The 57,252-nt window shown below is 71.0% G+C and carries 52 protein-coding genes (1 of these 52 running past the window's edge); 9 read left to right on the top strand and 43 right to left on the bottom strand.

The window, feature by feature from the left end; genetic code table 11:
• Positions 1-354 carry the beginning of a 4-hydroxy-tetrahydrodipicolinate reductase gene (gene dapB / locus CHAN_RS05840; RefSeq protein WP_290292792.1) on the bottom strand. 405 nt of this gene lie to the left of the window's left edge, so 354 of the gene's 759 nt are visible here — the first part of the coding sequence; its start codon is at positions 352-354; its stop codon lies beyond the left edge, outside the window.
• A 298-nt stretch (positions 355-652) separates the two neighbouring features.
• Here dapB and CHAN_RS05835 point away from each other — a divergent pair, with 298 nt between their 5' ends.
• On the top strand, positions 653-2,143 hold the full coding sequence (locus CHAN_RS05835; protein ID WP_290292790.1) for an MDR family MFS transporter: 1,491 nt from the start codon (positions 653-655) through the stop codon (positions 2,141-2,143).
• Between the two features lie 30 nt (positions 2,144-2,173).
• Here the strand turns inward: CHAN_RS05835 and CHAN_RS05830 are convergent, their stop codons facing one another.
• From CHAN_RS05830 to CHAN_RS05790, 8 genes are all read right to left on the bottom strand, one after another.
• Positions 2,174-2,914, bottom strand: a complete 741-nt coding sequence (locus tag CHAN_RS05830; RefSeq protein ID WP_290292787.1) for a DUF2786 domain-containing protein — start codon at positions 2,912-2,914, stop codon at positions 2,174-2,176.
• A 217-nt stretch (positions 2,915-3,131) separates the two neighbouring features.
• Positions 3,132-5,492, bottom strand: coding sequence for a galactokinase (gene galK / locus CHAN_RS13735; RefSeq protein WP_435384056.1), 2,361 nt, complete (start codon positions 5,490-5,492; stop codon positions 3,132-3,134).
• A gap of 36 nt (positions 5,493-5,528) precedes the next feature.
• Positions 5,529-5,843 (bottom strand): LPXTG cell wall anchor domain-containing protein, encoded by a 315-nt coding sequence (locus tag CHAN_RS05815; protein WP_290292785.1) that lies wholly within the window; start codon positions 5,841-5,843, stop codon positions 5,529-5,531.
• Positions 5,844-5,854: 11 nt separating this feature from the next.
• Positions 5,855-7,516, bottom strand: a complete 1,662-nt coding sequence (locus tag CHAN_RS05810) for a sodium:solute symporter family protein (protein WP_048739272.1) — start codon at positions 7,514-7,516, stop codon at positions 5,855-5,857.
• Positions 7,517-7,576: 60 nt separating this feature from the next.
• A complete protein-coding gene (locus tag CHAN_RS05805) occupies positions 7,577-8,575 on the bottom strand; it encodes an aldose 1-epimerase family protein (protein ID WP_290292779.1) in 999 nt (332 codons plus the stop codon).
• Between the two features lie 249 nt (positions 8,576-8,824).
• A complete protein-coding gene (locus tag CHAN_RS05800) occupies positions 8,825-11,092 on the bottom strand; it encodes a polyribonucleotide nucleotidyltransferase (RefSeq protein WP_048739276.1) in 2,268 nt (755 codons plus the stop codon).
• Positions 11,093-11,275: 183 nt separating this feature from the next.
• Positions 11,276-11,545 (bottom strand): 30S ribosomal protein S15, encoded by a 270-nt coding sequence (gene rpsO, locus CHAN_RS05795; protein ID WP_048739278.1) that lies wholly within the window; start codon positions 11,543-11,545, stop codon positions 11,276-11,278.
• Positions 11,546-11,708: 163 nt separating this feature from the next.
• A complete protein-coding gene (locus CHAN_RS05790) occupies positions 11,709-12,689 on the bottom strand; it encodes a bifunctional riboflavin kinase/FAD synthetase (RefSeq protein ID WP_290292772.1) in 981 nt (326 codons plus the stop codon).
• 51 nt (positions 12,690-12,740) lie between these two features.
• Here CHAN_RS05790 and truB point away from each other — a divergent pair, with 51 nt between their 5' ends.
• Positions 12,741-13,661 carry a tRNA pseudouridine(55) synthase TruB gene (truB, locus tag CHAN_RS05785; protein ID WP_290292769.1) on the top strand — a complete coding sequence of 307 codons (921 nt, stop codon included), beginning with the start codon at positions 12,741-12,743 and terminating at the stop codon, positions 13,659-13,661.
• Positions 13,662-13,678: 17 nt separating this feature from the next.
• On the opposite strand, the gene CHAN_RS05780 is transcribed toward truB, so the two are convergent.
• The 9 genes from CHAN_RS05780 to rimP form a co-directional block, all read right to left on the bottom strand.
• Positions 13,679-14,329 carry a 4'-phosphopantetheinyl transferase family protein gene (locus CHAN_RS05780; RefSeq protein WP_153251400.1) on the bottom strand — a complete coding sequence of 217 codons (651 nt, stop codon included), beginning with the start codon at positions 14,327-14,329 and terminating at the stop codon, positions 13,679-13,681.
• On the bottom strand, positions 14,326-15,141 hold the full coding sequence (locus CHAN_RS05775; protein WP_048739282.1) for a metallophosphoesterase family protein: 816 nt from the start codon (positions 15,139-15,141) through the stop codon (positions 14,326-14,328). Before CHAN_RS05775 ends, CHAN_RS05780 begins: the two co-directional genes overlap by 4 nt.
• 198 nt (positions 15,142-15,339) lie before the next feature.
• The gene (locus CHAN_RS05770) at positions 15,340-16,701 is read right to left on the bottom strand and encodes an MATE family efflux transporter (protein ID WP_377748522.1); all 1,362 of its coding nucleotides are present in this window, start codon (positions 16,699-16,701) and stop codon (positions 15,340-15,342) included.
• Complete coding sequence (locus tag CHAN_RS05765; protein ID WP_082144208.1) at positions 16,661-17,656, bottom strand: DHH family phosphoesterase; 996 nt, start codon at positions 17,654-17,656, stop codon at positions 16,661-16,663. Before CHAN_RS05765 ends, CHAN_RS05770 begins: the two co-directional genes overlap by 41 nt.
• Before the next feature lie 55 nt (positions 17,657-17,711).
• Positions 17,712-18,155, bottom strand: a complete 444-nt coding sequence (rbfA, locus tag CHAN_RS05760) for a 30S ribosome-binding factor RbfA (RefSeq protein ID WP_290292762.1) — start codon at positions 18,153-18,155, stop codon at positions 17,712-17,714.
• Between the two features lie 242 nt (positions 18,156-18,397).
• Positions 18,398-21,172 carry a translation initiation factor IF-2 gene (infB, locus tag CHAN_RS05755; protein WP_290292760.1) on the bottom strand — a complete coding sequence of 925 codons (2,775 nt, stop codon included), beginning with the start codon at positions 21,170-21,172 and terminating at the stop codon, positions 18,398-18,400.
• 124 nt (positions 21,173-21,296) lie between these two features.
• Positions 21,297-21,656, bottom strand: coding sequence for a YlxR family protein (locus tag CHAN_RS05750; RefSeq protein WP_082144594.1), 360 nt, complete (start codon positions 21,654-21,656; stop codon positions 21,297-21,299).
• Between the two features lie 136 nt (positions 21,657-21,792).
• The gene (nusA, locus tag CHAN_RS05745; protein WP_048744034.1) at positions 21,793-22,779 is read right to left on the bottom strand and encodes a transcription termination factor NusA; all 987 of its coding nucleotides are present in this window, start codon (positions 22,777-22,779) and stop codon (positions 21,793-21,795) included.
• On the bottom strand, positions 22,776-23,351 hold the full coding sequence (rimP, locus tag CHAN_RS05740) for a ribosome maturation factor RimP (RefSeq protein WP_048744033.1): 576 nt from the start codon (positions 23,349-23,351) through the stop codon (positions 22,776-22,778). The genes nusA and rimP overlap by 4 nt, the downstream gene beginning before the upstream one ends.
• A gap of 42 nt (positions 23,352-23,393) precedes the next feature.
• Here rimP and CHAN_RS05735 point away from each other — a divergent pair, with 42 nt between their 5' ends.
• Positions 23,394-24,338, top strand: coding sequence for a DUF4439 domain-containing protein (locus tag CHAN_RS05735; protein ID WP_290292752.1), 945 nt, complete (start codon positions 23,394-23,396; stop codon positions 24,336-24,338).
• 9 nt (positions 24,339-24,347) lie between these two features.
• Here CHAN_RS05735 and CHAN_RS05730 read toward each other — a convergent pair whose 3' ends face one another.
• Entirely contained in the window at positions 24,348-26,099 is a 1,752-nt protein-coding gene (locus tag CHAN_RS05730; RefSeq protein ID WP_290292750.1) for a proline--tRNA ligase, read from the bottom strand.
• A 101-nt stretch (positions 26,100-26,200) separates the two neighbouring features.
• On the opposite strand from CHAN_RS05730, the gene CHAN_RS05725 reads away from it, so the two are divergent.
• On the top strand, positions 26,201-26,941 hold the full coding sequence (locus CHAN_RS05725) for a YaaA family protein (protein WP_290292747.1): 741 nt from the start codon (positions 26,201-26,203) through the stop codon (positions 26,939-26,941).
• Positions 26,942-26,953: 12 nt separating this feature from the next.
• On the opposite strand, the gene cobA is transcribed toward CHAN_RS05725, so the two are convergent.
• From cobA to mqo, 7 genes are all read right to left on the bottom strand, one after another.
• The gene (cobA, locus tag CHAN_RS05720; protein WP_048744024.1) at positions 26,954-28,033 is read right to left on the bottom strand and encodes a uroporphyrinogen-III C-methyltransferase; all 1,080 of its coding nucleotides are present in this window, start codon (positions 28,031-28,033) and stop codon (positions 26,954-26,956) included.
• Positions 28,034-28,077: 44 nt separating this feature from the next.
• Complete coding sequence (locus tag CHAN_RS05715; protein ID WP_290292743.1) at positions 28,078-29,460, bottom strand: cobyrinic acid a,c-diamide synthase CobB; 1,383 nt, start codon at positions 29,458-29,460, stop codon at positions 28,078-28,080.
• The gene (gene cobO / locus CHAN_RS05710) at positions 29,454-30,074 is read right to left on the bottom strand and encodes a cob(I)yrinic acid a,c-diamide adenosyltransferase (protein WP_290292741.1); all 621 of its coding nucleotides are present in this window, start codon (positions 30,072-30,074) and stop codon (positions 29,454-29,456) included. Before cobO ends, CHAN_RS05715 begins: the two co-directional genes overlap by 7 nt.
• 20 nt (positions 30,075-30,094) lie before the next feature.
• A complete protein-coding gene (locus tag CHAN_RS05705; protein ID WP_290292739.1) occupies positions 30,095-30,724 on the bottom strand; it encodes a hypothetical protein in 630 nt (209 codons plus the stop codon).
• Positions 30,725-30,743: 19 nt separating this feature from the next.
• Positions 30,744-31,403 carry a vWA domain-containing protein gene (locus CHAN_RS05700; protein ID WP_290292737.1) on the bottom strand — a complete coding sequence of 220 codons (660 nt, stop codon included), beginning with the start codon at positions 31,401-31,403 and terminating at the stop codon, positions 30,744-30,746.
• Positions 31,404-31,512: 109 nt separating this feature from the next.
• Positions 31,513-32,601, bottom strand: coding sequence for a magnesium chelatase ATPase subunit I (locus tag CHAN_RS05695; protein WP_290292735.1), 1,089 nt, complete (start codon positions 32,599-32,601; stop codon positions 31,513-31,515).
• 44 nt (positions 32,602-32,645) lie between these two features.
• On the bottom strand, positions 32,646-34,142 hold the full coding sequence (mqo, locus tag CHAN_RS05690; protein ID WP_048744015.1) for a malate dehydrogenase (quinone): 1,497 nt from the start codon (positions 34,140-34,142) through the stop codon (positions 32,646-32,648).
• Positions 34,143-34,271: 129 nt separating this feature from the next.
• Between mqo and CHAN_RS05685 the strand changes: the two genes are divergently transcribed.
• A complete protein-coding gene (locus CHAN_RS05685) occupies positions 34,272-35,291 on the top strand; it encodes an alpha/beta hydrolase (protein ID WP_048744014.1) in 1,020 nt (339 codons plus the stop codon).
• A gap of 41 nt (positions 35,292-35,332) precedes the next feature.
• Positions 35,333-36,754, top strand: coding sequence for a mycothione reductase (gene mtr / locus CHAN_RS05680; RefSeq protein ID WP_290292729.1), 1,422 nt, complete (start codon positions 35,333-35,335; stop codon positions 36,752-36,754).
• Between the two features lie 15 nt (positions 36,755-36,769).
• Here mtr and CHAN_RS05675 read toward each other — a convergent pair whose 3' ends face one another.
• The 7 genes from CHAN_RS05675 to dxr all read right to left on the bottom strand — a co-directional run bounded on the left by CHAN_RS05675 (position 36,770) and on the right by dxr (position 45,719).
• Positions 36,770-37,690 carry an esterase/lipase family protein gene (locus CHAN_RS05675; RefSeq protein WP_290292728.1) on the bottom strand — a complete coding sequence of 307 codons (921 nt, stop codon included), beginning with the start codon at positions 37,688-37,690 and terminating at the stop codon, positions 36,770-36,772.
• Between the two features lie 89 nt (positions 37,691-37,779).
• On the bottom strand, positions 37,780-39,240 hold the full coding sequence (locus CHAN_RS05670) for a cobyric acid synthase (RefSeq protein ID WP_290292723.1): 1,461 nt from the start codon (positions 39,238-39,240) through the stop codon (positions 37,780-37,782).
• Between the two features lie 4 nt (positions 39,241-39,244).
• Positions 39,245-40,153, bottom strand: coding sequence for a type I methionyl aminopeptidase (gene map, locus CHAN_RS05665; protein WP_290292721.1), 909 nt, complete (start codon positions 40,151-40,153; stop codon positions 39,245-39,247).
• Positions 40,154-40,184: 31 nt separating this feature from the next.
• On the bottom strand, positions 40,185-42,035 hold the full coding sequence (locus CHAN_RS05660; RefSeq protein WP_290292719.1) for a penicillin-binding transpeptidase domain-containing protein: 1,851 nt from the start codon (positions 42,033-42,035) through the stop codon (positions 40,185-40,187).
• A 59-nt stretch (positions 42,036-42,094) separates the two neighbouring features.
• Positions 42,095-43,255: a flavodoxin-dependent (E)-4-hydroxy-3-methylbut-2-enyl-diphosphate synthase gene (gene ispG / locus CHAN_RS05655; protein WP_290292717.1), complete on the bottom strand. Its 1,161-nt coding sequence runs from the start codon at positions 43,253-43,255 to the stop codon at positions 42,095-42,097.
• 56 nt (positions 43,256-43,311) lie between these two features.
• Positions 43,312-44,544, bottom strand: a complete 1,233-nt coding sequence (locus CHAN_RS05650; RefSeq protein ID WP_290292715.1) for a M50 family metallopeptidase — start codon at positions 44,542-44,544, stop codon at positions 43,312-43,314.
• Complete coding sequence (dxr, locus tag CHAN_RS05645; RefSeq protein ID WP_290292713.1) at positions 44,541-45,719, bottom strand: 1-deoxy-D-xylulose-5-phosphate reductoisomerase; 1,179 nt, start codon at positions 45,717-45,719, stop codon at positions 44,541-44,543. Before dxr ends, CHAN_RS05650 begins: the two co-directional genes overlap by 4 nt.
• Before the next feature lie 139 nt (positions 45,720-45,858).
• On the opposite strand from dxr, the gene CHAN_RS05640 reads away from it, so the two are divergent.
• Positions 45,859-46,332 carry a DUF2631 domain-containing protein gene (locus tag CHAN_RS05640; RefSeq protein ID WP_353959828.1) on the top strand — a complete coding sequence of 158 codons (474 nt, stop codon included), beginning with the start codon at positions 45,859-45,861 and terminating at the stop codon, positions 46,330-46,332.
• A gap of 67 nt (positions 46,333-46,399) precedes the next feature.
• Here the strand turns inward: CHAN_RS05640 and rlmN are convergent, their stop codons facing one another.
• Positions 46,400-47,497, bottom strand: coding sequence for a dual-specificity RNA methyltransferase RlmN (rlmN, locus tag CHAN_RS05635; RefSeq protein ID WP_290292710.1), 1,098 nt, complete (start codon positions 47,495-47,497; stop codon positions 46,400-46,402).
• Between the two features lie 66 nt (positions 47,498-47,563).
• Here rlmN and CHAN_RS05630 point away from each other — a divergent pair, with 66 nt between their 5' ends.
• Positions 47,564-47,971, top strand: coding sequence for a LapA family protein (locus CHAN_RS05630; RefSeq protein WP_290292707.1), 408 nt, complete (start codon positions 47,564-47,566; stop codon positions 47,969-47,971).
• Between the two features lie 3 nt (positions 47,972-47,974).
• Here the strand turns inward: CHAN_RS05630 and CHAN_RS05625 are convergent, their stop codons facing one another.
• From CHAN_RS05625 to rpsB, 5 genes are all read right to left on the bottom strand, one after another.
• The gene (locus CHAN_RS05625) at positions 47,975-48,838 is read right to left on the bottom strand and encodes a phosphatidate cytidylyltransferase (RefSeq protein WP_048743996.1); all 864 of its coding nucleotides are present in this window, start codon (positions 48,836-48,838) and stop codon (positions 47,975-47,977) included.
• 76 nt (positions 48,839-48,914) lie between these two features.
• Complete coding sequence (gene frr, locus CHAN_RS05620) at positions 48,915-49,472, bottom strand: ribosome recycling factor (protein WP_290292706.1); 558 nt, start codon at positions 49,470-49,472, stop codon at positions 48,915-48,917.
• A gap of 65 nt (positions 49,473-49,537) precedes the next feature.
• Entirely contained in the window at positions 49,538-50,275 is a 738-nt protein-coding gene (gene pyrH / locus CHAN_RS05615; protein WP_048743992.1) for a UMP kinase, read from the bottom strand.
• A 113-nt stretch (positions 50,276-50,388) separates the two neighbouring features.
• Positions 50,389-51,216 carry a translation elongation factor Ts gene (tsf, locus tag CHAN_RS05610; protein WP_048743990.1) on the bottom strand — a complete coding sequence of 276 codons (828 nt, stop codon included), beginning with the start codon at positions 51,214-51,216 and terminating at the stop codon, positions 50,389-50,391.
• Positions 51,217-51,325: 109 nt separating this feature from the next.
• Complete coding sequence (rpsB, locus tag CHAN_RS05605) at positions 51,326-52,132, bottom strand: 30S ribosomal protein S2 (protein ID WP_290292702.1); 807 nt, start codon at positions 52,130-52,132, stop codon at positions 51,326-51,328.
• A 374-nt stretch (positions 52,133-52,506) separates the two neighbouring features.
• On the opposite strand from rpsB, the gene CHAN_RS05600 reads away from it, so the two are divergent.
• Positions 52,507-52,998, top strand: a complete 492-nt coding sequence (locus tag CHAN_RS05600; protein ID WP_290292701.1) for a murein hydrolase activator EnvC family protein — start codon at positions 52,507-52,509, stop codon at positions 52,996-52,998.
• Here the strand turns inward: CHAN_RS05600 and CHAN_RS05595 are convergent.
• The 4 genes from CHAN_RS05595 to CHAN_RS05580 form a co-directional block, all read right to left on the bottom strand.
• Positions 52,995-53,957, bottom strand: a complete 963-nt coding sequence (locus CHAN_RS05595) for a tyrosine recombinase XerC (protein ID WP_290292699.1) — start codon at positions 53,955-53,957, stop codon at positions 52,995-52,997. The genes CHAN_RS05600 and CHAN_RS05595 overlap by 4 nt on opposite strands.
• Before the next feature lie 199 nt (positions 53,958-54,156).
• Positions 54,157-55,293 carry a DNA-processing protein DprA gene (gene dprA, locus CHAN_RS05590; protein ID WP_290292697.1) on the bottom strand — a complete coding sequence of 379 codons (1,137 nt, stop codon included), beginning with the start codon at positions 55,291-55,293 and terminating at the stop codon, positions 54,157-54,159.
• On the bottom strand, positions 55,290-56,831 hold the full coding sequence (locus CHAN_RS05585) for a YifB family Mg chelatase-like AAA ATPase (protein WP_290292694.1): 1,542 nt from the start codon (positions 56,829-56,831) through the stop codon (positions 55,290-55,292). Before CHAN_RS05585 ends, dprA begins: the two co-directional genes overlap by 4 nt.
• On the bottom strand, positions 56,832-57,191 hold the full coding sequence (locus CHAN_RS05580) for a YraN family protein (RefSeq protein WP_153251605.1): 360 nt from the start codon (positions 57,189-57,191) through the stop codon (positions 56,832-56,834).
• Positions 57,192-57,252: the final 61 nt, after the last annotated feature.

The raw sequence follows: 57,252 nt of genomic DNA, 5'->3' as shown, positions 1-57,252 counted from the left end.
GGTCAGCACCGCGGAGATGGCGAAGTTCGGGGCGATGAGCACGTTGGGCTTCCGTCCTTCGGCGCCGGCGTCGATCCACTCCCGGACCCGGTCGAGGCGCTCCGGCGTGAAGCCGGTGGTGCCGACGACCGCGTGGATGCCGTTGGCCAGGCAGTATTCGAGGTTGCCCATGACGGCGTCGGGCTGGGTGAAGTCGACGATGACCTCGGCGCCGGCGTCGGTCAACGTCGCCAGATCGTCGCCGGCGTCGAGCCGGGCGACGAGGTCGAGGTCGTCGGCGGCCTCGACGGCCTCGCAGATGGTGGATCCGACCTTGCCCTTGGCGCCGAGCACGCCGACCTTGATGTTGCCCATGTTCTCCTGGCTCTCCCCTCGTGGCGGGCGCGTGCGCGGCCGCCGCTCTTGCTGTCTTGTTCCGTGCAACCACTCTAGGCCGCGTGCCCGGGACTTCGCGCCGACCCGCCGTTTTCCGGTTTCGGCGGGATCGGACTGGCATTGTGGGCCGCGTAGGCGTATGTTTAGCCGATTCGATGCGCCGCACGCTTTTCGCGGGCGGACGCAGTTTCCTCATTCGGGCACCGGGCGGACACCATCGTCGCGGTGCCCGACCCATCCTTGAAGCGTCCCGGTACACCGGGGAAAGGAGTGGCGCATGTCCCGCGCCGAATCCGCCCAGTCCGGCGAACCCCGTCCGGCCGGCGAAGCCCGCCCGACCGCGGACGCGGCCAACCGGGGGGCGCCGAAGAAGCGCGCCCCGTACACGGCCATCTACGTCCTGCTGGCGGCCGCGTTCATCGCGATCCTCAACGAAACGGTCATGAGCGTCGCCATCCCGGTGATCAAGGCCGATCTCGACATCACCGCCGCCCTGGCGCAGTGGGTGACCACCGCGTTCCTGCTGACCATGGCGGTGGTCATCCCGATCACCGGTTTCCTCATCTCGAAGCTGACGCTGCGCCGGCTTTTCCTGCTCTCGCAGGGCTTGTTCGTCGTCGGCACGCTCATCGGGGCGCTGTCCCCGAATTTCACGGTGGTCATCGTCGGTCGCGTCATCCAGGCGGCCGGCACCGCCGTGCTGCTCCCCCTGCTCATGACCACCGTCCTGCGGCTGGTCCCGGAGAAGAGCCGCGGCACGATGATGGGCAACCTGTCCATCGTCATCGCCGTCGCACCGGCCATCGGCCCCACGGTATCCGGGTTGATCCTCAAGCTGGCCTCGAACAACTGGCACATGCTGTTCTGGACGATGCTGCCCATCGGCGCCCTCGCGCTGGTCGTGGGCACGGTGCTGCTGCCGTCGTTCGGCGAGCGCTCCGACAAGCGCATCGACGTGCTCTCGGTCGCCTTGTCCGCCGTCGGTTTCGGCATGACGGTCTACGGCCTGTCGCTCGTCGGCGCCGAGGCCGGCGCGAAGCTGTGGCTTTCCCTCGGCGTCGGCCTGGTGTCGCTGGTCCTCTTCGGCTTCCGCCAGGTGCGCCTGGCGCGCACGGATTCGGCGCTGCTGGATCTGCGGATGTTCCGCACGAAGAGCTTCGCGATCTCCACCGCGCTGCTGTCGATCGGCATGCTGGCGATGTTCGGCGTCATCATCATCCTCCCCCTCTACCTCGCCCTGCGCGGCGTCGAGGTGCTGACCATCGGCCTCATGCTCATGCCCGGCCCGCTGGTCATGGGACTGATGGGACCGTTCGTCGGCCGCCTGTACGACAAGTTCGGCCCGCGCCCGCTGGTGCCGCCGGGGGCCACGATGGTCACCCTCGGCATTTTCGGCCTGTCGTTCATCGGACTGAACACCCCGCTGTGGTGGATCGTGGCCGCGCACATCGGCCTGGAGATCGGCCTGGGCCTGCTGTTCACCCCGCTGTTCACGTGGGGCCTCGGCGATTTGCCGCAGAAGCTCTACCCGGACGGCTCCGCGGTGGTCAACACTTTGCAGCAGGTCTTCGGCGCCGTGGGCACGGCCACCTTCGTGGCCATCTCCGCGGCGACGACGGCGGCCATCGCGGCCTCGCCCACTCCGGCCGTCGACGAGACCATCGCCGGATACAAGATGTCCATGTGGGTCGGCGTCGGATTCGGCGCCGTCGCCATCGCCCTGTCCACCCGGGTCAGGCGCACCCGCAAGCGCATCGAGCTGGAATGATCGCCGCCGGCTGAGCCGCGCAATACCCCCTCACGCCCGCAGCGCCCGGGTGCCGCCGAGCCTGGTCTGCCCGAGATCGGTGCCGTGCCCGGCGGCGCACCCGTGCATGTAGGCGTCGCCGTCCAGCCGGGCCTTCGACGTCGTGTGCCGCAGGAACGGGTACCTGCGGCGCATTTCGTCGCGCGCCCGCTGCGCGTCGTCCTTGAGCACCAGGGCGGTGTCCGTCGCGCGACCGCCCCGCGCGCCGGCCCGATCATCCGACCGTTCCGCGGCCCTGCGCTCCTGCACCGACAACCTCTCGCCCACCACATTGGCGAACCCCACCATGTAGGACCTGCGCCACCGCGCGGTCACCGCGGCCTCGCCGGCCCGCAACCGCGCCGCGCCCGCAAGCATCTGGGGGCACAGCACGGAAAACAGCAGCCGCACGCGCTCCACGTGCCTGGCGGCACCGATCAGCGTGCCCCGGTCGGCGCCGCGGCCGGGACCCCGCCCACCGCCGGACCAATACACGACCTCGCAATGCAGCGCCTTCCCCAGCACGTTGAGCAGCGCGATCTGCTGGCGCTGGTAGGCGCCCGACATGTCGAGCTCCACCACCTTCATCTCCGCGCCGGCATCGCCCGGATCGCCCAGCTTCGCCGGGTCGAGGCCGTACTGCGCGATCAGCGCGAACGCCTTGTCGCGGAACACGTCGCCCTCCGGCGTGCCCGCGCGATCCTCCGCCTGATTGAGCAGCTTGCGGACCTTCTCGCGGATGTCTCCCCGCATCGAAACCACGTGAACCCTCCCCCTTCGGCGCGGGCCTTCGCCCGTGCCATCACGCGCGCCCCGCCCGCCGGGACGTCGCACTCGTTTTCGATTCGCCGCCGACGCTACCCGATCGAACGGATCTTCGCACGGCGAAGGGCCCGGAAGCCTCACATGGATTCTCCCGGGCCCTTTGTCACGCGCCTTTCGCCGCGCCGCCGCTCATCAGATCATGCGGTCACGAGACCTTTTCCGCACCGTCGGACGGCACCGCGACGAGGAACTCCGGCGGCCGGAACCCGGCCTCCGCATACGCGCCGGCGATGGCGTCGGCCACCGCCCGCACGTGGCCCTCCCCGACCAGCGCGATGGCGCTGCCGCCGAATCCGCCGCCGGTCATCCGCGCGCCCACGGCCCCGTTGGCCATGGCGGTGTCCACCGCCAGATCCAGTTCGGGGCACGTGACCTCGTAGTCGTCGCGCAGCGACGCGTGGCTGGCGCACATCGATTCGCCGAAGGCGGCCATGTCGCCGGCCTTCAGCTGCTCGATCGCGTTCGCCGTGCGGTCGATCTCGGACACGACGTGGCGCACGCGCTTGACGACGACGTTGCGCCATTCTTCGGCGTCCGCGCCATTCGGGACGTTCGCCGAGGCCCACTCGGCCGCGGCGGCGGTGGCGTCGTCGACCTCGCGCAGGGAGCCCACGCCGAGCCCCTCGGTAACGGCGTCGATGACGCCGCGGCGGGAGGCGTACTGCCCGTCGGCGAGGGTGTGCGGGGCCTTGGTGTCGATGACCAGGATGGCCAGCCCATGCGACGGCAGGTCGCACGGCACCTGCACCGCGGAATCGTCGGCGTAGTCGATGGCCAGGGCATTGCCCTCCTGCCCGAACAGCGAGATCCGCTGGTCGAGGCCGCCTGTCGACGCGCCGACGACGTCGTTTTCCGCGCTGATGCACGCGGCGACGAGGCCGGACCGCACGTCGGTGCCCTTGTCGTCGGCGGGACCGCCGACGGGGCCGACGGTGAGCTCGTATGCGGCCAGCGCCGCCGAGCACTCCAGCGCGGCCGAGCTGGAGAGGCCACCGCCGATCGGGACGTCCGAGGTCACGGCGACGTCGAAGCCGCCGAGGTCCTCCGGCAGCAGACCTGCCCGCTGCTGCGCCCAGATGGAGCCGACCACGTAGCCGGTCCAGTTCTTCGGTTTGCCGGGGCCGACCTCGTCGACGCCGATTTCCGCGATCTGCGGGTCATCCCCGCCCATCGAGGACACGAGGCGGTACTTCCCGTCCTCGCGGGGCGACACCGCGACCCAGGTGCGCTGCGACAGCGCGAAGGGCAGGCAGATGCCGCCGGCGTAGTCGACGTGCTCGCCGATGAGGTTCACGCGGCCGGGGGCCGCCCACACTCCCGCGGGCTCGGTGCCGAAGGCCCTGCGGAACAGATCGGCCGCATCGGCGGCGCCCGCGGCGTCGTCGCGCGTCGGCGACCACTTCGCGCCGCCGATCTCGCGGAACCGGTCGGCGATGCGCTCCGGCGTCGTGTCCGAGATCCACGCGCCCTGGCCCGACTCCGAGCCGGCCAGGAACTTCATGCGGCCCGGCGAGCGCATCATCGAGTACAGCTGCAGATGCAGGCGGCCGTGCTCGCGGTCCTCCCCCACCGGCGCCTGGTTCCACGACGCGATGTACGGGGTGCGCTCGACGCCCTCGAAGAACCGGTCCATGCGGCCCAGCAGATCGAGGTACATGCGGGTCAGCTCGTCCTTCTCCTCATCGGTCAGCGCCGCGAAGTCCGGCACGTCGCGATTGGCCATGAGCATGACCTCCACCGGCCACTTCGCCGCCGCCGGGACGAAGGCGGTGAAATGCTCGCCCTCCGCCACGATCCGGCGGCCCGAACGCTTCTCGGCGGACAGGACGTCGTCGAAAAGCGAACGCCCCGTGTCCGCCAGGTGCTTCCTGCTCTGCTCCGCGATCGCCGCCGCCCGCGCCGGCAGGTACGGGTACGAGTAGATCTGGCCGTGCGGGTGCTGCAGCGTGACGCCGATCTCCTTGCCGCGGTTCTCGAACGGGAACACCAGGCGCACGCCGTCGATCTCCGACAGCTCGCGCGTGCGGTGCGCCCACGCCTCCACCACCGTGCGGGCGCGGTGGTACGGCAGATCGCGGAAGGACGCGGACACGTCCGGGGTGAAGCAGACGACCTCGCACCGGGCCAGCGCCGGGCGGCGCGGGAACAGGCCCTCGCCGTCGACCTCCGCCGCGAAATCCTCCGGGACGTCCATGTGCATGGACAGCGACGGGAACCGGTTCTCGAAGACCACGACGTCGTAGTCGTCGGCGGGGATCTCCGTCGGCAGCTCGCCCGGCTTCGTCGGCGCGAGCGGATTCTCGTTCGCCGGCGGCATGAAGGTGCGGTTCATGCGGTGCGCGGCGTAGACGTTCCATTCCCCGGTGAGGGGATCGCGGCGCAGCTCGGACTCCGTCACCGCCTCCGGCAGCTGACGGTCGTCGACGGTCTTGCGGGTGGCGCGGCCCTCGACGTATTCGGGGGAATCGTCGAAGTAGATGAGCTCGCGGCCGTCGGCCAGGGTCATCCGCGTGGTGGAGAAGGGATGGGCGGCCATGGCGGGCTACGCCTCCTTCACGGCATCGGGGTGATGCGGGTTGTGGTGCGGCAGGTCATCCGCCGGCTCGGGGTCGACCGGGACGATGATCGGGCGGACCTTCGCCCAGATCAGGAACACCGCCGCCGCCAGCACCAGGGCCAACCCGGCCCAGGTGTTGTAGGCGGACTCCTTGGGCAGGCCCGTGTCGGGGTTCATGCCCGGATCGAGGAGGAACGCCGAGATGAGCAGGACGATGCCGTACAGGCCCAGCAGCGCGCCGATGATGTTCCGGACGTCGAAGGCGCCTGCGGCCTTCTTCTTGGGGGTTGCGTTGGTCATGTCAGTCACTCCTAGGCGAACACGATGTTGAGAACGATGACCATGGCCATGCACAGGATGCCCAGGGGCACGGTGCGCTGGTACCACGGCAGCGTGGCTTCGTTGGCGTCGGTGAGGGTCTCCTTCGGCGTCACGGACTTGACGAAGCCGACGAGCTCGCGGTCGGGCTTCGGCTTGGTCACCATGGAGACGACGATGGAGAACACGATGTCCACCACGAAGGCGATGGACGCGGCGACGAACGCGGTGCCCTGGCCCGGGAGGTTGAACACGGCGGCCTCGGCGCCCGAGAAGGTGGAGATGGACCAGTAGGCGATGGCGGACAGCGTGCCCAGGACCAGGCCCACCCAACCGGCGGTCGGGGTCATGCGCTTCCAGAACATGCCGAGGATGAAGGTGGCGAACAGCGGGGCGTTGAAGAAGCCGAACAGCGTCTGGAGGTAGTCCATGACGTTGCCGAAGTTGTTCGCGATCAGGGCGGTGAACACGGCGATGACGGCGGCGGCGACGGTCGCCCAGCGGCCGAACCGCAGGTAGAAGTCGTCGTCCTTGTCCTTGATGATGTACGCCTGGCAGATGTCGTAGCTGATGACCGTGTTGAACGCCGAGATGTTGGCGGCCATGCCGGCCATGAAGGCGGCGAGCAGGCCGGCGATGGCGACGCCGAGCAGGCCGTTGGGCAGCAGGTCGCGCATCAGGTACAGGATCGCGTCGTTGGGCTCGGCGGTCTTGTTCATGATCGGCGTGACGGTCGCGGCGGCGATCATGCCGGGCACGACGACGATGAAGGGCACGAACATCTTCGGGAACGCGCCGATGATCGGCGTCTTGCGGGCCGCGGACAGCGAGTCGGCGGCCATGGAGCGCTGGACCTCGACGAAGTTGGTGGTCCAGTAGCCGAAGGACAGCACGAAGCCGAGGCCGAAGGTCAGGCCGATGACCGACACGACCGGGTTGTCGAAGCCGGAGATATCGGTGCCGGGCCAGGTGTGGAAGTGCGACTCGGCGGCGATGGAGGCCTTCAGGCCGCTCCAGCCGCCGACGTTGTGCAAGCCGATCAGGGTCAGCGGCAGCAGGGCCGCGATGATGACGAAGAACTGCAGCACCTCGTTGTAGATGGCCGCGGACAGGCCGCCCAGGGTGATGTAGGACAGCACGATGAGGGCGGCGACCACGAGGGTCACCCACAGCGGCCAGCCGAGCAGCGAGTTGACGACCTTGGCCAGCAGCAGCAGGTTGATGCCGGCGATGAGCAGCTGGGCGACGGCGAAGGAGATCGCGTTGACCAGGTGCGCGCCGGGGCCGAAGCGCCGCAGCATGAACTCCGGCACGGAGCGGACCTTCGAGCCGTAGTAGAAGGGCATCATCACGATGCCGAGGAAGACCATGGCGGGGATCGCGCCGATCCAGAAGTAGTGCATGGTCTGGAAGCCGTACTGCACGCCGTTGGCGGACATGCCGACGATTTCGACGGCGCCGAGGTTGGCGGAGATGAACGCCAGACCCGTCACCCACGCCGGCAGCGAGCGGCCGGAGAGGAAGAAGTCGATGGAGGAGGACACCTTGGACCGTGCGGCCCAGCCGATGCCCAGAACGAATGCGAAGTAGAGGGCGACGAGCGAGTAATCAACCCAGCTCGCGTCCAGCCGGAGTGCGGCCTCAGCCTGAATCACGGCATTCTCCTGGTTCTTTGGTGATCGTGTGGATGGTGGAAAGTTCTCGGGGCCGTTGCTTTACGACGACGGCCCGCCCGTCGAGCGGATGCCCAGGGACAATTCGACCCGGTCCCCCGCGCCGATCCGGATGAGATCGCGGCCGGACCTCAGGGCGTCGGGCGGGCAGGTCATGGGTTCGACCGCCAACGCCCTGCCGACGCGGGGGAATCCCTCGCGGCGGGCGGGGTCGGCGGTGAAGATCTGGAACCACCCGAACGCGTCGTCGGCCCACATTTCGACGCCCTCGCCGTCGGGGCCCACGAGGCGGGCCCGCGCGGGTGGCGCGGCGGAGGCGTCCGCGTCGGCGGCGTCGTCACGCGAGGGCGACGCGAAGCAGTGGTCGAGCCACAGGCCCGAGGTCAGGACCCCGTCGGCGAGGCCCGGGACCACGGCGTCCGCGGGGACGTCCGGGCCGGCGGGCAGGTTGCGCACGGGTTCCAGCGGGAGGTTGCGGTCGACGTCGACGGACAGGACGCAATCGGCCAGGTCGGCGCCCGCGGCGCTGAGGTACGGGTGAAACCCGAACCCGAACGGGCACGCGGAGGCGCCCAGGTTCTCGCCGGTCACGTCGGCACGCAGCCCGGCGTCGGCGTCGACGCTCCAGCGCACCGTGAAGCGCATCGGCCAATTCCAGCCCGGCTGCGGCCCCGGCTCGATGGACAGGGTGACGTGGTCCTCCCCCGCCTCGACGAAGTCCCAGGCGCAGTTGGCCACGAAACCGTGGATCGCGTTGGAGCGGCCCGGCTCGGTGATCTGCATCCGGTGGACGACGCCGTCGTGGATGAAGACCCCGTCCGCGACTCGGTTGGGCCACGGCGCCAGCAGCGTGGCGGCGCTCAGCGGCGGGAACTCGCCGCGCGGGTAATCGACCAGCAGCGGGCGGCCGGCGTACTCGAGGGAACGGGGTCCGCCGCCGAACGCGGAGATGTCGGCGCGATAATCACCCGCCGAGATCTCGATGAACGGATGCTCGTGGCGGGGGCGCTCCGGCGCTTCTCCCACTCCGGTCGTGTCCATTGTGACGCTCCTGACGCGAAAGCTTCGGGTGTGATCCCTTTGACATGAAGCATAGCACCGGATTGTCACAACTGGTCATATCCAGTCTGTCGTTTCGGCCACACGGGGGAACAATTTCGCCTTGCGCACAGTTTACGCCCGTCCCACCGCATCCGGCCAGGTCACCGCAACGAAAAAGGGGCCCCGCATCGCGCGTCACGCGATGCGGGGCCCCATGACCGGTCATGGCCGGTCAGGACGCCGGTCCGGTCACTCCTGAACCGGGACGAGGGAAATCTTGCCGCGGTTGTCGATGTCCGCGATCTCGACCTGCAGCTTGTCGCCGACGTTGACCACGTCCTCGACCTTCTCGATGCGCTTGCCGTCGCCGAGCTTCGAGATGTGCACCAGACCATCGCGGCCCGGCACGAGGGAGACGAACGCGCCGAAGGCGGTGGTCTTCACCACGGTGCCCAGGTAGCGCTCGCCGACCTTCGGCAGCTGCGGGTTGGCGATGGCGTTGATCTTCTCGATCGCCGCGTCCGCCGACTCGCCGGAGGTGGCGGACACGAAGATCGTGCCGTCGTCCTCGATGGAGATGTTCGCGCCGGTCTCCTCGGTGATGCCGTTGATGATCTTGCCCTTGGGGCCGATGACCTCGCCGATCTTCGACTGCGGCACGGAGATCGTGGTGATCTTCGGGGCGAACGGGCTCATCTCGTCCGGCTCGTCGATGGCCTCGGCCATGACCTCCAGGATGGTCAGGCGCGCGTCGCGGGCCTGCTCCAGCGCGTCGGCCAGCACCTTCGACGGGATGCCGTCGAGCTTGGTGTCCAACTGCAGCGCGGTGATGAACTCGGAGGTGCCGGCGACCTTGAAGTCCATGTCGCCGAAGGCGTCCTCGGCTCCGAGGATGTCGGTCAGGGCGACGTAGCGGGTGTCGCCGTCGACCTCGCCGGACACCAGGCCCATGGCGATGCCCGCCACCGGGGCGCGCAGCGGCACGCCGGCGTTGTACAGCGACAGGGTCGAGGCGCAGACGGAGCCCATCGACGTCGAGCCGTTGGAGCCGAGGGCCTCGGAGACCTGGCGGATGGTGTACGGGAACTTCTCGCGCGACGGCAGCACCGGCACGATGGCGCGCTCGGCGAGCGCGCCGTGGCCGATCTCGCGGCGCTTCGGCGAACCGACGCGGCCGGTCTCGCCGGTGGAGTACGGCGGGAAGTTGTAGTGGTGGAAGTAGCGCTTGGAGTCCACCGGGCCCAGGGAGTCGATCTGCTGCTCCATCTTGAGCATGTCCAGGGTGGTGACGCCCAGGATCTGCGTCTCGCCGCGCTCGAACAGCGCGGAGCCGTGGGCGCGCGGGATCAGCTCGATCTCGACGCCCAGGTCGCGGATCGCGTCGGTGGCGCGGCCGTCGATGCGGAAGCCGTCGGTGAGGATCATGTCGCGCACGATCGACTTCATCAGGCCGTTGTACGCGGCGGCGATCTCCTTGCCGCGCTCCGGGAACTGCGGCTCGAGGGTCTCGATGACCTCGTCCATGAAGGCGTTGGTGGCGTCGTCGCGGTCCTGTTTCGACGGGGTCTTCAGCAGCTCCGGCAGCTTCTTCGCGGCCTCGGACTCGACGGCGGCGTAGACGTCGTCGTTGTAGGCCGGGAACAGCGGGAACTCGCGCACGTCCTGGGCGGCCTCGCCGGCCAGGGACTGCTGCGCGCGGCACAGTTCGGCGATGAACGGCTTGGCGGCCTCCAGGCCCTGCGCGACGACGGACTCCGTCGGCGCCGGACGGCCCTGGGCGACCAGGTCGGCGACGTGCTCGGTGGCGCCGGCCTCGACCATCATGATGGCCACGTTGTCGGCGGCGGCCTTGGCCTTGCGGGACTTGCCGCGGCCCTTGGCGGCGTTGTCGTCGGCCAGGCGGCCGGCGACGACGATCTCGAACAGCGCCTGCTCGTGCTGGTCGACGGTCGGGAACGCGATCCACTGGCCCTTCGGGTGGGCGTCGTCGGCGACCAGCGCCATGCGCACCGCACCGACGGGGCCGGAAACCGGCAGGCCGGAAAGCTGGGTGGCGGCGGAGGCGGCGTTGATGGCCACCACGTCGTACATGTCCTTCGGATCGAGGGACATGACGGTGATGATGATCTGGACCTCGTTGCGCAGGCCCTTGACGAAGGTCGGGCGCAGCGGGCGGTCGATCAGGCGGCAGGCCAGGATGGCGTCCTGGCCCGGGCGGCCCTCGCGGCGGAAGAACGAGCCGGGGATGCGGCCCGCGGCGTACATGCGCTCCTCGACGTCCACCGTCAGCGGGAAGAAGTCGAAGCCCTCGCGGGGGTTGTTGGACGCGCACGTCGTCGCGAGCATCATCGTCTCGTCGTCGAGGTACGCGGTGACGGCACCGTCGGCCTGGCGGGCCAGCTGGCCGGTTTCGAATCGGATTTCGCGGGTGCCGAAGTCACCGTTGTCGATGACAGCGACGGCCTCCACGATGTCGTCGTAGCCGTTGTCGTCGTAGTCGTACTGGGTATCGGTCATGCGGGGAAAAACCACGTCTTTCGTTTGGCGTGCCCCCAGGGCGATCGTCGGTGCCGCCCTATTCGTTTCGTCTCGGGGCATCGCGGAGACTCTACCACGGTAAACGCGAGAAAGCCCGCCGCAACCAGGGTGATCCTGGTCGCGGCGGGCTTTTCGGGGCCGCCGGCGGGGCGGCCGAAGCTCTTAGCGGCGGAGGCCGAGACGCTCGATGAGGTTGCGGTAGCGCTGGACGTCGTTGTCGGCCAGGTACTTCAGCAGGCCCTTGCGACGGCCGACGAGCAGCAGCAGGCCGCGGCGCGAGTGGTGGTCGTGCTTGTGGTGCTTCAGGTGCTCGGTGAGCTGGCGGATGCGGGTGGTCAGCAGCGCGACCTGGGCCTCCGGCGAACCGGTGTCGGTCTCGTGCAGGCCGAACTCCTTGAGGACCTCGGCCTTCTCCTGGGTCGAAAGCGCCATGGGGCGTCTCCTTCGTCTCGTTGGTTGTTTCAGTCCACTGGCGGCCCCGGTGCGACCGGCGGCACGGCGACTGTTCGTGGACCACAGTCACGGCCAACGGGCGAGAGTACCAGCGGCGGGCGCCGGAACCTAATCGCGCCCCGCCCGCGCCCCTCCCCTCGCCCTACCGTTCCCCGAGGATCTCCCGCGTTTCCGCGACGTCGAGGTTCATGCGCTCGATCAGCGGCTCGATGCCGTCGAAGCGCTCCATGCCGCGGATGCGGCCGACGAAGTCGATGGACCCGGTGAGCCCGTACAGGTCGGCGGAGCGGTCGAGGATGAACGCCTCGACGGTGCGGGCGGTGTCTCCGAAGGTGACGTTCGTGCCCACGGACACCGCGGCCGGGTAGGCGCGGCCCAGCTCGACGTCGCCGTCGGGGTCGACCGCACGGCGCTCGGGCCCCTCGGTGGCGGTGAACCACGCGGCGTACACGCCGTCGGCGGGCACGGCGAGGCCGGGGGCGACGTCGATGTTGGCGGTCGGGAAACCCAGCTGCGCGCCGCCGCGGCCCTGCCCGTGGATGACCTCGCCGGTCACGCGGTGCGGGCGGCCCAGACAAGCGGCGGCCGCGGCGACGTCGCCGTCGGCCAGGTGGCCGCGCACGCGGGTGGAGGACACGCGGTCGCCGCCGTCGGACAGCAGCTCGACGATCTCGACGTCCATGCCGTGTTCCGCGGCCTGCGCGGGCAGGGTCCGCGTGTTGCCGGCGGCCTTGTGCCCGTAGGTGAAGTTCTCGCCGACCAGCACCGCCTTCGCGTGCAGGGTGCCGGCGAGGATGTCGCCGACGAAGTCCTCGGGCGCGGTGGCGGCGAGCTCGCGGTCGAAGCACAGCACGAGCATCGCGTCGACGCCGATTTCCTCGGCCAGTTCCGCGCGCCGCGGCCACGTGGCCAGGGTCGCCGGGGCCTTGTCGGGGGCGAAGACGGCGATGGGGTGCGGGTCGAAGGTCACCAGCACCGCGGGCACGCCCAGTTCGCGGGCCCGCTCCACCGCGCGGCCGATGAGCCGGCGGTGGCCGAGATGGATGCCGTCGAAGACGCCGACGGTCGCGACGGTGTCGCCGAGATCGGCGGGTACCTGTTCAATCCCGTGCCATATGTCCACGCGCCAACCCTACGACACCGCCCCGCGCCCGCGCCGAATAGGATGCCCCACATGAGCGCATCTGCGGATACGGCCGACCCCCTGGCGGATTCGGGGCTCGTCGTGGTGGACAAGCCCGCCGGAATGACCAGCCACGACGTCGTCGGCAAGCTCCGGCGCATTTTCGGGACCCGCCGCGTGGGGCATTCCGGGACGCTGGACCCGATGGCCACCGGCGTGCTGGTGCTGGGGGTCAACCGGGGCACGCGCTTCCTGCCGCACGTGCACGCCGACGCGAAGTCCTACGACGCGACCATCCGCCTGGGCGCGTCGACCGTCACCGACGACGCCGAGGGCGAGGTGCTGGAGTCGGCGCCGCCGGAGCGGATCGCGGCGGTGACCGACGAGCGGATCATGGCCGGCGTCGCGGAGCTGACCGGCGACATCATGCAGCGCCCCGCGTCGGTGTCGGCGGTGAGGATCGACGGCGTCCGCGCCCACGAGCGCATGCGCCGCGGAGAGGACGTCGTGCTCCCCGAGCGCCCCGTCACGGTCTCGCTTTTCGACGTCCACGCGATCCGTCGTCACGCGCGGTACATCGACGTCGACGTGAGCGTGGATTGCTCGGCCGGGACGTTCATCCGGTCCCTGGCGCGGGATCTGGGGGCCGGCCTGGGCGTGGGCGGCCACGTCACCGCGCTGCGCCGCACCGCGGCCGGGCCGTTCCGCATCGGGGCGGCGAAGACCCTGGAGGAATTGGCGGCCGATCCCGTGCCGACCATGACCCTCGACGAGGCGTGCCTGGCGTGCTTCCCCGTGCGCGACGTCACCGCCGAGGAGGGCCTGGCGCTGTCGCAGGGCAAGTGGCTCGAGCCGATCGGGATGGGCGGCGTGGCGGCCGCGCGGACGCCGGACGGGCGCGTGGTCGCGCTGATCACCGAATCCGGCAAGCGCGCGAAGACGGTGTTCGTCGCCCGGCCGTCGACGATGTAGGGCGCGCGCCGGGGTTCCTACCGCACGATCGCCGTGGCGATGACGTAGCCGTTCTCCACGGTCCAGTGCCCCTCGATGAAGTGCACCGGGGTCGGGCGCACCAGGATGTAGGACACGAACGTGCCGTCGGCGCGCAGGTCGATGTCGGCGTCCTCGAAACCGAGCCACCGTCCGGTCAGCGGGTACCACGCCTTGTACGTGGCCTCCTTCGCGCAGAACAGCAGCCGGTCGGCGCAGTCCAGTCCTGCGGACCCGATGGTGGCCAGTTCGCGGGCGCTGGCGATCGAACCCAGCACCCCCTCCGGCAGCGGTTCGGCGACCTCGGCGTCGACGCCGATGGACCGGACCAGCAGGCGCGGGGCGACGACCGCCGCGCGGAAACCGCGGGTGTGCGTCATGGAACCCGTGATCTGGTTCGGCCAGATGGGCATGCCGCGCTCGCCGCGCAGGATCGGCCGCGCCGACGGGCGGCCGGTGAGCTCCTCGATCGCGCGGTGGGCGCACCACCGGGCGTCGCCGAACTCCGCCTTGCGCGCATCGACCGCGCCGGCGACGAGATTGCGTTCCGCCGGGTCGAGCGAATGGTAGTGCTCCAGGCTGTCGCCGTTGGTCCACATCTGGTGGAACGAGGCATGGGCCGGGAGCATGGCCTTGGTGAGCACCGTCATCGAACCTCCATGACAGGATAGGGCCACGTCCGGTCGCCCTCCCGCGGCTGCCATTCCCGGGGATAGCCCAGGGAGACCTCCGTGTGCGGCACGCCGTCGACGACGGTGGTGCCGGGGATGTGCAGATGCCCGTAGATGACGTGGCGGGCCTGGTACCGCGTGCCCCAGTCCTGCGTGTGCCGGGTGCCGGCCCACATGGACAGCTCCGGGTAGTACACCGCCGAGAGCGGTTCCCGGGCCAGCGGCCAGTGGTTGATCAGGATCGTCGGCCCGTCGACGCGGGCGAGCCTGCGCACGGTGTACGCCAGGCGGCGCCGGCACCACAGCACCGGGTCGACGAAGGGGCGGATGGCGAACTCGTCGGTCATGATGACCTGGCTTTGGTTCGCGATTTCGAGCGCCTCGGAAATGGTCGTGCCCGCGGGGCGCCAGGAGTAGTCGTACAGCGTGAACAGCGGGCAGATGGTGACGCCGCCGAACTCGGGGTAGGGATCCTCGGGCGTGAGCACGCCGAGGCGGCGGCAACCGTCGACGAGCTGGTCGTAGCGGGCCTCGCCGACGTGTGCGTCGGCGCCGCGGCAGAACAGTTCGTGGTTGCCGGGGACCCAGATCACCTGCGCCCAGCGGCGGGCGAGCTCGCCGAGCGTCTTCAGCACCAGTTCGGGCCGCTCGGCGACGTCGCCGGCGACGATGAGCCAGTCCGCGGGGTTGCGCGGCCGGAGGGTTTCCACGACGGCCTTGTTCGCCTTGACCGCGACGTGGAGGTCGGAAATCGCCCACAGGGTGGTCGACGGGTGTTCGTCGTCCGCCATGGGCGCCTCCTGGGTGTGACTGTGATCCATCGGTCGGGTCTGGCCGGTATATCGCGCCGGATCACGGAATTGTAACGGATTGCCGGCGATTCGCGGTAGCGATCCGCGAAAACCAGACTCTTACGCAACTTTAGTCACACTTGCCCCATGGTCAACAGTTTTGGTGTGAGAAATGACCGCGGAACGCCAGGTCGGGCGCTACTCCCCCGCCGCCGTCTCCCATTTGGGGCCGCGGTAGCGCACGGCGACGAAGATCAGCCGCAGCATCATGAAGGCCAGCAGGCCCCACCACACGCCGGTGAGCCCCCATCCCATCGACAGCGTCAGCCACACGGGCGGCAGGAATCCGAGGACGACGGCGGTGATGGTCGCGTTGCGCAGGAACGCCGCGTCGCCGGCGCCGAGCAGCACGCCGTCGATGGCGAACACCACGCCGCCGATGGGGATCATGGCCACGAGGATCCACCACGGGCCCGCTGCGATGGCGTCGAGGACCCCGCGCGCGTCGGTGAACACCCGCGGCAGCACTCCGTGGAGCACCGCGAATGCCACGGCGAGGACGCCCGCGAACACGGTCGACCACGCGATGACCCGCCTGGCCGTGTACCGCGCCGCGGCGACGGACCCGACGCCCAGCGCCGCCCCGACCAGCGTCTGCGCGGCGATGGCCAGCGAATCCAGCACCAACGACAGCAGGTTCCACAGCTGCAGCAGAATCTGGTGCCCGCCGAGCGAGAACGCGCCGAGCCGCCCCGCCACGCCGGCCGCCGAGAGGAACGCCACCTGGAACGCCAGGGAACGCAGGATCAGGTCCCGGCCGAGCACGAGCTGGCGCTTGATCAGGCTCCACCTGGGCCGCTTTGCGACGTCCCGTGCGGAGGCCGACGCCACGAGCTGCCGGATGAACAACGCCGCCGTGAGCGTCTCTCCCATGACCATCGCCCACGCCGAGCCGTTCAGCCCCAGCCATCCGACGAGTGGCACGATGGCGAGCGCCGCCGGACCGAGGCCGCCGACCACGAAGAGGAAGGGCCTGCGGGTGTCCTGTATGCCGCGCATCCACCCGTTGCCGGCTTGGGCGATGAGCGTCAGCGGAATGCCGGCGGCGGCGATGCGCAGCCAGCCGGCCGCCGCGTCGGCGACGGCGGGGTCGGGGGCGAGCAGCCCGGTGATCGTGCCGGCGAATCCCTCCACCAGCGCCACCAGCAGCACGCCGACGAACACCGCCACCCACGTCGCCTGGACGCCCTCTCCCACGGCGCCGCGGACGTCGCCGCGCCCGAAGGCCCGCGAGGCGCGGGCGGTGGTGCCGTAGGCCAGGAACGTCAGCTGCGCCGTGAGCATGGAGAACACGGTCGCCCCGGCTGCCAGCGCCGCCAGTTCCACGGCGCCGAGGCGCCCGACGACGGCGGTGTCCAGCAGCAGATACAGCGGCGGCGCCGCCAGCACCCCGAGGGCGGGCAGCGCCAGGCCGAGGATCCGCCCCGCGGTGATGGGCCGGTCCGACTCGGTGGCCACGTCAGTTGCCGTCGGCGTGCTCGATCGTCGCCGCCGCGACATCCGAGGCGCCGATCAGCGCGCCGACCACGGCATCGCGGTCGCCGCTGAAGTTGTAGCCGGCCGCGCGGAGGTGCCCGCCGCCGCCGAGGAACTTGGCCACTTCGGAGACGTCGACGAGCTCCCTGGAGCGCAGCGACATGGACCAGAAGCCCGGCGAATACTCCTTGAACACGGCCGCGACGTCGGCGGCGTCGGTGGTGCGCACGACGTCGACGACCGCCTCGACCTCGTCGTGCCCGACGTCGGCCATGTCCCCGTGGGAGATGGTCACGTGCACCAGGCCGGCGCCGCCGGCCCAGTCGGGCACGCGGCCGGCGGTGGCCATGACGCGCCCCAGGAACGGCAGGTACTCGAAGGGGTGGCCTTCCAGCAGCTGCGCGCCGATGGTGCGCGGGTCCAGGCCCTTGTTCAGCAGCCGCGCCGCGGCGGTGTGCATGCGCGAACGCCCGAACTGGAAGGACACGGTGTCCGTCAGCAGGCCCGCGTACAGCGCATGCGCCATGTCGCGGGTCAGCCGGATGCCCCAGACCTCGAAGAAGTCCAGCAGCACCATCGTGGAGGACTCGGCCTCCTCGTCCACCATGTTCACCGAGCCGTAGCGCGAGTTGGAATCGTGGTGGTCGACGACGATCAGCCGCTGCGACGTCATCATCCGCTCGCGCAGGCGCCCGAGCCGCTCGGGGCTCGCGCAGTCGACGGAGACCCAGGTGTCCACGGATTCCGGGATGTCGTCCGGCGACACGAAGAACTCCCAGCCCGGGATGGTCAGCAGCGACTTCGCCGGCAGCTCGTCGTTTCCGTAGGCCGCGACGGCGCGGATGCCGCGCTGCCGCAGCGCCATGACCATCGCCGACGCTGCGCCGATGGCGTCGGCGTCAGGGTGGATGTGGCACACGACGGCCACGAACTCGGCGTCGGCGAGCATGTCCATCGCGTCCTGGATCGGACCGGACATGCGCCTGCTGATCGACTGCGACAGCTGGTGCGCCGCCTGCTCCCCCGGCCCCACGTCAGGCCTCCGGCTCGTCGTCGCGGCGGTACGGGTCGGAGTCGCCGGCGGGGGCCGCCCCCTCGCGCAGCTTCGCCAGCTCGGCGTCGCGCTGCCGGGTCTTGGCCAGCAGCTCCTCCATGTGGGCGCTGGCCTCGGGCACCGTGTCGACCTCGAACGCCAGGGTCGGGGTGTAGCGCACGCCCAGGGCGCGGCCCACGAGCGAGCGCAGCTGGCCGCGGGCGCGGTTCAGCGCCTCCGCCGCGGCGTCCCAATCCGGGTCCTCGTCGATGGTGCGGCCGCGGACGGTGTAGAACACCGTCGCATCGTGCAGATCGCCGGTCACCCGGCAGTCCGTGACGGTCACCAGCTCGAGGCGACGGTCCTTGACCTCGCGTTCGATCGCTGCGGCGACGATCTCCTGGATTCGCTTGGCCATGCGGCGTGCGCGTGCGGGATCGGCCATGTCGATCTTCTCCTCTGGTCGGGGACGTGTCTTCGTTGAAAATCGCCGGGTCACGGGGCGATCGCGCCCCGAACTCCGGCCACCCAGGATAACCGTTCGCAGCCGGGGTTTGTTCCCGGCCCTCCCGTTTGGGAGGGGCCCCGCCGAACCCGCCGTTCCCCCCCCCGCCTCCCCGGAAACGCCGAAGGCCGGCCCCGCGCCGAATGGCGTGGGGCCGGCCGTCGTCAAGCGGTCGCCGCGGACTAGTCGCGCGGGACCTCGACCATCTCGTAGGCCTCGATGATGTCGTCCACCTGGATGTCCGGGTAGGACAGCACCATGCCGCACTCGTAGCCGGCCGACACCTCGGTGACGTCGTCCTTCTCGCGGCGCAGCGAGTTGATGGTCGCCTGCTCCGCCACGACGTTGCCGTCGCGGATGAGGCGCACCTTCGCGTTGCGGCGCATCTTGCCGGACTCCACTATGCAGCCCGCGATGAGGCCGACGGCGGACGCCTTGAAGATCGCGCGGATCTCGGCGCGGCCGATCTCGCGCTCCTCGTAGATCGGCTTGAGCATGCCCTTGAGCGCCTGCTCCACTTCCTCGATCGCCTTGTAGATGACCGTGTAGTAGCGCACGTCCACGCCGGCGGCGTTGGCGGCCTCGGTGGCCTTGCCCTCGGAACGGACGTTGAAGCCGATGATCACGGCATCCGACGCCTCGGCCAGCGTGACGTTGGTCTGCGTCACCGCACCGACGCCGCGGTCGATGATGTTCAGCTGGACCTCGTCGTCGACCTCGATCTTGAGCAGCGCCTCTTCCAGTGCCTCGACGGTACCGGCGTTGTCGCCCTTCAGGATCAGGTTGAGCGTGTTGGTCTCCTTCATGAACTCGTCGAGGTTCTCGAGGGAGACGCGGCGGCGGTTGCGGGCCTGCAGCGCGTTGCGGCGGCGGGCGTCGCGACGGTCCGCGATCTGGCGGGCCGTGCGGTCCTCGTCGACCACGAGCAGGTTGTCGCCGGCGCCGCACACCGAGGTCAGGCCCTGGACCTGCACCGGGCGGGACGGACCCGCCTCCTCGACGTCGTTGCCGTACTCGTCGACCATGCGGCGCACGCGGCCGTAGGCGTCGCCCACGACGATCGAGTCGCCGACGCGCAGCGTGCCGCGCTGGACGATGACCGTGGCCACGGGGCCGCGGCCGCGGTCCAGGTGCGCCTCGATGGCGATGCCCTGGGCGTCCATGTCCGGGTTGGCGCGCAGATCGAGCGCCGCGTCGGCCGTCAGCAGCACGGCCTCCAGCAGCTTGTCGATGTTCTCGCCCTGCTTCGCGGAGATGTCGACGAACATGGTGTCGCCGCCCCACTCCTCGTCGGTCAGGCCGTACTCGGTCAGCTGGCCGCGGATCTTCTGCGGGTCCGCGCCCTCCTTGTCGATCTTGTTGACCGCCACGACGATCGGCACCTCGGCCGCCTTCGCGTGGTTGATGGCCTCCACCGTCTGCGGCATGACGCCGTCGTCGGCGGCGACCACCAGGATGGCGACGTCGGTCGCCTGGGCGCCGCGGGCGCGCATGGCGGTGAACGCCTCGTGGCCCGGGGTATCCAGGAAGGTGACCTTGCGCTCGTCGTCCTCGAAGTCGACGTTGACCTGGTAGGCGCCGATGTGCTGCGTGATGCCGCCGGCCTCGTCGCCGCCCACGTTCGCCTTGCGGATGGTGTCCAGCAGGCGGGTCTTGCCGTGGTCGACGTGGCCCATGACGGTGACCACCGGCGGGCGGACCATGAGGTCCTCCTCGTCGCCCTCGTCCTCGCCGAACTGCAGGTCGAAGGACTCGAGGAGCTCGCGGTCCTCGTCCTCCGGGGAGACGACCTGGACCTTGTAGTCCATCTCGTCGCCCAGCAGCTGCAGGGTCTCGTCGCTCACCGAGGCGGTCGCGGTGACCATCTCGCCGAGGTTGAACAGGGCCTGCACCAGCGCGGCGGCGTCGGCGCCGATCTTCTCGGCGAAGTCGGACAGGGAGGCGCCGCGGGCGAGACGGATGGTCTGGCCCTTGCCGTTCGGCAGCTTGACGCCGCCGACGACCGAGGGAGCCTGCATCGACTCGTACTCGTGCCTCTTCTGCCGCTTCGACTTGCGGCCACGGCGCGGGGCGCCGCCCGGGCGTCCGAAGGCGCCGGCGGTTCCGCCGCGGCGACCGCCGCGACCGCCGCGCGGGCCTCCGCCGCCGGGGCCGCCACCCGGGCCACCGCGTCCGCCGCGACCGCCGGAGGCGGCCTTGGCGGGCATCTGGCCCGGGTTCGGGTGCGACGGCATCATCGACGGGGTCGGGCGGTTTCCGCCGCCCTGGCCGCCGCGGCCGCCGCCCTGGGGACGGGGGCCGCCCTTGCCGGCGCCCTGGGGGCGCGGGCCGCCCTGGCCGCCGGGACGTCCGCCCGGCTTCGGGCCGGGTCGGCCGCCGCCCTGCGGGCGGGGCATGGCGGACGGGCGCGGCGCGGGGCGCTCACCCGTGGAGAACGGGTTGTTGGCCACGCGCGGGGCGCGGGCGCCGGGCTTCGGGCCCGGCTTGCCGCCGCGGGCCTGCGGGCGCGGCTGATCGCCGGCCTGCGGGCCCGGTCGCGGCGACGGGGTGGGCTTGGCGCCCGGCTTAGCGGCGCCGGGCTTGGCGGCCGCGGTCTTCGGCGTCGGCTGGCCCGGCTTGGCGGCCGGGGCCTTCGGGGCCGGCTGGCCCGGCTTGGCCGCCGCGGGACCCGGCTGGGCCGGGGTCTTCGGCGCGGGGCGGCCCGGCTTGGCGGCCGGGGCCTTGGGGCCCGGCTTGGCGCCGGCGCCCGGCTTCGGGCCCGGCTTGGCGTCGCCGGACGGGGCCTGCTGGCCCTCCTTCGACGCGTACAGCTGCTTCATCCGCTTGACGACGGGGGGTTCCACCGTCGACGACGCGGTCTTGACGAATTCGCCCTGCTCCTTGAGCTGGGCGAGAAGTTCCTTGCTGGTGACCCCGAGCTGCTTTGCGAGCTCATGGACACGGAGCTTTCCGGACACTTTTCTCCTCACTTGCGGAGTCGAACAGTGCCGGGCGGGTTCGTTTCCCGCGCATTGGTCTACTGTCGACTCCCGTTATCGGTTGCCGTTCATCGCTGATGCTTCATCGTGCGCTCATCAGTGTTCAGGTCTTTCCGTTGGTCGGTTCCCGGCCGCCGGGGCCGCGGGGTGCGGCATCGGCATGTGCCCCGAGCGTTTCGAGGTACTCGCGGACCGGGTTCGCGTCCGCGTTGGCGGACACCTTCAATGCGCGGCCGAACGCGCGGCGCTTGTCGGCCACCGCCCATGCTTCGAGCGTGGGGGTGATCCATGCGCCTCGTCCCGGCATTCTGCGCCGGGGGTCGGGGACGACGCGGGTGGCGTCGCCGTCACGGCGCGCCACCATCCGCAGCAGCCGCCCTTCGGGCAGCTTCGCGCGGGTGGCGATGCAGGTTCGTTCGCGTTCGACGAAGTGCGGGGCTTGCTCGTCCCGGGTCATCGTCATTCGCGGACGCACCTGTCCTTCCACCGTCGTTTCCTCGTTGGCCGTCTTACAGCCTAACCCGAACGGGTCCCCGAATCCCAACCCCGTGGTTTCGGCGGGGCGGGGGCGCGGGCTTGGCGACGGTCCGGCGCCGCTTTTATTCGGCGTCGGAGTGGATGTCGATGCGCCAGCCGGTCAGTCGCGCGGCGAGGCGGGCGTTCTGGCCCTCGCGGCCGATGGCGAGCGACAGCTGGTAGTCGGGCACGACGACGCGGGCCTGCCGTTCCTCTTCGTCGAGCACCTCGACCTTGACCACCTTCGCGGGCGCGAGGGCGTTGCCGACGAACTTCGCTGGGTCCTCGTCGTAGTCGATGATGTCGATCTTCTCGCCGCCGAGCTCGTTCATGATCGCGCTGACGCGCTGGCCGCGCGGGCCGATGCAGGCGCCCTTGGCGTTGAGCCCCTTGACGGTCGGCCGGACGGCGACCTTGGAGCGGTGGCCGGCTTCGCGGGCGATGGAGACCAGTTCGACGGCGCCGTCGGCGACTTCGGGGACCTCGAGCTCGAAGAGCTTGCGCACGAGCTCGGGGTGGGTGCGCGACAGATTGATGGCGACGCCGCGCGGGGTCTTGTTCACGCCGACGACGTAGCACTTGGTGCGGTCGCCGTGCTCCAGGGTCTCGCCCGGCAGCTGCTCGGCCGGCAGCAGGATGCCGTCGCGGCCGTTGGCCTCCGAGCCGATGTGGACGACGATGATGCCCTTGTCGTTGGCCCGGACGTCGCGCTGGACGACGCCGGAGATGACCTGGTTCTCCAGGTCCGCGTATTCGCCGAAGACCTTGTCGCTTTCGGCGTCGCGCAGGCGCTGCAGGATGGTCTGCCGCACGGGGTAGGCGGCGATGCGTCCGAAATCCTCGGGGGTGTCGTCCCATTCGGCGACGAGGTTGCCCTCTTCGTCGCGCTCCTGGGCGAATACCGTGACCTCGCCGGTGTCGTAGTCGATGTCGACCCGGGCGTACTGCGCCGGCGAGTCGGTGCCCCGGTAGGCTTCCCGCAGCGCACGGCCGAGCAGGCCGATCATTTCGCCGAAGGGGATGCCCCGCTCCTTTTCCAGGGTGCGCAGGGCGGCGAGTTCGATCTTCACTTGTCCAGTTCCTCCAGCCGGGTCACGGCATCGTCGAAATCCAGTCCGGCCAGGTCGAGTTCGACCGCCGGGGCCTTAGAGAACTCAATTTCTACCACCGCGTGCTCCACCGAAGCCAACTCGAGCACGGCGCCGGTCGCCTTCGGGCGGCCCTTCGGCCCCGTGGACGCGACGATGATCACCCGGTCCCCGTCTTCGTCGTATGCGCCGATGCGGCCGACCAGCTGCCCGCCGTCGTCGAGACGGATGCGGACGAGCCGGTTGCGGTTGCGGCGCCAGTGGCGCGGGGCGACGAGCGGCGCGGCGACGCCGGGCGTGCTCACCTCGAGGGTGTACTCCAGTTCGCCGAACCGGATCTCGCCGGCGGCCTCGGCTTCGTCGAGCGCCGCGGAAATGTCGCGGGTGACGGCCTCGATGGCGTCGAGATCGGGTGCCTCATCTCCGTCGACGAGGACGGTGACCTGGGTCTTGCGCCCGGCCCCGGCGACCTTCACGTCTTCGATGTCGAGGCCGCGGGCGGCGGCTGCGGGGCGGATGACGCCGGCGATGGATTCAGCGGGGGGAAAGGCCATGCGGTGCAGTCTAGCCGCCGCGTGTCGTGGCACGATGGACGCGTGATTCAGCCGACTTCTCCCCTGCCCCGCCGCGCGTTCCTCATCGGCGCCGCCGGCCTGGGCGGCGCAGCGACGCTGGCCGCCGCGGGGTGCACCCCCATCACCGGCCCGTCCGCGGACCCCGTGGTGGAGGCCGCGTGGGCGCTGGCCCTGCGCGACGCCGATGTCCTGGCCCCTTCTTCGGCGGAGGTCGCCGCCGTCCGCCGCACCCAGGCGGAATCGCTGGCCACCGAGGTCGTCCGGGCGTGCGGCGTCCGCGAGGACGGCACGTCGCCGGAGGAATGCGTGGCCGCCCCCTCCCCCCTGCCGGCCGCGCCGTCCCCGGCGGATGCGGAAACGGTGCTGCGGGATTCCCGTGCGGCGTCGGCGCTTCACGACGCCCTCGGCCAGAACCGTTCGCTGCAGGACCCGTACGAGGCGGCGCTGCTCGCCGCGGTGGACGGCGGCCTGGTGCTGGCGCTGCGCGGCATGCGCGTCGACTGGGGCGAACTCGTCCCGGAGCTCGGCGGGGGCGAGCCCCTCGACGATGACGATGCCGCGCCGTTCGCCGACGCCCTCATCGCCGAGTACGCGCTGATCTACGGCATGGGCGTGGCGGCCCCGCGCATCGCCGCCGAGTACCGCCGGTCGACGGCCACGAGCGCCGACCGGCACCGCACCCTGCGCGACCGCGTCATCGGCATCCTGGAGGGCGCGGGCGTGCCCGTGCCCGTCGCCGAACCGGGCTATTCCGTGGTCGACGGAGCCCCAGACCCGGAAAACGATGCCGCCGGGTTCGCCGCAGCGCTCGAGGACTCCTGCGCCGAGGCGTGGCGCACGGCGCTGACGGCCGCGAAAAAACCCGCCGCCCGCGCGTTCGCGCTGCAGGCGGCGGGTCTGTGCCACGCCGGGGGCTCGGTTTTCCGCGGCGACGGCGCCGCCGCGCTGCCGGGGCTGCCGGCCTGACCGGCCGGGCTACTTGGTCAGGCCCAGGACCGCGTCGACGGCGTCGCCGTAGTCCAGCTCGGTGGTCTCGTCGGCCAGGCGGTCGCGCAGCTCCACCTTGCCGTCGGCGAAACCGCGGCCGACGACGATGACGACGGGCATGCCCAGCAGCTCGGAGTCCTTGAACTTCACGCCGGGGCTGACCTTCGGGCGGTCGTCGAAGAGCACGGTGACGCCGGCGGCGTCGAGCTCCTCGGCGAGCTTCTCCGCGGCCTCGGCCGCGGCGGCGTCCTTGTTCGCGATGACCACGTGGGCCTGGAACGGGGCGACCGACGCCGGCCAGCGGAGGCCGCGGTCGTCGTGAAGCTGCTCCGCCAGCACCGCCACCAGGCGGGACACGCCGATGCCGTAGGACCCCATGGTCGGTCGGGAGCGCTTGCCGTTGACGTCGAGGATGTCCACCTCGAAAGCGTCGGTGTACTTGCGGCCCAGCTGGAAGATGTGGCCGATCTCGATGCCGCGCCGCAGCGTCAGCGTGCCCTCGCCGTCGGGGGCGGCGTCGCCCTCGCGGACCTCGGCGGCCTCGATGGTGCCGGCCGGGTGGAAATCGCGGCCGCAGACGAGATCGGCCACGTGGTGGTCGGCCTCGTCGGCTCCGGCGATCCACGCCGTGCCCTCGACGACGCGGGGGTCGACGTACAACGGGACGTCGTTGTCCGCCAGCGCGCGCGGGCCGAGATAGCCCTTGACCAGGAACGGGTGGGCGGCGAAGTCCTTGTCCTCGAACAGGCGCACCTCGGCGGGCGCCAGGCCCGCCTCGACGCGCTTCATGTCCACCTCCCGGTCGCCGGGCACGGCGATGCCCGCCGGCTCCCATTCCTCGCCGGGCCGGCGGATGGCGATCATGACGCACTTGAGGGTGTCGGCGGCCGTGATCTCGCGGCCCAGGCCGGACTCGGGCGAGTTGGCCCATTCGACGAGCGCGTCGATGGTGGTGGCGCCGGGCGTGCGGTGCACAGCGGCCCCGGGCTTCCCCTCGATCGGCTGCGCCGGCGGGGCCGGGGTGGTGACGGCCTCGACGTTGGCGGCGTAGTCGGAGGCCGTGGAGCGGACGAAGGTGTCCTCGCCCGACGGCGACACGGCCAGGAACTCCTCCGACGCCGAGCCGCCCATCGCGCCGGACGTCGCGGCGCAGATGACGTACTCCACGCCCAGGCGATCGAAGATGCGGCGGTAGGCGTCGCGGTGGCGCCGGTAGGACTCGTCGAGGCCCTCGTCGTCCATGTCGAAGGAGTACGAGTCCTTCATCACGAACTCGCGGCCGCGCAGGATGCCGGCGCGGGGGCGGGCCTCGTCGCGGTACTTGGTCTGCACCTGGTACAGGGTGACCGGGAAGTCCTTGTAGGAGTTGTACAGGTCCTTGACGGCCAGCGCGAACATTTCCTCGTGCGTCGGGCCGAGCAGGTAGTCGCCCTCCTTGCGGTCCTTGAGCCGGAAGAGGTCGTCGCCGTACTCGGTCCAGCGATTGGACTTCTCGTACGGCTCGCGCGGCAGCAGCGCCGGGAAGGCGATCTCCTGGGCGCCGATGCCGTCCATCTCCTCGCGCACGATGTTCTCCACGTTGTGCAGCACCTTCAGGCCCAGCGGCAGCCAGGAGTAGATGCCGGGGGCGTGGCGCCGGATGTAACCGGCGCGGACGAGGAGCTTGTGGCTGGGCAGTTCGGCATCGGCCGGGTCGTCCCGCAGGGTGCGCAGGAACAGACGGGACATACGCGTGATCATGGCGGCCACTCTACCGCCCGTCGGGGCCCTTGGCGGTCACCGGGCGGCTTAAGCGTCGGCCGTCGTGGGGCGGGTATTCCGGGCCGATAAAGTCGGTGCCCATGCTGATTCTTCTGCCGCCGTCCGAGACCAAGTCGACCGGGGGTTCGGGGGCTCCCCTGGACCTGCCGGGGCTGTCGTGGCCGGAGCTCAACGACGTGCGTCGCGGGATCGCCGATGACCTCGTGGCGCTGTCCGCCGACCGCGATGCCGCGATGGCGGCGCTGAAGCTCGGGCCGAAACTCGCCGCCGAGGTCGACGCCAACGCGGAGCTGTTCGCGTCCCCGACGATGCCCGCCCTGGACCGCTACACGGGCGTGCTTTTCGACGCCCTCGACGCGGGCGCCCTCTCCCCCGCCGCGCGGAGCCGCCTGGCCGTGGGTTCGGCGCTGTTCGGCGTCGTGGGAGGCGAGGACATGATCCCCAAGTACCGGCTGTCGGGCGGGTCGAAGCTGCCGCGGGCGAACGCGGGAGGCGGCGCCGCCCCGACGATGCGGGCGCGGTGGGGCAAGGCGATCACCGAGGCGCTCACCGGCGGCGACCACGGCCTCGTCATCGACCTGCGGTCGGGCACCTACATGAACCTGGGCAAGGTGCCGGGCTCGGTCACCGCGACGGTGCTGACCGCCGAGGGCAAGGTCGTCTCGCACTTCAACAAGCACCACAAGGGCCTGCTCGCGCGGGCGCTCGCGGAGGCCGGCGCCGACGTCGATTCCCTCGACGCCGCCGTCGACGCCGCCCGCGCGGCGGGATTGGACGCCGTGGCCCGCGACGGGGGCATCGTCATCACGGTCGCACCGTGACGGCAGTCGCCGTCAGAGTGATTCGTCGGCGACCTCGCCGATGACGAACACCGCTGGCGGCCGCACGCCTTCGCCGCGGATGGTGTCGCCGAGGGTGCCCAGGGTGCAGCGGAACACGCGCTGGTTCTCGGTCGTGCCCTCCTGGATCACCGCGGCCGGGGTCGACGCGTCGCGCCCGGCGGAGATGAGCTTCTCCGCGATGGCGGGGCCGTTCTTCACGCCCATGATGACGACGATGGTGCCGGTCATCTGCCCCAGCGCGTCCCAGTTGACCAGCGACGTCGGGTGCCCCGGCGGCACGTGGCCGGAGACGATGGTGAAGTCGTGGTTCACGCCGCGCTGCGTGACCGGGATGCCGGCGGCGGCGGGCACGGAAATCGCGGAGGAGATGCCGGGCACCTCGGTGACGGTGACGCCGGCTTCGCGCAGGGCGACGAGCTCCTCGAAGCCGCGGCCGAACAGGTACGGGTCGCCGCCCTTGAGCCGGACGACGAACAGTCCCTGCCGCGCGCGGTCCACCAGCAGCTCGTTGATGCGCTCCTGGGCCATCGCGCGGCCGTAGGGCAGCTTCGCGGCGTCGATGATCTCCACGTCCGGGTCCAGCTCGCCGAGCAACGACAGCGGCCCGAGGTGGTCGGCGAGCACGACGTCGGCGAGCCGCAGCAGGCGGCGCCCCTCGACGGTGATCAGGTCCGGGTTGCCCGGGCCGCCGCCGACGAGGGCGACGGTGCCCGCCAGGTGGCCGGCGCGGGAGGCGCGGCGGCCCTTGAATTCCTGGGCGTGCTGCGCGGCGCCGTCCGTCGCGTCGTCGACGAGGACGCCGTGCAGGTTGGACTGCACCATGACCTCGCGCAGCAGGTCGGGATCGGTGACCACGACCATCCGCTTGCCCCACAGCATCGCCGGGGTGAAGGGGGTCCGCCACAGCTGGATGCGGCCGCGTTCGGCCCAGCCCTCGATGCCGGGCGAAATCTCGCCGCCCTCGCAGACGATGACTTCGGCGCCCGCGTCGACCAGCCCGGGAATGACCCGCTCGGCCGTGGTGGACGCGCCGACGACCAGAACGCGGCTCCCCTTCAACATCAAAGTCATGAGGGGATCTTATCGCTTGGCGACGAATCCGCGCGCACCGGCCCTCAGCCGCAGGATTCCACGAAACCGCGCAGCACCGCGGGCGCCCCGGCGGGGTGAACGTGCAGGTAGGAAGCGTGCACCCGCCCGCCGGGGGACACGAACCCCTCGGTGACGGCGTCCCCACCCCAGCCCCTCCAGCCCCACGCGGGGGTCCAGCCGGCGGCGTGCGCGGCGGCCGCGGTCCCCTCGTCGAGGCGGGTCCTGTGGAACTCGTGCCCGGTCAGGCGGCCGCCGACGGGGCCGAGCACCGACTCCGACAGCATCGTGGCCGTGCGGTACCCCAGGCTCAGGCGCCCCATCGACGCCGATCCCGGGATGACTCCGCACATGCGGTGCCCGCCCAAAGACTCGAGCAGCCACAGCAGGCCCGCGCATTCGGCGTGGACCGCGGCGCCGTCGGCGACCATCGCCCGCACGGAAGCGGCGAGGTCGTCGCGCGCCGCCAGATCCGCGGCATGTTCCTCCGGGAACCCGCCGGGCACGACCAGGCCGTCGGCGTCGGGAAGCTCGTCGACCAGCGGGTCGAAGACCTCGACCCGGGCCCCCGCGGCGGCCAGCAGCTCCGCGTGTTCGGCGTAGGCGAAGGTGAACGCGGGCCCGCCCGCCAGCGCGATGCGGGGCTTGCTTTCCGACGGCCCGGCGCCGATCGCCTTCGCCGGATCCCACGGTTCGAAACCGGGGCGCACCGCGGCCAGGCCGACGACCGCGCCGAGGTCGACGTGCTCCTCGACGAGGTCGGCCATCATCGCCACGGCGGCGTGGGCCTCCTCTCCCCCTTCGGCGGCGGTGACCAACCCCAGGTGGCGCGACGGCACCTCGATGCCGTCGACGCGCGGGATGGCGCCGAGCACCGGCACCCCCACCGCCTCGATGGCCTCGCGGACGACGGACTCGTGGCGGTCGGAGCCGACCCGGTTGATGATCGCCCCCGCCACGCGGACGCGATCGTCCATCGTCGCGAAACCGTGGACGAGGGCCGACGCCGACTGGCTCATGTGCCGGGCGTCGACGACGAGGATCACCGGCATGCCCAGCAGGCGGGCGATCTCGGCGGTCGACGCGCTCGCGTCGAGGGGATCGCCGCCGATCCGGCCGTCGAAAAGCCCCATGACGCCCTCGACGATGCCGACGTCCAGTCCGGCCGACCCGTGCGCGTACAGCGGGCCGATGAGGTCCGGCCCGCACATGACGGAATCCAGGTTGCGGCCCGGCCTGCCCGCCGCGATGGCGTGGTAGCCGGGATCGATGTAGTCGGGGCCGACCTTGAACGGCGCGACGGACATCCGGCGCGCCAGCGCGGCGATGAGGCCGGTGGCGATGGTGGTCTTGCCGGTGCCCGACGCCGGCGCCGCGATGACGACGCCCGGGGCGGCCGGAGCTACCACTCGATGCCCTTCTGTCCCTTCCGGCCCGCGTCCATCGGGTGCTTGTGCTTGACCATCTCGGTGACCAGATCGGCGACCTCGATGAGCTTCGGATCGGCGTCGCGGCCGGTGATGACCACGTGCTGGCGGCCCGGCCGGTTGGCGAGGGTCTCGGCGACGTCGTCGACGTCGACCCAGCCCCACTTGATCGGGTAGGTGAACTCGTCGAGCACGTAGAAGTCGTGCTCCTTCTCGGCCAGGCGGCGCTTGATCTCCTCCCAGCCCTCGGCGGCGTCGCGGGCGTGGTCCTCTTCGGTGCCCTTCTTGCGGGACCAGGACCAGCCCTCCCCCATCTTGTGCCACTGCACCGCGCCGCCCTCGCCCGTTTCGTCGTGGAGCTCGCCGAGGCGCTTGAACACGGACTCTTCGCCGACCCGCCACTTGGCGGACTTCACGAACTGGAACACGCCGATGTCCAGCCCCTGGTTCCACGCGCGCAGCGCCATGCCGAACGCCGCGGTCGACTTGCCCTTGCCGTGGCCCGTGTGGACCGCGGTGATGGGCAGCTGGCGGCGCTGGCGCGTCGTGAGCCCGTCGTCGGGGATGTTCTTCGGATCAACCTGTCCCTGTGCCATGGGTTACACAATAGCCGGGGTCAGGGACGGCGTTCGCCCGCCAGGGCCTCCTCGAACGCCTCGCGCGTGCGGACCTGCACGCTGGTCACCTGGGGCGCCGGTCCGCGGCCTGCGGCGACGAGCCCCCGCAGCCGCGCCACGGCGGCCGCGACCTCCGGTCCGACGTCGGCGCCCTTCCGCACCGTCTCACGTGGCAATTCGATGGCGTACCGGGCATCGCCGAACGGGACGTGGTCGGGGTTGGGGCCGTCGTAATCGAGGTCCGCTTCGCCGACGCCGGCCAGGGCCAGCCCGTCGAGGGCGTCGAGGATGATCGCCAGCGACTCGTCCTCGTCGGCGGTGTCGGCGCCGTCGTCGTCGGCGCCCTTCAATTCGCCCGTGAACCACGCGGTGACCTTGAACGGCGACTTGTCCGCGGGCGGCGCCGCATCGGCGTTGAGCTGGCGCCACTGGTCGGCGAGGTCCCACTCGTCTTCGTCTCCGCCCGGTTCGACGGCGGCGACGTCGAATCCCGCGTCGACCGCCCCGAGCCGGGCCCCGATGGCCAGCGCGAGCCTGCCCAGCAGCAGGTCGGCGCGCCAGCGTTCGGCGAAGATGCTGATTTCGATGACGTTGACGTCGATGGTCTCCGCCGCATCGGTTGGGTTCATGGTCGCGACGGTACCGGGCTCAGGCCGTGACCGCGGCCTTGACCACGCCCGCGACGGCGTCGGCGTCGAGGTCCTCGATGCGCAGGCAGGGGGCGCCGAGCCGGTCGGCCAGTTCCTTGGCCAGCCCCAACCGCACGCGTCCGGATTCGCAGTCGACGACGATGGATCCGGCCACGCCGCGGCGCCGGATCGCGTCGGCCGCCAGGCCCGCGGTGTCGCGCCCGCCGGCGGACGTCGCCCGGCCGTCGGACAGGACCACGAGCATCGCGCGGCGCGACGGATCGCGGCGGTGCTCCCGCTCGATCAGGGCGCGAGCCGTCTCCAGGCCCGCCGCCAACGGGGTCCTGCCGCCGGTCCGCACGTCGTCGAGACGCCTGCTGGCGGCCACCGTCGACCGCGTCGGCGGCAGCTCCACCGTCGCCCCGTCGCCGCGGAAGGTCACCACCGCCACGCGGTCGCGGCGCTGGTAGGCGTCGCGCAGCAGAGATTGCACCGCTCCCGTCACCGCCTCCAGACGGTCGCGGGCGGCCATGGAACCGGAGGCGTCGACGAGGAACACGATCAGGTTGGACTCGCGGCCCTCCCGTTCCGCCCCGCGCAGGTCGGGGGCGATCAGGGGCACCATGCCGTCGTCGACGCGGGCGCCCCGCTCGGCGGCGGCCAAAACGGTCCCGGGCACGTGAAGGCCCCTACCGCCCCGCGTCGCCCGGATGTCCCGCCCGCGGGGCCCCTTGGCGCGTCCGCGGCGGCCGTCGGATCCGGTGCCGACGCCGTCGAGAAGCAGCGTCCTAGCCGCGAAAGGGATCGCCCAGTCGGGCAGTACCTCCCGTCGGCGCGGGGCCCTCCGGCCTCTCCTGGTCCAGTTCCTCGCTTGACGACGCCTCGGCGTCCCCCTCGTCCGGCGTTTCGGGTTCATCGGGCTGCGGGGGTTCCTCGGCGTGGTCGTCCGTGTCCGGGTAGCGGTCCTCGGCGCGGTCGAGGGCGTCGTCGAGGTCGCGCTGATCGACGCCCGGCTCATCGAAGGGATCGCGTCGGCGACGGTGCGGCAGCGCGAGTTCGGCGGCGACGCGGATGTCCTCCGAGTCGATTTCCGCCGCGCCCCGCCAGGCCGCGTGGGCGCGGGCGGTGCGGGCGATGACCAGGTCCGCGCGCATGCCGTCGACGTCGAAGTCGGCGCACAGCGACGCGATGCGAGCCAGATGGACGTCGTCGAGGGGGATCTGACCGACCAGGGCGCGGGCGCGGGCCAGGCGGTCGCGCAGATCGCCGTCGGCCTCCGCCCACCGCGCGGCGAATGCGCCGGGGTCGGATTCGTAGGCGAGGCGGCGGCGCATGATCTCCACGCGCACCTCGGGGTCCCGGGAGGCGGTGACGTCGACCGCCAGCCCGAAGCGGTCGAGGAGCTGCGGTCGCAGCTCCCCCTCCTCCGGGTTCATGGTGCCGACCAGCACGAAGGAGGTTTCCTCCACGTGCGAGACGCCGTCGCGCTCGACGGTGACGCGGCCCGTGGCGGCGGCGTCGAGGAGGACGTCGACGAGATGGTCGGCCAGCAGGTTGACCTCGTCGACGTAGAGAACGCCGCCGTCGGCCTGCGTCAGCAGGCCGGGCCGGAACTCCGCGCGGCCGGTGGTCAGCACCGACTCGACGTCGATGGAACCGACCACGCGATCTTCCGTCGCGCCGAGCGGCAGATCGACGACCGCGCCCTTCGGCAGCAGCGGGCCCAGGGCGCGCACGGCGGTGGTCTTCGCCGTGCCCTTCTCGCCGCGGACCACCACGCCGCCGATGCCCGGCGAGACCGCCGTCAGCAGCAGCGCCAGGCGCAGCCGGTCCTGGCCGACGATCGCGGAGAACGGGAATCCGGGGAAGGCAGACATGCAGTCACTTATACCCCGGACCGAAAAATCGGCGGCGGCCGGGGTCAGCGCTCCAGCTTGAGGGTCTTCTGAGAGGCGTCCCAGACCTTCTTGTACAGCTCGCGGTCCTCGGCCAGGACCGTGCCGTAGGAGGGCACGAGCTCCTTGAGCTTCGGGGTCCAGGCGCTCATCTTGTCGCCGAAGCAGCGCTCCAGCAGCTCGATCATCACGGCCGGGGCGATGGAGGCGCCCGGGGAGGCGCCCATCAGGCCGGCGATGGAGCCGTCGGCGGAGTTGATGACGGCGGTGCCGAACTCCAGGGTGCCGAACTGCGGCGCCTTGGCGGGCTTGATCACCTGCACGCGCTGGCCGGCGGTGACCGTCTCCCAGTCCTCGTCGCGGGCGTTGGGCACGTACTCGCGCAGGGCCTCCACGCGGGCGGCGTGGTTCTTGATCACTTCGGTGATCAGGTACTTGGTCAGGCCCAGCTCGTGCAGGCCGACGCCGACCAGGGTGGTCAGGTTGTGAAGGCGCAGCGACTTCGGCAGGTCGGTCAGCTTGCCCTGCTTCATGAACTTCGGGGTCCAGCCGGCGTAGGGGCCGAACAGCAGGCCCTTCTTGCCGTCGATGACGCGGGTGTCCAGGTGCGGCACGGACATCGGCGGGGTGCCGACGGACGCCTTGCCGTAGACCTTCGCGCCGTGCTTCTCGATGAGCTCCTCGTTGGTGCAGCGCAGCCACTGGCCGGACACGGGGAAGCCGCCGTAGCCCTTGATCTCCGGGATGCCGGACTTCTGCAGCAGCGGCAGGGCGTTGCCGCCGGCGCCGACGAACACGAAGTTGGCGCGGACGGTGCGGGTGTCGCCGGTGTGGATGTTCTTCACCGTGATCACCCACTTGGCGCCCTCGCGGGTGATGTTCTTGACCTCGTGGCCGTAGCGGATCTCGGTGCCGCGGTCCGACAGCGCCGCCAGGTACTGCTTGGTCAGGGCGCCGAAGTTGACGTCGGTGCCGTTGGGGTTGCGGATGGCGGACACCGGTGTGGAGAAGTCGCGGCCCTCGGCCATCAGCGGCAGGTATTCCGCGAAGCGGTCGTGGTCCTCGATGAGCTCCTGGTCGTGGAACAGGGGCTCGTCGTTGAGCGCCTCGAAGCGGCGGCGCATGAACGCCATCTGCTCCGGGCCCTGGGCGAAGGTCGTGTGGTCGACCGGGTTGATGAACGCGCGCGGGTCGGTGATGACGCCGTCTTCGACCAGGCTGGTCCACAGCTGGCGGGACACCTGGAACTGCTCGTTGATCTTCAGCGCCTTGTCGACGTTGACCACGCCGTTCTTCTCGGGCGTGTAGTTGAGCTCGCACAGCGCCGCGTGACCGGTGCCCGCGTTGTTCCACGGCGAGGAGGACTCCTCGGCGGGCTGGTCCAGGCGTTCGAAGATGACCTGGGACCAGCCGGGCTCGAGCTCCGTGAGGAGCACGCCGAGGGTGGCGCTCATGACGCCCGCACCGATCAGGGCAACGTCGACTTCGTCACCGACGGTGGCGGGAAGATTCTTTTCAGACACTGCGGTCAACATCCTTCGTGACTTGATAATCGGGCGGCGCACGCACGTCCCCCGGACTGACACACTGTTCCGATCCATTGTGTCACAACCCCTGCGACACCCCCATAATGTCCCGCTAGGCTGTGGTCCGTGACCTTCAATGACCCGACGATCCCCACCCCCGGTTGGCAGCCGGGGCTGCTGGGCGAAGAGTTTCCCGAAACAGTCATCGACCTGGGCGAAGACCCCGATGGAGAGGGCGACGTCGTCGCCACCGTCATCAGGTATTCGCCCCCCGGCTCCGACTCGTCCGACTTCACGCGGCGGCCCGCGGTGCTGTGGATCCACGGAATGAGCGATTATTTCTTCCAGGAGCACGTGGCCCGCGCCATCCACGACGCCGGGTACGCGTTCTACGCGGTCGACCTGCGCAAGTGCGGCCGGTCGCGCCGCGAGGGCCAGCGGTGGCATCACATCACCGACCTGTCGCTTTACGACGCCGACCTGGACGCCGCGGCGGCGCTGATCCTCGGCGAGGGCCACCCCGGGCTCAGCCCCCTCGCGCACTCGACGGGCGGTCTCGTCGCCGCGCTGTGGCTCGATGGCCTCCGGGACCGCGATCCCGGGATGCACGCCAGCATCCGCGGAGCCGTGCTCAACAGCCCATGGCTGGATCTGCAGTATCCGCGGATGCAGCGGGCCGTCGTCAAGCTGGCGACGAAGGTCATGGCGCGCCGCGCGCCCGACCGGCTCACCCCGGACAAGGGGCTCGGCGGGTACGGCCAGTCGATCTACCGGGGCGAGAAGGGCGACTGGGATTTCGACGTCACCCTCAAGCCCGTGTCCGGCCACGTGAAGTCCTGGTCGTGGCTCAACGCCGTGCTGGTCGCGCAGCGGCGCCTGCACCGCGGCATCGAAGTCGGCGTGCCCTGCCTGGTGCTGCATTCGGACCGCTCCGCCGTCAACGAAAATTGGTCGCCGGCGCTGGACACCGCCGACGCCGTCCTCGACGTGGAACAGATCGCGCGCCGGACGCGTTGTCTGGGTCGTGGGGCCCGGCACAGGGCCATCCCGGGTGCCCGGCACGACGTCTTCCTGTCCAAGGACCACGCTCGCGCGCATGCCCTGTCGGAGACGGTGCTGTTCCTGGACTCGGTCAACGGCCGCTGACCCCACGCGAACGCCAACGTCCCCAAATCCGAGGAGATGCATTGTCCAGCGACACCGCCCGGCACTACGACCTGATCATCATCGGCACCGGATCGGGCAACTCGATCCCGTCCCCCGCGTTCGATGACGTGCGCATCGCGCTGGTCGAGGAAGGCCGCTTCGGCGGCACCTGCCTCAACGTCGGGTGCATCCCCACCAAGATGTTCGTGCTCGCCGCGGACGCCGCCCGCAACGTCTCCGAGGCCGCCCGGCTGGGCGTGCACGCCCACGTCGACTCGATCGACTGGGATTCGATCAAGCAGCGCGTCTTCGGCGACCGCATCGACCCGATCGCGGCCGGCGGCGAGTCGTACCGCCGCGGCGGGGAGACCCCGAACATCGACGTGTACGACCGCCACGCGGTCTTCGTCGGCCCCCGCCGCATCCGCACCGGGCAGGGCGACGAGGAGATGGAGATCACCGCCGACCAGATCATCATCGCGGCGGGCTCCCGCACGAAGGTGCCGGGCTTCGTCGCCGATTCGGGCGTCGCCTACCGCACGAACAAGGACATCATGCGCATCGACCGGCTGCCGGAGGAGATGATCATCCTCGGCGGCGGCTTCATCGCCACGGAGTTCGCGCACGTCTTCTCGTCGCTGGGCGTGAAGGTGCACGTCATCGTCCGGTCCGGCGCCCTGAACCGCCAGTCCGACGCCGACGTGTCCCGGCGCTTCACCGAGGTCGCGTCACGCGATTGGGACGTGCGCCTGAACACCACCATCGAGTCGCTTCGCGAAGAGAAGGCCGCCGACGGTTCGACCGTCGTCGTCGCCGCGCTGTCCGACGGCACGGAGGTCCGGGGCGGCGAGTTCCTCGTCGCCACCGGCCGCGCCCCCAACGGCGACCTCATGGAACTGGCCGCCGGCGGCGTGGACATGCGCGACGACGGCCGCATCGCCGTCGACGAGCACGGCCGCACCTCCGCCGAGGGCGTGTGGGCGCTGGGCGACGTCTCCAGCCCGCACCAGCTCAAGCACATCGCCAACCACGAGGCCAAGGTCGTCTTCCACAACGTGCTCAACCCGGATGACCTGAGGTCCTTCGACCACCGGTACATCCCGTCGGCGATCTTCTCCCACCCGCAGATCGGCCAGGTCGGCATGACCGAGGAGGAGGCCCGCGAGTGGGCCGCCGCCAACGGCACCGAGATCACGGTGAAGGTGCAGGACTACGGCGACGTCGCCTACGGCTGGGCGCTGGAGGACCGCGACGGGTTCGCCAAGCTCATCGCCGACAAGAAGACCGGTCGGCTGGTCGGCGCGCACTTCATCGGCGAGCAGGCCGCCACGCTGGTGCAGCAGTGCATCCAGATGATGACCTTCGGGCTCGACGCCCGCGAGGTCGCCGACGCGCAGCACTGGATCCACCCGGCGCTGCCCGAGCTCATCGAGAACGCGCTGCTGGGCCTCGAGTTCGACTAGTTTCGACTCGCCCGCCTACCCGCAGACGACGGGGCGGCCGTCCAGCGCGGCGACCACGAGGCCGTGCACGAGCGGATCGTCCCGCATTCCGTCGTGGGTCAGCGGCTCCGGCGCATCGGGGCACACGTCCTGCACCAGGACGTTGGTGACCGTCGCGCCGGGGCCGGCCTCGAGGAACGCGTCCGGCGCGGTGGTGGCCGTCGTGTCGTCGCTCGAGACCAGCACGGTGTAGTCCACGCCCGGCTGGGTGTCGGGCAGCGAATCCAGGTGCGCCACCACGTCCGAACCGCGCAGCTGCTGCAGCGCCGCGGGCCCGAGCAGTGCGTCGCCGACGGCGACCGCCTCCGGGCTGGAGTGGATGTTCAGGGAGTCGAGGCCGCGCATGGACGTGCCCCGGTGGGTGCCCGCCAGATAGATGGCGTCGTCGACGAACTCCGCCGCGCCGTGGTCGTTCATGGCCAGTCGAATGAGCGCGGCGGCCTGGGAATGGCCGACGACGTCGACGGCACCGGCCGCCCGCCCCGCGGTGGTCTCCCCCGCGACGTGCCGGATGGCCCGGTCGACGGCTTCCGCCCCCGCGCCGACGTCCGCGATGCCGTTGGTGCCGGGGATGTTCCCCGCCACGGATTCGCGGTGCCACCCGTATTCCAGCGCGTGGACGCAGTACCCCTCCCCGGCCAGGGTCCGGCCGAGCGGTTCGAGGTCCGCCACCTCGCCCCACGTTCCGTGGATGATCAGGACGGGCTGCGGGTGTTCGGGGGCGGGCACGCACTCGGGATCGTTTGCCCAGTCCAGCCGCGGAAAGGGCTCGTGCGCCGCCGACGATCCGGGGACGGAGCCGCCGACGGGTTCCGCCGCCCCGGCCACGGCCGCACCCGTCCCGAGCACCCCGGCCACCAATGCTGCGGCAATCGCCGCGGCCGATTTCGACATCATCCGACGCTCCCCTGCTCCCGCACCATCCTGCTCCCGCATCACCGTCTCGTCCCGAATGTAGCGGTCCCGCGACGTCGGGGGCGCCGGGGTCACCCGAGTTGGGCCACCCCCGTCGCTTCGGCGAGGGCCGGTCCGGCCAGGTGCTCCTCGATGGCGTCGGCGATGAGGTCGAGCTGACGCAGCCGCTCGGCGCGGAAATCGGTGTCCGGCGCGACCTCGAAACCGCGCAGGCCCGCGGCCTCCGCCACCGACCGCAGGTACCCGCGGCGCAACGCGTCGTTTTCCAGCAGCCCGTGCCGGTGCGTTCCGGCGACGGCGCCGCGCACCGCCCCCTCGCCGTGGGGCCATCGTTCCCCGGTGCTTCGCACGACCCGCCCGTTGTGCACCTCGTAGGAGCCGTCGGCGTGGCGGGCCAGCACCTTCGGTTCGGCGAATTCGATGTCGGCGTCGAAGATCCCCAGTCCCTCGACGGCGCCGGCGCCGCTTTCGACGCTATCGACGATGGAGGCGCACATCATCTGGAATCCGCCGCAGATGCCCAGCGTCGGCGCCCCCGCCGCGGCGCGGCGGATCAGCGCGTCGGCGAGCCCGTGCTCCCGCAGCCAGCCCAGGTCATGGACGGTGGCCTTCGTGCCGGGCAGCACCACCAGGTCGGCGCGCGCGACGGTGCTGGGGTCGACGGTCCATTCGACGCGCACTCCCGGCTCGGCGGCCAGCGCCTCGACGTCGGTGGCGTTGGACACGCGCGGCAGGCGGATCGCCGCGACGGTGAGCGCGTCCTCCCCCAGCGGCCGCGTCGCGGGGCCGACGGCGGTCGCGGCGACCGTGCCGAGCGAATCCTCGGCGTCGATCCACAGCCCCGGGATGAAGGGGACGACGCCGAGCACCGGCACGCCCGTGCGCCGTTCCACGACGTCGAGCCCCGGCTCCAGCAGCTCGGCCGCCCCGCGGAACTTGTTGACCACGAATCCCGTGATCCGGCTCCGATCCTCCTCCCCGAGGATCGCGTGCGTGCCCACGAAATGCGCCAGCACGCCGCCCCGGTCGATGTCGCCGGCGACGATCACCGGCAGGTCCGCGGCCTCCGCCAGCCCCATGTTCGCGATGTCCGACTCGCGCAGGTTCACCTCCGCGGGCGATCCCGCGCCCTCGCACACCACGACGTCGTACCGCGAGCGCAGGTCGGCCAGGCAGTCGGCGGTCACCGACCGCAGTGCTTTGCGACGCTCCCGGTACGTCAGCGCCGACACCGTGCCCTCCGCCCGGCCCCGCACGACCACCTGGCTCGTCTGGTCGGAACCGGGCTTGAGCAGCACCGGGTTGAAGTCCACGCTGGGTTCCAGCCCGCACGCCAGCGCCTGCAGGGCCTGGGCGCGGCCGATCTCGCCGCCGTCGGGGGTCACGGCGCAGTTGTTGGACATGTTCTGCGCCTTGAACGGCGCGACCGAGACGCCCCGGCGCACCAGGAGGCGGCACAGACCGGCGACGAGCACCGACTTGCCGGCGTCCGAGGTGCACCCCGCGACGAGGAACGACCTGCCCCGCGCCATGGGATCAGGCGCCCGGCGTCCAACCGGTGAGGAACTGCCCCTCGACGACCTCGTCGGGCTTGGTCAGGATCTCGTGGCCCGACTCGGTGACCAGCACCGTGTGCTCGAACTGGGCGGTCCACTTCCGGTCGGTGTTCTGGACCGTCCAGCCGTCGTCCCAGATCTCGTAGTCGAGGCCGCCGAGGTTGATCATCGGCTCGACGGTCAGCGTCATGCCGGGCTCCAGGACGGTGGTCTGCGACGGCTCGTCGTAATGCAGCACCACCAGGCCGTTGTGGAACGTCGTGCCGACGCCGTGGCCCGTGAAATCGCGGACCGTGTTGTAGCCGAAGCGGCGGGCGTAGGACTCGATGACGCGGCCGATGACGTTGATCTCGCGGCCCGGCTTGATGGCCTTGATCCCGCGCATCGTCGCGTTGTAGGTGCGCTCCACCAGCAGACGGTGCTCCTCGGAGACGTCACCCGCGAAGAAGGTCGAGTTGGTGTCGCCGTGAACGCCGTTCTTGTAGCCGGTGACGTCGACGTTGACGATGTCGCCGTCCTCGATGACCTGCTTGCTCGGGATGCCATGGCACACGATCTCGTTGAGCGACGTGCAGCAGCTCTTGGTGAAACCGCGGTAGCCCAGCGGCGACGGGTAGGTGTCGTGGTCCATCAGGTACTCGTGCACCACGCGGTCGACGTCATCGGTGGTGTTGCCCGGCACGCAGGCCTTGCCGGCCTCGACCAGGGCGTTCGCGGCGATGCGGGAGACCTCGCGCATGGCCTCGATGTCCTCCGGCGTCTGGACCAGCGGCTCGCCGACTCCCTCGGCGACCTCGTCCTTCCACGCGTATTCGGGCCGCTCGATGTGGGCGGGCACGGTGCGGATGGGGGTGGGCTCCTGCATGGTCAACGGTGCGCGATCGGTCATGGCGAACACGATACCCCCGGGCCGGGGGCCGTCAGCCGCCGGGCGCGGGGTCGCCCTGGCCGTCGAGATTCGCCAGGAACGCGTCGGTGACCTTCACCGCGTGCTCCGACCCGCCGCCGTGGACGATGAGGGTGGCGAAGGCGATGTCGTCGCGCCACCCGGTGAACCACGCGTGCGAACCGCCCGTGACCTCGGCCTCGCCGGTCTTGCCGTACACCTCGCCGCGGCCGGCGATCGCCGTCGCGGTGCCGGACGTGACCACCGACCGCATGACCGACCGCAGGTGGCCGAGGGTTTCGGGGTTCAGCGGCTCCGGGCTCGCCGACGCCCAGGTGCCGGCCTGCGGCACCAGGGTCGGGGTGGGCACGTGGCCGGCCGCCACCGTCGCCGAGACCAGCGCCATGCCGAAGGGGCTGGCGAGGTCGAAGCCCTGGCCGTAGCCGGCGTCGATCCGCTCGGCCTCGTCGGTGCCGTCGGACACCGATCCGGTGATCGTGTCCAGGCCGGCGATCCGGTAGTCGACGCCGATGCCGAAGCGCTTGGCCTCCGCCTGCAGCTGCCCGGGATCCATGCGGTGCGAGATGTCCGCGAAGGTGGTGTTGCACGACCTCGCGAAGGCCTCGTTCAGCGACGTGTCGCCCACGCCCGATCCGTTGTAGTTGGTCACCACGCGCGGGCCGAGGGTCATGGTGCCCGGGCACGGCACCGTGGACCCCGGGTCGAGGCCCAGATTGTCCATGCCCGCCGCGGCGGTGACGATCTTGAACGTCGACCCGGGCGGGAATTGGCCCATGAGGGCCAGGTCGCCCTTCTCGTCGGCCTTGCGGGTCTGCGCGACGGCCAGCACCTCGCCCGACGACGGCCGGATGGCGACGAGCATGACCTCGGCCTCGGGCCGCATGTCCACCGCGCGCTGCGCCGCGTCCTGCACCGTCTTGCTCACCGAGGCGCGGATGGCCGGGCGGACCTCCGGGTCGACGGAGTGCAGCGACGCGAGGACGCCGCCGTCCCGGTTCGCCGCGACGATGTTCCACCCGTCGCCGCCGGAGACGTCATCGGAGACGATGCGCTGCACGCGGCTCATCAATTCGGGCGCGAACGCCGGGTCGGGGCGAACCATGGCCGCCTCGTCGTTGACCGTCACGCCGGGCAGGCGCGCCAGTTCGTCCCGCACCTCCGGCGGCGCATCCGCCGGCAGGACGACGACCGAATACGGCCCCGAGCCGCCGGCGGCCTGCGGTCCCACGGCCCGGGCGTCGACGGACGCGGCCTGGCGCCCCTCGTCGTCCTTGGGCATGCCGTTGTTGACCACCGTGGCGATCCGGTTCACCGCGCCCTGCACGTCCTGCACGGCCGACCGGTCGAGGATCACGCGGTGCACCGTGCCCGGCTCCAGCAGCGACGCGCCGTCGGAGCCGACCACCGACGCCCGGGGCGCCGGAATCTTGCGCAGCTCCGGGTGCTGGTTGCTGCCCAGGCGCGGATGCAGCGCCGACGGGCTCCAGCGCACGGCCCACCGGCTGTCGGACTTGGTCAGGTGGAACGTGGTGTCGTAGCTCCACTCCCGGTCCCCCGCCAGGTCCCAGTCCATGGTGACCTGCGCGGTCGTGCGTCCCCCGTCGCCGCGGACGTCGCCGATTTCCGCCTGCAGGGCCTCCGCGGACAGTCCCTTCCATGCGGCGCCGAGATCCTCGCGGGCGGTGGCCGCGTGATCGGTCAGCTCCGCCGCCCCGACGATGTCGCCGCCCTCGAGCGCCTCGAAGAAGCTCTCGAGCACGTCTTCCCCCGTGTCCGGGCGCGGCGTGCACGCCACGGCGGACGCGGTCATCGCTGCGGCCGTGAACAATGCGGCGATGCGCCGGCGCGGGGAGCTGGGCTTCATGCCGCGGACGGTATCACCGGCCGCGGGCGCCCGGCGGGTGGCACGCCGAGGGGCCCGGATCAGGCCCCGGTCACCTTGACCTCCGGGGCGCCGGTGACGGTGGCCTCGTCCTCTCCCATCTCCGAGGCGATGCGCATGGCCTCCTCGATGAGGGTCTCGACGATCTGATCCTCCGGCACGGTCTTGATGACCTCGCCCTTGACGAAGATCTGGCCCTTGCCGTTGCCGGACGCCACGCCGAGGTCGGCGTCGCGCGCCTCGCCCGGGCCGTTGACCACGCAGCCCATGACGGCGACGCGCAGCGGCACCTCCATGCCCTCCAGCCCGGCGGTCACCTTCTCCGCGAGCTCGTAGACGTCGACCTGGGCGCGGCCGCAGGAGGGGCAGGACACGATGTCGAGCTTGCGGGGGCGCAGGTTCAGCGACTGCAGGATCTGGTCGCCGACCTTGATCTCCTCCTCCGGCGGGGCCGACAGCGACACGCGGATGGTGTCGCCGATGCCCTCCGACAGCAGCGCGCCGAAGGCCACGGCGGACTTGATGGTGCCCTGGAACGCGGGGCCGGCCTCGGTCACGCCGAGGTGCAGCGGGTAGTCGCACTGCGCGGCCAGCTGGCGGTAGGCCTCCACCATGACGACGGGGTCGTTGTGCTTGACCGAGATCTTGATGTCGCCGAAGCCGTGCTCCTCGAACAGGCTCGCCTCCCACAGCGCGGACTCGACGAGAGCCTCCGGCGTCGCCTTGCCGTACTTCTCCATGATCCGCTTGTCCAGCGAACCGGCGTTGACGCCGATGCGGATGGGGATGCCCGCATCGCCGGCGGCCTTGGCGACCTCCTTGACGCGGCCGTCGAATTCCTTGATGTTGCCCGGGTTGACGCGCACGGCGGCGCAGCCGGCGTCGATGGCGGCGAAGATGTACTTGGGCTGGAAGTGGATGTCCGCGATGACCGGGATCGGGGACTTCTTCGCGATGATCGGCAGCGCCTCGGCGTCGATCGTCTTCGGGCAGGCCACGCGGACGATGTCGCAGCCCGACGCGGTGAGCTGCGCGATCTGCTGCAGCGTCGCGTTGATGTCGTGCGTCTTGGTGTTGGTCATCGACTGCACGGAGATCGGGTGGTCCGACCCGACCCCCACGCCGCCGACCATCAGCTGGCGGGTCTTGCGACGCGGCGCGAGGACGGCGGGGGTTTCGGGGATTCCGAGCGAGACGTTCACGGGGAGTGCTTCCTCATTCCTGGGTGTACCTGGATGTTGGGGTCTATTGAAGGACGTTAGCCGAAAAGCCGGATGGGGTTTACCACGTCGGCTGCGATGACTATCACGCCGAAGGTCAGCAGCACCGCGGTGAATGCGACGGTGATCGGCATGAGCTTCGTGTAATCGGCCGGGCCGAGCGCGGGCTTGCCGGCGAGGCGGCGTACGAGGTCGCGGAGCTTCTCGTAGACGACCACGGCGATGTGCCCGCCGTCCAGCGGAGGCAGCGGCACGAGGTTGAACAGCGCCAGGAAGAAGTTGAGGTTCGCGAGCATCATCAGGAACCCGCTCCACATGTCGTTCTCCACCATTTCGCCGCCGACGCGGCTGGCGCCGACGACGCTCATGGGGCTTTCCTGGTCGCGTTCGGCGCCGAAGATCGACGCGACGACGCCCGGCACCTTCGACGGGATGGACAGCAGGCCGTCCCACACGGCGCCGAACATGTCGCCGGTGAAGGCGAGCGCACCGGGCACGGCGGTCAGCGGCGTGAATTCGTTGAGGGTGTTCTGCGGCCGCTCGAACAGCACGCCGACGGCGGGCACCTTTCTGACGGTGCCATCGGAGGACCGGCGTTCGACGACTTCCGGCACCACGGAGATCGTTTCGGCCTTCCCCGCCCGCTCGACCGTGAACTCGATGGTCTCGCTTGACGACGAGCCGACCGCCTCGATGACCTCCGGGTAGGTCTTCACGGCCGTCCCGTTGACCGACGTGATCACGTCGCCGACCCGCAGTCCGGCGTCGCCGGCCGGCCCGGTGCCGGAGCACTCGGGCAGTGTGCCGTCGGCGTTCTGCGTGGCCGGGACGCACTGCGTCGCCTTGACGCGCGGCGAGAAGTCGGCGTTCATGTTCGGCAGGCCCCACGCCACGGCCACGATGTAGATGAGCAGCACGCCGACGATGAGGTTCATGACCACGCCGCCGGAGAGCACCGCGATGCGCTGCCACCACGGGCGGCGCCACATGGCGTGCTCCTCTTCATCCGGCTCCACGGGATCCTGGGCGGTCATGCCCGCGATGTCGCAGAACCCGCCCAGCGGCACGGCCTTGAGGCCGTACTCGGTCATGTGGCCGCCGGCCCCCTCGTGCTTCCGGCTCGTCGACCACACGGTCGGGCCGAAACCGATGAAGTAGCGGCGCACCCGCATGCCGCACATGCGGGCGGCCCGCATGTGGCCCCACTCGTGCAGCGCGATGGTCACCGCGATGCCGAGCGCGAAGAGAAGGACGCCCAGTAGAAAAGTCACCGCGCCAGCTTATCCGCCAACTCGGTGGACAGCGCCCTCGCCCGCCCCTCGACGTCGAGGACGTCGGCGACGTCGCGCGGCTCGGCGGCCGCGTCGACCGCGGCCAGGGTCTCCCCCACGACGTCGACGATGTGCGGGAAGGCGATGCGCCCGGCCAGGAACGCCTCCGCCGCCTCCTCGTTGGCGGCGTTGTACACCGCCGGGGTGCAGCCCCCGGCGGTCACGGACTCGCGGGCGAGCCGGACGGCGGGGAACACGTCGTCGTCAAGCGGTTCGAAGCGCCAGTCCATCGCATCGCGGAAGTCGAGCGCCGGCTGCGCGCCGGCGACGCGGTCCGGCCAGCCCAGCGCCAGGGCGATGGGCAGCTTCATCGACGGCGGCGACGCCTGCGCGATGGTCGCGCCATCGGCGAACGTGACCATGGAGTGGATGATCGACTGCGGGTGGACCGTGACGTCGATGCGGTCGGCGGGGATGCCGAACAGCAGGGACGCCTCGATGAGCTCCAGTCCCTTGTTGACCATCGACGCCGAGTTCAGGGTGTTCATCGGGCCCATCGACCACGTCGGGTGGGCGCCCGCCTGCTCGGGGGTCGCCGACATCAGCCGCTCGCGGGTCCACCCTCGGAAGGGGCCGCCGGACGCCGTGAGCACCAGGCGATCGACCTCGTCCATCGTCCCCGACCGCAGGCACTGCGCCATCGCGGAATGCTCGGAATCGACGGGGACCAGCTGCCCCGGCTCCGCCGCCCGCAGCACCAGCGAACCGCCGGCCACGAGCGACTCCTTGTTGGCCAGCGCCAGTCGCGCACCCGACTCCAGGGCCGCCAGCGTCGCGCCGAGGCCCATCGAGCCCACCAGCGCGTTGAGCACCACGTCCGCCCCGGTCTCGCGGACCAGGCGCTCCGCGGCATCGGGGCCGTGGATCACGGCCGGGTCGATCGACGCCGCCGCCCGCGGATCGGCGCACGCGACCCGATCGAACGACACGCCATGCGACTTCGCCTGCGCCGCCAGCAATTCCGGGTTCCCCCCGCCGGCGGCCAGCCCGACCACGGCAAACCGTTCCGGATTGTCGGCGATCACCTCCAGGGCCTGGGTGCCTATGGAACCGGTGCTTCCGAGAACGAGAATCCTGGTCTTCACTGGGGTATTGTTACACCCGATACTCAACATTCGCTGAGAGTGTGCCAAAATGCACGTAAACGGGATCGCCGACGGGAACGCCCCGGACACGAGCCCGGAAACACCGTGAGACCACGGTGCACGATCAGGCACCGCGGCGGCGAACGTAGGCGCAAACAGGAGGATTACCGTGGCCCAAGGACACAAGAAGGAAGAGATCTACAACGGCGTCAGCAACCTCGACGTCCCCGCCGCGAAGTGGGGTTGGAGCGCCCTCAGCGAGCGCTCCCTCCAGATCGCCGGCTGGGTTTCCGTGGCCTTCCTGATCGCGATGCTCTGGGGCAACCACCCCGGCAAGGTCGAGAACCTCTGGCTGATCGGCATCGCAGTCATTTTCGCCATCGGACTCCTGTGGCGCATGTTCTCGCCGAAGGGCAAGCAGGTCCGCACCGTCACCGCGCACAACAAGCCGGCCGGCCACGTCGAGCCGCTGTGGTCCCACGACCAGGTCAACGGCACCGGCGCCTACGCCGAGCTGAGCGAGTCCCAGATGCGCGCCTGGAACCACACCCCCGACACCTACGGCCCGAACCGGGCCCAGACCCCGGTGACCGGCGGCATGCCGTCCATCGACGAGGACAAGGGCAAGTCCCTCCGGTCCTGATCCCGCCGCAGGCCCCGGGACGACGACGCCCGCACCGTGTTCCCACGGTGCGGGCGTTCTCTCGTTTCTACGCTCCCTCGGCGGCGAGCTGCCCGCAGGCGGCGGCGATCTCGTTGCCGCGGGTGTCGCGGACCGTGCACGGAACGCCCTGCTCCCGGACGCGGCGGACGAACTCGTCCTGCCGGTCCTTCGGGGAGGCGTCCCACTTGGACCCCGGCGTCGGGTTGAGCGGGATGAGGTTGACGTGCACGCGCGAGCCGAGCGCCTTGTGCAGCTTCTTGCCCAGCAAGTCCGCGCGCCAGCCCTGGTCGTTGATGTCGCGGATGAGCGCGTACTCGATGGAGACGCGGCGGCCCGACTTGTCGGCGTAGTAGCGCGCGGCGTCGAGGACCTCGGCGACGCTGAAGCGGTTGTTGATGGGCACGAGCTCGTCGCGGAGCTCGTCGTCCGGCGTGTGCAGGCTCACCGCGAGCGTGACCGACATGTCCTCGTCGGCGAGCTTGCGGATCGCCGGCGCCAGGCCGACGGTCGACACCGTGACGTTGCGCTGCGAGATGCCGAATCCGTCCGGCACGGGGTCCGTGATGCGGCGCACCGCGGCGATGACCCGCTTGTAGTTGGCCAGCGGCTCGCCCATGCCCATGAACACGATGTTGGTCAGGCGGCCGCCCTCGTCGCGCATCGTGGCGGCGGCTTCGCGCACCTGGTCGATGATCTCGGCCGTCGACAGGTTGCGCTGCAGGCCGCCCTGGCCGGTGGCGCAGAACGGGCAGGCCATGCCGCAACCGGCCTGCGACGAGATGCACAGCGTCGCCCGGTCCGGGTACTTCATCAGCACCGATTCCAGAAGCGTGCCGTCGCCGGCCTTCCACAGGGTCTTCCGGGTTTCGCCGTCGTCGCAGGAAATGTGGCGCACCGGTTCCAGAAGCGGCGGGAACAGCGCGTCCCGGACCTTGCCGCGGGCGGCGGCGGGCAGGTCCGTCATGGTCTCCGGGTCCGCCTCGAGGCGGCCGTAGTAGTGCCGGGCGATCTGGTTGGCGCGGAACGCGGGCAGGCCGAGTTCCTTCACGGCCTCCTTGAGGGCCGGACCGTCGAGGTCCGCGAGATGGGTGCCGGGCATGCCGCGCCGGGGCGCTTTGAAGACGAGCGGGAGTTGCTTGGTCATGATGGCCCCATCATCGCACGCGGCTCCCCATGGCGGCGAACCGCGCGGCACGGTTGAATGGTGTACATGAATGAACACGATTACCCCGCCGCTTCCGGACGCCCCCGCGACGGGCGCCCCCTTCCCCCCGAGCAGACGCCGATGGAGCGTTACGACGACACGGCGGTAGAGCCCGCGCCCGTGACCGAAACGGCTCCCGAAACCGCTCCCCCGCGCGAGACGAAACCCGCCAAGCGCGGCGGCGCCGCCTCGAGCACGTGGGTCGCGCTCATCATCGGCGCGCTGCTGCTGATCCTGCTGCTGGTCTTCATCCTGCAGAACCAGCAGTCCGTCGAGCTCCACCTGTTCGCGTGGACGTGGAACTTCCCGCTGGGCGTCGGCCTGCTGCTGGCGTCGATCATCGGCGGCCTGATCATGGCCTGCGCCGGCATCTGGAAGATGTTCGAGATGAGGCGCCAGCTGAAGAACCGCTGACCGTCAGAGGCCGATGACGGACAGCAGCATCCACGTCATGGCGGCGGCGGGGAGCATGCCGTCGAGGCGGTCCATCAGGCCGCCGTGGCCCGGGATCATCGTGGACATGTCCTTGATGCCCAGGTCCCGTTTGAACTGGGATTCCACCAGGTCTCCGAGCGTCGCGGAGACCACGAGCAGAATGCCCAGGGCCAAACCGAACCACCACGGGGCGTCGAGAAGCAGCACCGCGCAGGCGACGCCCACCGCGGCACCGAAGGCGACCGAGCCGGCGAAGCCCTCCCAGGACTTCTTCGGGCTCACCGCCGGCGCCATCGGGTGCTTGCCGAAGAACACGCCGGCGATGTAGCCGCCGACGTCGTTGGCCACCACGCACAGCATGAAGGCGACGATCACCCACACGGGGTTCACGTCGCCCGGCGTGGGCATCCGCGCGAGGCTCGCGGCGAACGCGAGGCACAGCGGGATCCAGAGGATGACGAAGCACCCGACGCCGACGTCGCGGAGCCAATTGCGCGGGGCCTCGTTCGCCCCGTAGAGGAACAACCTGCTGACCAGCAGGGATATGAGGGTCGCCACCAGTCCCACCGCGATGCCCCGGACGCCCATCGGCCAGGACAGCCAGATCATCGACTGGCCGCCGAGGATCAGCACCGGGCGCGGCAGCATCCAATCCGACTCCCGCAGGCGCTGGGCGACCTCCCACGTCCCCAGCGCCGCGGCGCCGGCGACGAGCACGTACCAGGCCCACGGGCCCAGGAACAGCGAACCGATGACCAACGAGCCCAAAAACACGCCCATGGCGATGGCCACGGGCACGTTGCGCCCCGCGGAATTGCGGGGCTTGGGAAGGCGGAGCTCCTCCATGAGGCGCTCTGGATTCGGCGAGGGCACGTCAGCTCCGGTCGGTGGCAGGGTCTGGGACGGCGGGGCCAACGGGGTCCTAGACCTCCATCAGCTCGCTTTCCTTGCGCTCGACGAGCGAGTCGACCTGCTCGACGTACTTCTTGGTGACGGAGTCGAGCTCCTTCTCCGCGGTCTGGACCTCGTCCTCGCCCGCGTCACCGTCCTTCTGGATCTTCTTCAGCGACTCCATGCCCTTGCGGCGCACGTTGCGGATGGCGATCTTGGCGTCCTCGCCCTTGCCCTTGGCCATCTTGGCCATCTCGCGGCGGCGCTCCTCGGTCAGCTGCGGCACGGTGACGCGCAGGACGTGGCCGTCGTTGGTCGGGTTGACGCCCAGATCCGAGTTGCGGATGGCGTTTTCGATGTCCTGCATGACCGACGCCTCGTACGGCTTGATGATGAGCATCCGCGGCTCCGGCACCGAGATGGTGGCCATCTGGGTGATCGGGGTCGGCGCGCCGTAGTACTCGGCCATGACGCCGTTGAACATCGCGGGGTTCGCGCGTCCCGTGCGGATGTGGGTCAGCTCCTCGCGGCAGTGCTCCACGGAGTTGGCCATCTTCTCTTCTGCATCGAGCAGCGTCTCGTCGATCATCGTCGCCTCTTCTGTCTGGGACCTGTCGGACTCGTCCCTCGCGGATGTTACGGGTCTTTAATCTATCAGCTGCGGACCAGCGTGCCGATGTGCTCGCCCGCCACGGCGCGGGCGATGTTGCCGTCCGTGAGCAGATTGAACACGAGGATCGGCATGTCGTTGTCCATGCACAGCGAGAACGCCGTGGCGTCGGCGACGCGCAGCTCCCGCTCGATGACCTCGCGGTGGCTGATGTGGTCGAACAGCTCGGCGTCGGGGTTCTCGCGCGGATCGTCCGAGTAGACCCCGTCGACGCCCTTGGCCATGAGCAGCACCTCGCAGCCGATCTCCAGCGCGCGCTGGGCGGCGGTGGTGTCGGTGGAGAAGTACGGCATGCCCATGCCGGCGCCGAAGATGACCACGCGGCCCTTCTCCAGGTGGCGCTTGGCGCGCAGCGGCAGGTACGGCTCGGCGACCTGGGTCATCTGGATGGCCGTCTGCACGCGCGTCTCGACGCCCTGCTGCTCGAGGAAGTCCTGCAGCGCCAGGCAGTTCATGACGGTGCCGAGCATGCCCATGTAGTCCGAGCGGGCGCGGTCCATGCCGCGCTGCTGCAGCTGCGCGCCGCGGAAGAAGTTGCCGCCGCCGATGACCACGCACACCTCGGTCCCCGCCCGGGCGACCTCCGCGATCTGGCGGGCGACGTTCTCGACGACGTTGGGATCCACGCCCACCGAACCGCCGCCGAACATCTCACCGCCCAACTTCAGCATCACTCGCCGGAAACCGGTTCGGGTGTCCTTGTCGGAGGTGGTGTCGGTCATGGCCCTTCTTTCTGTGCGGGGTGGATCGGCTATCGGAAATGGTACACGCGCGAAGGGGCGGGCCCCGAACCGTTGAAGGTCCGGTGCCCGCCCCTCGCGCTCGCGCGTCGGCCCTAGTGCTGGCCGACCTCGAAGCGGGCGAAACCGGTCAGCGTGACGCCGGCCTCGTCCATGAGCTGCTTGACGGTCTTCTTGGAGTCGGCGACGGACGCCTGCTCCAGGAGGACGATGTCCTTGAAGAAGCCGTTGAGGCGGCCCTCGACGATCTTCGGGAGGGCGGCCTCGGGCTTGCCCTCCTCGCGGGTGATGTTCTCCAGGACGGCGCGCTCGGACTCGACGCGGTCCGCCGGGACATCATCGCGGGACAGGTACTGCGCCTTGAGGGCGGCGACCTGCATGGCGGCGACGTGGGCGGCCTGCTCGGCCTCCTCGCCGGAGCCCTCGTAGGCGACCAGCACGCCGACGCCGGCGGGCAGGTCGGCGGCACGGCGGTGCAGGTAGACGGCGACGTTGTCGCCCTCCAGCGTCACGGCGCGGCGCAGCTCGAGCTTCTCGCCGATCTTGGCGGACAGCTCGTGGGTGGCGTCGGCGGCGGACTGGCCGTCGAGGTCGGCGGCGGCGAGCTCCTCCGGGGAGTTGGCCTTGACCTTGGCGGCGGCCTCCGCGACCTTGTTGGCGAACTCGATGAACTCGGAGTTCTTGGCCACGAAGTCGGTCTCGGAGTTGACCTCGACCATGGTGTTGCCGGAGACGGCGACCAGGCCCTCGGCGGCGGTGCGCTCGGCGCGCTTGCCCACGTCCTTGGCGCCCTTGACGCGCAGGATCTCGACGGCCTTGTCGAAGTCGCCCTCGGTCTCGACCAGGGCGTCCTTGCAGGCCTTCATGCCGGAGCCGGTGAGCTCGCGGAGCTTCTTGACGTCGGCGGCGGTGAAATTCGCCATGTGCGGCGATCCTCCTTGGTGTCGTTTGTCGGATGGGCCGTCTGGTGCGGCCCGTGAGACTGTCCGTGCGGCCAGTCTCCCACATCGACGGTTTCCCGTCTCCGCGAAATTACTCGGCGGCCGGGGCCTCGGCCTGCTCGGCGGCGGGCGCCTCGGCCTGCTCGGCGGCCGGCGCCTCGGCCGGGGCGTCGCCGGCGGCCTCGCGGGAGGCGGCGACCTCGCGCTCGGCGCGGACGCGGCGGCCCTCCTCCACGGCGGAGGAGATGATGCGGGTCAGGACGGTGGCGGAGCGGATGGCGTCGTCGTTGCCCGGGATCGGGAAGTCGACGTCGTCCGGGTCGCAGTTGGTGTCCAGGATGGCGACGACCGGGATGCCCAGCTTCTTCGCCTCGGAGACCGCGATGTGCTCCTTGTTGGTGTCCACGATCCACAGGGCCGAGGGGACCTTGGCCATGTCGCGGATGCCGCCCAGGGTGCGCTCCAGCTTGGTGCGCTCGCGGGTCAGCATGAGGATTTCCTTCTTGGTGCGACCCTCGTAGCCGTTCTCGGCGGCGTCCATGGCCTGAAGCTCCTTCAGGCGGGACAGGCGCTTCGCGACGGTCTGGAAGTTGGTCAGCATGCCGCCGAGCCAACGGTGGTTGACGTAGGGCATGTCGACGCGCTCGGCCTCGTTCTGCACGGCCTCCTGGGCCTGCTTCTTGGTGCCGACGAAAAGGATGTTGCCGCCGTGGGCGACGGTCTCCTTGACGAACTCGTACGCCTCATCGATGTAGGTCAGCGTCTGCTGCAGGTCGATGATGTAGATGCCGTTGCGGTCGGTGAAGATGAAACGCTTCATCTTGGGGTTCCAGCGACGCGTCTGGTGTCCGAAGTGGACGCCGGCGTCGAGGAGTTCGCGCATGGAAACGACAGCCATGTGAATTCAGGGAAGGCCTCTCGTCCGGTCTGACTGGGACCGCGGCTGCTTCCCTTCCTCGCTTTCTGATTGATGTTCGGTTGAAGTCGCGTGCGGGTTTTCCCCGCACCCTGGCGCCGCGGGAACCTCGGCCACCTCCCGGTTTCCACCGGGCACCTGGCGACGTCGGCTGCGATGTGCGGCGCGCGTAGTCAGCGGCCCGGGTCGTCCGGGCACACTGCGGGAAGTAGCTTAGCGCAACGCCGCTGGTCGCGCCAATGCCGGCGCGGGGCGTTTCGGGCCGCTTTTCCACGGGGCCGGATCGATCCACAATCGGCCGTCCGGCACGGGCCCTTTTGCTTGACGACGGCCCGCCGCCCGGGTCATCTGGCCCCATGACCGCACCCCACCGCGAACTCGGCGTGCTGCTCGCCGCCCTGTGCGCGATCCTGCTCGCCGTGCCATGGGCGGCGGAGGCCTCCGGCATTTCCCCGGTGGCGCACGCGAAACCCGTCGACGGCGGCGTCGTCGTGCCTTATGACCCGCCCGCGGAGCGCTGGCTGCCGGGCCACCGGGGCGTCGACCTGGCGGCGCCGGTCGGGGCTCCGGTGCGGGCCTCGGGCGATGGGGTGGTGCATTTCGCCGGCATGGTCGCGTCGACGCCGACGGTGTCCGTGATGCACGCCGACGGGATCCGCACGACGTACCAGCCCGTGCGCTGGTCGGTCCGGCGCGGCGACCGGGTGTCGCGCGGCACCGTGATCGGGACGCTGGAGGCAGGCCCCGACCCCGGCCTGCATTGGGGCGCGCTGCGGGGGCGGGACTACCTCAACCCCCTGGACCTGCTGGCGCGGCGGCCGATCGTGCTGAAACCGCCGGTGGTTTAGGCCCGCGGGTGCGCCTTGCGGTGCGCCTCGCGGAGCCGATCCGTGGAGACGTGCGTGTAGATCTGCGTGGTGCCCAGCGAACTGTGGCCGAGCATCTCCTGGACCACGCGCAGATCGGCGCCTCCCTCGACCATGTGCGTGGCGGCGGAGTGGCGCAGCCCGTGCGGCGACATGTCCACGCCGGCGGCCTTGGTCCGCGCGTGCACGATGCGGCGGGCCTGGCGGGGGTCCAGCCGGCCGCCCCGGACGCCGAGGAACAGGGCCGGGTTCGCCTTCCCCTCGGCGAGCAGTTGCGCGCGGGCGCCGATCCATTCCTCCAGCGCGCGGGCGGCGGGTTCGCCGAAGGGCACGGTGCGCTGCTTGTCGCCCTTGCCCGTGACGGTGAGCGTGGCGCGGCCGAGATCGACGTCGCCGACGTCCAGGGCGCACAGTTCGCCGACGCGGATGCCCGCGGCGTAGAGGAGTTCGATCATGGCGCGGTCGCGGATCTCCGCCGGCGCGGGCTCTCCCCCGTCGCCGTCGAAACCCTCAAGCATCGCGTCGGCCTGCTCGACGGTGAGGATCTCCGGAAGGTGCCGGTGCGGCCGGGGGCCGGTGACGCGGGCGGCGGGGTCGGCGTCGAGGAGCCCCGCGGACACCGCCCACGCGCCGAAGCGGCGGATGGAGGTGACCGCCCTGGCCAGCGAGGTGCGCGCCGCCCCCGCCCGGTGCCGGGCGCCGAGGTGGGCGCGGATGACGCGCACGTCGAGTTCGGAGATGTCGCCGATGCCCGCAAGCAGCGGCGCGAGGTCGGCGCGGTAGGCGCGGATGGTGCGCGGCGCGAGGCCGCGGACGTGCTCGAGGTGGTCGAGGAAGTCGCCCAGCGCGGCGTCGAGGTTGGGCGAAAGAGGCGACGACGACCCCCGGCAGTCCGCGTTATCCGCGGGCCCTCCGGAAGCCGTCGTCGGTGCCTCACCCATGATGCAAAACCATACCCCGGTGAGCCGGATGGTCGCCGCGACCCCTGAAGACACGGCGCCAGTTTCCGGCCCGCCGTTGGCGGGAAGATTGGCCGTTACCAGCCCGTATCGGCCAATCCCTTAGGCTTGCCTGACCTATCTTACGTAGGGGAACGGAAAAAGCAACCCCCCATTTTCCAATGGCCTATCCCCTGCCGTTTTAGCGGCCCGCGCGCCGCCACGCGCTGCCTTCGCGCACCACCAAACCCTTTCCCTCGAGGGCGAGCAACAGGTGCATGGTCAACGGCAGCGTCAGCCCCGCCTCACCCGCGATGGCGGCGGTGTCCGAGCCTCCGGCGCCCGGCGTCGGCGTGGCGTCGTAGACCCGCAGCTCGTTGCGCCCGAGCGACTGCACCGGATTCGCCGCCCAGTCCAGCTCCAGCTGCGCGTCTTCGTCGACGGACCCCACCCCGCGATACAGCGCGAGCACGTGGTCGGGCCCGGTGACCAGCACCGCGTCGCCTTCCCGGATGGCGTCGTGGCAGCCCGTCGACGACGCCGACGTCGCCGGCCCCGGCACTGCCCCCACGGGCCGGTTCATGTGCCGTGCCCACGCCGCCGTGTTGCGGGCCCCCGACCGCCACCCCGCCTCCACGAGCACCGTCGCCCCCGTCAGCCCCGCCACGAGCCGGTTGCGGGTCAGGAACCGGTGGCGCGCCGGCCTGACGCCCGGCGGGTACTCCGTGACGATGGCCCCTCCCCCGTCCCCGACCCTCCGGAACAGATCGACGTGCGCCGCCGGGTAGTCCACGCCGGGCCCGCAGGCCGCCACGACGACGGTCCGCCCGCCGACTTCCAGCGCCGTCCGGTGCGCCACCGCGTCGATGCCCAGCGCCCCGCCGCTGACCACCGTCGCCCCCGCCCGCGCCACGCCGGCGGCCAGGCGCTCGGTCATGCGCACGCCGTAGGAGGTCGCGGCCCTTGTGCCGACCATCGCGACCGAGTCGTCGACCAGCCCGGCCAGCCCGCTCCCGCGCACCCACAGCGCATGCGGCGGCGCGGCTTCGGGCCCGGGGGCGGTGGACCCCAGGAAATGCTGGATGGCGTCGACGGGCCATTCGTCGTCATCCGGGGCGACCAACCGGAACCCGTGGCGGGCGGCGATGTCCAGGTCCTCGGCGGACCGATCCACGTGATGGCGGGATTCCGTCGCCCCCGCCAGTTCCCGCGGCAGGCCCGCGCGCCGTTTGATCCGCTCGGCGGCCTCCTCTGGGCCGACTTGCCCCAGCAGCTCATTCAACGCCGGGTGCGGCCCCTCCACCGTCCGCGCCAGATACGCCCACGCCCGGCGCGTCATGCCGCCGCCTCCCCGTCCACGGGCGCATGCAGGTCGCAGGCGGTGGCCACGTCCTCCAGGGTCGGCCGGTCGCGTTCCCCCAGGTCCGCCAGCGTCCACGCGACCCGCAGCGCCCTGTCGACGCCGCGTTGGGTGACGGTGCGCTCCGCCAGCCGGCATTCCAGGTACGCCATGCCCGCGTCGTCGGCCGGCGCGCGCCTGCGCAGCACTGGCCCAGGCACCGCCGAGTTGGCCACGGCCCCCTCGACGCCCATCGCCTCCCAGCGGGCCCGCCCCCGCTGCCTGGCGGCGATGACGCGTTCGCGGATCGCCGCCGATTCCTCCCCCGGCTCGGGCCGCACCACCGAGTGCCGCGGGTGGATGGACAGCTGCACGTCGATGCGGTCGCGCAAAGGACCCGACACCGCCGCCATGTGCCTGCGCCGCACGCCCGGCGCGCAGATGCACTCCTCGGGTTCGGCGGCGCCGCACGGGCAGGGGTTGGCGGCCATCACCAGCTGCACGCGGCACGGGTAGCGCACCTGGTGCCGCGACCTCAGCAGCGTCACCTCGCCGCGTTCCAGCGGCGTGCGCAGCGCGTCGAGCACCCGCGCCGGCATGAGCGTGACCTCGTCGAGGAACAGCACCCCTCCGTGGGCCATGCTCATCGCCCCCGGGCGCGGCATGCCGGATCCCCCTCCCAGCAGCGACGCCGCGCTCACCGTGTGGTGCGGCGCCACGAACGGCGGGTGCGCGATCAGGCCGCCGTCGTGCGCGCCCATCCGCCCCGACACCGAATGCACCGCCGTGACCTCCAGCGCCTCGGACTCCGCCAGCGGCGGGAGTATCCCCGGCAGCCGCGCGGCGAGCATCGACTTGCCCGTCCCCGGCGGGCCCGACAGGAACAGATGGTGCCCGCCGGCGGCGACGACCTCGAGCGCCCGCCGCGCATCCTCCTGGCCGTGGATGTCCCGCATGTCCGGCTGGTCCCGCTTGACGACGCCCCGCGGCTCCCCGTCCGCCGCATCCACGCCTTCCCCCGTCAGCGCCCATCGCCACAGCTGAGCCAGAGTGGACACCCCGCCCACGGCGATTCCCCCGACCAGTGCGGCTTCCCCGAGGTTGCCCGTCGGCACCACCACCCACCGCAGCCCCGCATCCCGCGCGGCCATGACCGCCGGCAGGATCCCCTGGACCGGCCGCACCGCACCGTCGAGACCGACCTCGCCGAGCAGCGCGGTCCGCTCGAGCCTGCCGCGCGCCTCGTCTTCCGCGTCGAGCCCGGCCGACAGCACCGCGCACACGATGGCCAGGTCGAACGCGGACCCGTGCTTGCGCAGGCTCGCCGGAGACATAGAGACCACCACCTTCGTCCGCGGCCACGTCAGCCCCGAGTTCACGGCCGCGGTGCGCACCCGGTCCCTGGCCTCGGCCACCGCCGCATCGCCCAGCCCGCCGATGTGCATGCCCGGCAGTCCCCGCCCGACGTCGGCCTCCACCTCCACGACGACCCCGTCCAGTCCCTGCAGCGCCACCGACAGCGCACGCCCGACGCTCATCTACGCCACATCCCGGAACCACTGGATCGCCAGGTCCCCGGGAACCGGGACGACGTCGACGACGTCGAAACGCACGTGGTCGCAGGTTCTGCCGGTCTCGCGCAACCACCGGGCGACGCCCCTGCGCAGCGAGCGCATCTTCGCCGGCGTCACCGCCTCCAGTCCCCCGCCCATCATCGGCGTCGAGCGGGTCTTGACCTCCACCACGACCACCGCGTCGCCGTCGGCGAAAACGGCGTCGAGTTCATCCCTGCCCACCCGGATGTTCGCCCCGATGAGCTCCATCCCCCGCCCGGCCAGATATGCCATCGCTGCGACCTCGCCTTCGTGGCCGAGGTCCCGATTCGTCTTTTCGTTCACGCCCCGACCATGCGGCGGCGGGCACGGAAAAGCCCGCCGGCGGGTGCGCCGGCGGGCGGGA

The sequence above is a fragment of the Corynebacterium hansenii genome (assembly GCF_030408795.1).
Taxonomy (GTDB): Bacteria; Actinomycetota; Actinomycetes; order Mycobacteriales; family Mycobacteriaceae; genus Corynebacterium; species Corynebacterium hansenii.
This window is presented reverse-complemented; position numbering and strand designations above follow the sequence as displayed.

Coding starts and splice junctions, on each gene's coding strand:
- CHAN_RS05835 (WP_290292790.1), top strand. CDS start 653: ATGTCCCGCGCCGAATCCGCCCAGTCCGGCGAACCCCGTCCGGCCGGC.
- CHAN_RS05725 (WP_290292747.1), top strand. CDS start 26,201: ATGCTGATTCTTCTGCCGCCGTCCGAGACCAAGTCGACCGGGGGTTCG.
- pyrH (WP_048743992.1), bottom strand. CDS start 50,275: ATGACCGACACCACCTCCGACAAGGACACCCGAACCGGTTTCCGGCGA.
- CHAN_RS05625 (WP_048743996.1), bottom strand. CDS start 48,838: ATGGAGGAGCTCCGCCTTCCCAAGCCCCGCAATTCCGCGGGGCGCAAC.
- CHAN_RS05770 (WP_377748522.1), bottom strand. CDS start 16,701: ATGTCGCGGCGGCGACGATCGAGCACGCCGACGGCAACTGACGTGGCC.
- CHAN_RS05830 (WP_290292787.1), bottom strand. CDS start 2,914: ATGCGGGGAGACATCCGCGAGAAGGTCCGCAAGCTGCTCAATCAGGCG.
- galK (WP_435384056.1), bottom strand. CDS start 5,492: ATGACCCTGGCCGACGGCCGCGAGCTCATCTACTTCGACGATTCCCCC.
- CHAN_RS05730 (WP_290292750.1), bottom strand. CDS start 26,099: ATGATCACGCGTATGTCCCGTCTGTTCCTGCGCACCCTGCGGGACGAC.
- map (WP_290292721.1), bottom strand. CDS start 40,153: ATGACCGATCGCGCACCGTTGACCATGCAGGAGCCCACCCCCATCCGC.
- CHAN_RS05750 (WP_082144594.1), bottom strand. CDS start 21,656: ATGACGATGACCCGGGACGAGCAAGCCCCGCACTTCGTCGAACGCGAA.
- rpsO (WP_048739278.1), bottom strand. CDS start 11,545: ATGGCGCTTTCGACCCAGGAGAAGGCCGAGGTCCTCAAGGAGTTCGGC.
- CHAN_RS05600 (WP_290292701.1), top strand. CDS start 52,507: ATGACCGCACCCCACCGCGAACTCGGCGTGCTGCTCGCCGCCCTGTGC.
- rbfA (WP_290292762.1), bottom strand. CDS start 18,155: ATGGCCGATCCCGCACGCGCACGCCGCATGGCCAAGCGAATCCAGGAG.
- CHAN_RS05805 (WP_290292779.1), bottom strand. CDS start 8,575: ATGGACACGACCGGAGTGGGAGAAGCGCCGGAGCGCCCCCGCCACGAG.
- CHAN_RS05630 (WP_290292707.1), top strand. CDS start 47,564: ATGAATGAACACGATTACCCCGCCGCTTCCGGACGCCCCCGCGACGGG.
- CHAN_RS05780 (WP_153251400.1), bottom strand. CDS start 14,329: ATGACGGTGCTCACCAAGGCCATGCTCCCGGCCCATGCCTCGTTCCAC.
- CHAN_RS05585 (WP_290292694.1), bottom strand. CDS start 56,831: ATGAGCGTCGGGCGTGCGCTGTCGGTGGCGCTGCAGGGACTGGACGGG.
- rimP (WP_048744033.1), bottom strand. CDS start 23,351: ATGGCCTTTCCCCCCGCTGAATCCATCGCCGGCGTCATCCGCCCCGCA.
- CHAN_RS05695 (WP_290292735.1), bottom strand. CDS start 32,601: ATGTCTGCCTTCCCCGGATTCCCGTTCTCCGCGATCGTCGGCCAGGAC.
- CHAN_RS05800 (WP_048739276.1), bottom strand. CDS start 11,092: ATGACCGATACCCAGTACGACTACGACGACAACGGCTACGACGACATC.
- dxr (WP_290292713.1), bottom strand. CDS start 45,719: ATGTTGAGTATCGGGTGTAACAATACCCCAGTGAAGACCAGGATTCTC.
- cobA (WP_048744024.1), bottom strand. CDS start 28,033: ATGACTTTGATGTTGAAGGGGAGCCGCGTTCTGGTCGTCGGCGCGTCC.
- frr (WP_290292706.1), bottom strand. CDS start 49,472: ATGATCGACGAGACGCTGCTCGATGCAGAAGAGAAGATGGCCAACTCC.
- dprA (WP_290292697.1), bottom strand. CDS start 55,293: ATGACGCGCCGGGCGTGGGCGTATCTGGCGCGGACGGTGGAGGGGCCG.
- CHAN_RS05595 (WP_290292699.1), bottom strand. CDS start 53,957: ATGGGTGAGGCACCGACGACGGCTTCCGGAGGGCCCGCGGATAACGCG.
- truB (WP_290292769.1), top strand. CDS start 12,741: ATGAGCGCATCTGCGGATACGGCCGACCCCCTGGCGGATTCGGGGCTC.
- rlmN (WP_290292710.1), bottom strand. CDS start 47,497: ATGACCAAGCAACTCCCGCTCGTCTTCAAAGCGCCCCGGCGCGGCATG.
- CHAN_RS05705 (WP_290292739.1), bottom strand. CDS start 30,724: ATGAACCCAACCGATGCGGCGGAGACCATCGACGTCAACGTCATCGAA.
- rpsB (WP_290292702.1), bottom strand. CDS start 52,132: ATGGCTGTCGTTTCCATGCGCGAACTCCTCGACGCCGGCGTCCACTTC.
- cobO (WP_290292741.1), bottom strand. CDS start 30,074: ATGGCACAGGGACAGGTTGATCCGAAGAACATCCCCGACGACGGGCTC.
- CHAN_RS05675 (WP_290292728.1), bottom strand. CDS start 37,690: ATGATGTCGAAATCGGCCGCGGCGATTGCCGCAGCATTGGTGGCCGGG.
- tsf (WP_048743990.1), bottom strand. CDS start 51,216: ATGGCGAATTTCACCGCCGCCGACGTCAAGAAGCTCCGCGAGCTCACC.
- CHAN_RS05815 (WP_290292785.1), bottom strand. CDS start 5,843: ATGACCAACGCAACCCCCAAGAAGAAGGCCGCAGGCGCCTTCGACGTC.
- CHAN_RS05775 (WP_048739282.1), bottom strand. CDS start 15,141: ATGGCGGACGACGAACACCCGTCGACCACCCTGTGGGCGATTTCCGAC.
- CHAN_RS05670 (WP_290292723.1), bottom strand. CDS start 39,240: ATGGCGCGGGGCAGGTCGTTCCTCGTCGCGGGGTGCACCTCGGACGCC.
- CHAN_RS05660 (WP_290292719.1), bottom strand. CDS start 42,035: ATGAAGCCCAGCTCCCCGCGCCGGCGCATCGCCGCATTGTTCACGGCC.
- CHAN_RS05765 (WP_082144208.1), bottom strand. CDS start 17,656: ATGTCCGGTCCGATCCAGGACGCGATGGACATGCTCGCCGACGCCGAG.